This window comes from Pseudomonas marginalis (assembly GCF_001645105.1).
GTDB lineage: Bacteria > Pseudomonadota > Gammaproteobacteria > Pseudomonadales > Pseudomonadaceae > Aquipseudomonas > Aquipseudomonas petroselini.
Map to the genome: position 1 here is coordinate 227 of NZ_LKEG01000033.1, position 57,671 is coordinate 57,897.

Sequence of the window (57,671 nt, forward strand, 5' to 3'; positions counted from 1 at the left end):
CGTTGGTTGCTACAACGGTGTGTCTTTATCTATGGCTATCGCCGGCGAGCCGGCTCAGTTTCCTGCTTGAATCCCTTCGTTAAAAAACTTTTGAAAAAGTCTTACTGACTTCCTGCGCGTCGCACGTCTTGCTAGGTGAGAAGCATTCGCATAAACAAAAACGCTTAGCGCAGGGAACAATCGAAATGTCAGCACTTAACAAGGGGCGTATCACCGGTAGCCGGTTAGCCCTTTCCATTCACTTGGGCCTGTTCGCCGCAGCGGCGCCGGTGTATGCCGCGCAGCCTCAATCGGGCGCTACCCAACCTGCTGTGTTGACGTTCGATATTCCCGTGCAATCTCTCGGCAGTGCCGTGCTGGCCTTTGCCGACCAGGCTGGCTTGCAGGTGTTGTTTGACAGCCAGCGCCTGCAAGGTTTGAGCAGTACGGCGATCAAGGGCAGTTTCAGCGTGCAGGAAGGCCTGGGCCGTTTGCTCGGTGCCGCGCCGGTGGAGTATCGCTTTACCGGCGAGCGCCAGGTCACGCTCAACCGCGTCAGTGACGATCACGACGGCGCCATGACCGTGGGCACTACCACCATTACCGGTAACACCAATGGCCAGGCCGGCGATTGGGTGTACCAGACCCCAAAGTCCGTGGCAGTCATCAGCCGTGACATGATCGACAAGCGCCCACCCCGTCACGCGGCCGACATGCTGGAGGAAACTGCGGGGGTCTACACCGCCGTTGACCAACGCGACCCTGGTCTTTCCGTGAACATTCGCGGCGTTCAGGACTATGGCCGTGTGAACATGAACATCGACGGCATGCGCCAGAACTTCAACGTCAATGGGCACCAGCAGCGCAATGGCACCATGCTGATTGACCCGGAGTTCATTTCCAGCATCGAGATCGACAAGGGCAGCCAGTCGGGGCAGGGTGGGGCGGCCGTACTCGGCGGGATCGCCTCGTTCAAGACCCTGGAGGCCAGCGAGTTCCTCAAGGACGGTAAAGAGATCGGCGGACGTTTTCGCGCGGGCAGCGGTATCGGTGAGCTGGGCAACGGTACCTACTTCAATGGCAGTGGCGTGTTTGCCTTTGGTGATGAGCGCGGCGATGTGCTGCTCGGCTACAGCGAGCGCCATTTCGGCAACTACCGGGCCGGCACCCACAATGACCAGAACCTGGGCACCAATCTGCGGGCCAGGAAGTATGCCCCGGTCGCCTTCGACGACTGGTTGAACAGCGAAGTCGGTGATACCGGCAGCGTGACCCGGTCGCAGATCGTCAAGTTCGGCCTGAACCTGCCCAACGATCAGCGCGTGCAATTGAGCTACCTGGAAAGCGATACCGACAGCAATGATGCCTGGGGCTACATCAGTGATGATCTTCAGAGCAGCTATTACGTACGCACCGGCAAGAACAACCTCAACGCGAAAAACGCGGCGCTGGACTACAGCTACAGCCCGGATAACGCGCTGATCGATTTCAAGGCCAAGCTCTATTACGTCACCACCCAACTGGATCGCTCCAACGCCGGCAACCTTGCGTCCCTGAGTTCCGGCAACTATACGCCGGCATACACCGACCATTTCCAGACCGATACCTGGGGCCTGCAGGGCGAAAACACGGCGCGCTTCGACCTCGGCCGCGTGGGGCATCTGAGCTGGAACTATGGCCTGGAGATGTATCAGGACACCTTCAAGCCCAGTACCAACAAGATCGAGTCCACCAACACGATCAACTCCGGATCACTGCCCTACACCCCCAGTGCCGACCCGGAAGGCAAGCGCACCATCGCCAGTGTGTTCAACAACCTGCAATACGAATATGACGACTGGCTGACCGTGGATGCCGGGCTGCGTTACGACCGTTATCGGCTGGAGGGTGTCACCGGGATGACGCTGTGGAAGCGCGACCGGTTTTACACCAGTACGACGGGCGCGAAGCGTGTCGAGGACATTTTTGATATCGACCGTGAAGACGGACGGTTTTCGCCGACCTTCGGTATCGGCATCAAGCCTGGGGTCGACTGGCTGCAACTGTATACCCGCTGGGGCAAGGGCTGGCGCCCGCCGGCTGTCACGGAAACCTTTATGAGCGGCCGCCCCCACGGTGGGGGTTCGAATGAACGGGTATTCCCCAATCCTTACCTGAAGCCAGAGGAGTCTCGCGATTGGGAAGTGGGGATGAACGTGTTCAAGGAGTCGCTCTTTTTCAATGACGACCGACTGGGCATCAAGGTGGCGTACTTCGACACCAAGATTAAGAATTTCACCTTCCTCAATACCAGTGTGAGTTTGCCGGAGACGTCCGTTGGGGGGTTCAACGGGATCATGGCGTATACCAACAACCTCAATGACACGCGGTTCAGGGGCCTCGAGTACCAACTCAACTACGACATGGGGCGTGCGTATACCAACCTCAGTTACACGCACATGATCGGCAGCAACGAGTTCTGTTCGAAGAATTACTACCTGGGCGGGGCCAAGAAGGCCGGTCCCAGCACCACCGTTATCGAACGGTTTACCCGGCCTAACGGCACCATCGGTTTCCGCCCTGTGACCCGCTACGAATTGTTGGATGACGAGGCCGCCAATGCCAAGGAAAGCTGCGGCAAGATCATGGGCAACGCCACCTACACCCCCGCTGATCGCGCGTCGTTGACGTTGGGCGCGCGCTTTTTGGACAAGCGCCTGGATACCGGTGTGCGTGTTCGCTACAGCTCGGGTAACGGGGAAAACCTGGACAACCAGGGCTACAACCTGATCGACCAGGCCATGTGGCCCAAATACACCGTGTATGACGTCTACGCCAGTTACTGGATGACCGATCAATTGAACATCGCGTTGGCGTTGGAAAACGCCACGGACGAAGCGTATTTCGTCGCCATGGGCGATGCCAACAACCTCAGCCTGGCTCGCGGCCGGACCTTGAGCGGAATGCTCGAATACAAATTCTGATACCGGTGCCACGGCACCGTATCAACCACGGTTTTGCCCAGGGTTGGGTAAAAAGTGCGCAGCTGCGCATTGATCAATAGCGCTGTAATTATGAGGTTTAGTGATGACTATTTCTGTTAGCTACGAGTCGTACCTGGGCACTACTTCGCTGTCTGACTACCTGTCGGACTGGGCTCTTGGTTTTGCCACGGCAGGTCATGGCACTGGCGGCAACAACGGTGGTTTCAGCAACGGGACCTTCGCCGGTGACCAATACGCGTCCCATGGCGCCAACAACTCCGACTACGCGTTCATCGCCGACAGCGACACCAGCAACGGCCTGCACTACGTGTTCAATCCAACACTGCCGGCCAGCAGCAACTTGAACCACTACCTGTGGGGCGAACTGGATAACGTCGAGCTGGGCACCGGCCTGACCGGCGGCAGTGGCAGCGACTTCGACCTGAGTGCCTACAAAGTCGCCTTCAATGGCCTCGACCTGTCCGCCGCCGAAGGTGCAGGCCGCGTCGGCAACGATGTGCAGAGCGTGATCTACGGCCTGATCCAGGGCAACACCAGTGCACTGGAATCGGCACTCAACGAGCTGCTGGGCGCTATCGACCCGAGCCTGTCGACGGCCAACACCTTCGACGAGATCTCCGCCGGCCTCGCGGCCCACGCGGCGTCCTCGACCACCACCGACGTTGCACTGGTGGGCGTGCAGGACGTGGCCCAGGACTGGGCACTCGCGGCCTAAATCCGCTGCATGAAAAAAGCGAATGGAAGATCGCTCTCCCATTCGCCGCATGACACACCGCCGTTGCCCAAGCCTTCTAACTCTTCAGGCGACGGCGGTGCCGAATTCTGCGCAGCGTCGCATGGCCTGTCAACGCGACGACGCTGCCCGCTCAACCCTTTGAGAATCCCCAGATGCGCCACGCCGGCAACGAAACCCTGGCCGCCCTCAAGGCCTATAAAAGTGGCTTCTTCAACATCGGCCTGTTCTCGGCGGTGATCAACCTGCTGATGCTCGCCCCGGCGCTGTACATGCTGCAGGTGTACGACCGGGTGCTGGCCTCGGGCAATCAGATGACCCTGTTGATGCTGACGCTGATGATCCTCGGCCTGTTCGTCCTGATGGGCGCGTTGGAGTGGGTGCGCAGCCAGGTGGTGATTCGCCTCGGCACGCAGATGGACATGCGTTTGAACCAGCGGGTGTACGACGCGGCGTTCGAAGCGCAACTCAAGGGCGGCACCCAGGCGGCCGGCCAGGCGCTGCATGACCTGACCACGCTGCGCCAGTTCGCCACCGGCCAGGCGTTGTTCGCGTTTTTCGATGCGCCGTGGTTTCCGGTGTACCTGTTGGTGATTTTCCTGTTTCACCCCTGGCTCGGCCTGCTGGCACTGGTCGGCGCGCTGCTGTTGATGACGCTGGCGTGGGTCAACCACCACGTCAGTCAGGCGCCGATGGCCCTGGCCAGCCAACTGTCCATCAGCGCCAGCCAGCAGGCCACGGCCAACCTGCGTAATGCCGACACCATCGAAGCCATGGGCATGCTCGGCACGTTGCGCGCACGCTGGTTCGGCCAGCATCAAGCGTTTTTGGCCCAGCAAAACCTGGCCAGTGAAAAGACCGCGGCCGTCAGCGCCTGGTCCAAGGGCGTGCGCCTCGCGTTGCAATCCCTGGTGCTGGGCGTGGGCGCGTTGCTGGCGGTGCAGGGCGATATTACGCCGGGGATGATGATTGCCGGCTCGATCCTGATGGGCCGGGTGTTGACCCCCATCGACCAACTGATCGGCGTGTGGAAGCAATGGGGCTCGGCGCGGCTGGCGTACGAACGCTTGTCGCAGATGCTGGAGGCCAACCCGGCGCGACCAGTCCCTATGAGCCTGCCGGTGCCTAAAGGCCAACTGAGCGTCGAGCACATCAGCGCTTGTGCCCCCGGCAGCCGTCGGCCGGCGCTGGCCAACCTCGGTTTTAACCTGGCGGCAGGCGACGTGCTGGGCGTGATCGGGCCGTCGGGCTGCGGCAAATCCACCCTGGCGCGAATACTGGTGGGCGCCTGGGCGCCCCTGGCCGGCAAGGTGCGGCTGGACGGTGCCGACCTGGCCCTGTGGGACAAGCAGCAGTTAGGTCCGCACATCGGTTACCTGCCGCAAGACATTCAATTGTTCGCCGGCAGCATTGCGGAAAACATCGCACGCTTTGCCGAGGTCGACGCGGATAAAGTCCTCGCTGCTGCGCAAATGGCTGGCGTGCATGAATTGATCCTGCAACTGCCCCAAGGCTACGACACGCAATTGGGGGAGGGCGGCGCCGGCTTGTCCGGCGGCCAGAAGCAACGCGTTGCGCTGGCCCGTGCGCTGTACGGCCTGCCTGCTTTGATCGTGCTGGATGAACCCAACGCCAACCTCGACGAGGTGGGCGAGCACGCCCTGCTCCAAGCCATCGGCCAGCTCAAGCAACAGCGCCGTACCGTGATCCTGATCACCCACAAACCCAACTTGCTGAGCCTGACTGACCAGTTGCTGATCCTCAAGGACGGTCAATTACAGGCGTTCGGCCCTACGGCGCGTGTGTTGGACGCACGGCAGAAGCCCGCTGCGAGCAAGCCGGTGTCGACCCTGAGCATGAGTTACCGCCTCGGTGAAGGAAAACAGGCATGAGCCAGAGCAAACCTGTGTTGGTCAGCGAGGCGCCGAACAACGTGCTGGCGCTGGATGACAAAAAATATTCGCGCATTGGCTGGCTGTTGGTGCTCGGTGGCTTTGCCGGTTTCCTCGGTTGGGCGGCGTTGGCGCCGTTGGACAAGGGCGTGGCGGTGTCGGGCAAGGTCATGGTCTCGGGCCATCGCAAAACCGTGCAACACCCGGCTGGAGGTATCGTCGAGCGTATCGACGTGCGCGACGGTGAGGTGGTCAGCGCCGGCCAGGTGCTGCTGCGCTTGAAGGAAACCCCATTGCGCGGGCAGATGCAGTCCCTGCGCAGCCAGTACGTGGCGTCCCTGGCCAGCGAAGCGCGCTTGAGTGCCGAAAGTGAAGGGTTGTCGGCAATCACTTTTGCTCCCGAACTGCTCGACGATCCTGAAGCAGCGGCCACCCTGAACCTGCAACGGCAGCTGTTCAATAGCCGTGCCCAGGCCCTGGCTACCGAGCAACAAGGCCTGCGCGAAACCATCGCCGGCGCCGAGGCGCAGTTGCGCGGTACGCGGGATTCGCAAGCCAGCAAAGTCCAGCAACGTGCGGCGTTGAGTGAGCAACTGCAAGGCCTGCGCGCGTTGGCGCGTGACGGTTACATCCCACGCAACCGCCTGCTCGACAGCGAGCGCCTGTACTCGCAGGTCGATGGCGCCATCGCCGAGGACTATGGCCGTATCGGTCAGTTGCAGCGCCAGGTGCTCGAACTGCGGCTACGCATCCGTCAGCTCGGCGAAGACTTCCAGAAAGACCTGCGCGGCCAGTTGGCCGAGACCCGTACCCGCAGCGACGACCTGCGCAATCGACTGGCCTCGGCCGAGTTCGAATTGGCCAACAGCCTGGTGCGCGCCCCGGCGTCCGGTGTGGTGGTGGGGCTGGATGTGTACACCGAAGGCGGCGTAATCAAGCCCGGCCAGGCGTTGATGGACATCGTGCCCCAGGGCGAGCCCTTGCTGGTGGAGGCGCGCGTGCCGGTGCAGATGGTCGACAAGGTGCATCCGGGCTTGCCGGTGGAGTTGCTGTTCTCGGCCTTCAACCAGGCCACCACGCCACGGGTGGCCGGCGAGGTCACACTGGTCTCGGCCGATCGCCAGGTCGATGAACGCACCGACGAGCCTTACTACACGCTGCGCGCCCAGGTCAGCGCGGCCGGTATGCAACAACTGGATGGCGTGCAGATACGTCCCGGCATGCCGGTGGAAATCTTCATCAAGACCGGTGAGCGCTCGATGCTCAACTACCTGTTCAAACCCCTGCTGGATCGCACCCATATGGCCCTGGTGGAAGAATGAAGGCGCTGTTGTTTACCCTGTTTTTAGGTTGTACCTCGGCGGCGCACGCCTTGGGGTTGCTGGATGCCTACGACTTGGCCCTGCGCAATGATCCGACTTTTCAGGCCGCTATCCAGGAGCGTGAAGCCGGTGAAGAACATCGCGTGATCGGGCGTGCGGCGTTGTTGCCGAACCTGTCATGGAGCTATAACAACTCGCGCAACGCGTCTGAAGTGACGGCGGGTGAGGTCACCAGCGACCGTGACTACCGCAGCTATGCTTCGACCCTGACCTTGCAGCAACCGTTGTTGGATTACGAAGCCTATGCGCGGTTTCGCCAGGGCACCGCCCAGGCGTTGATGGCCGACGAGCGCTTTCGCGGCAAGAGCCAGGAACTGGCGGTGCGGGTGCTCAATGCCTACAGCCAGGCCTTGCTGGCGCAAGAACGTATCGAGCTGAGCCGTGCGCAGAAACGCGCGTATGCCGAGCGCCTGCAACTCAATGATCGCCTGCTCAAGGGCGGTGAGGGGACGCGTACCGATGTGCTGGAAACCCAGGCGCGCCTGAGCTTGGCCCAGGCAGAAGAAATCGAATCCCTGGATGCCCAGGACAGTGCCCTGCGCGAGTTGGAAGCCATCGTCGGCCAGCCGCTGCAGATCGAAGAATTGGCACCATTGACGCGCCAATTCGACATCCCGCCCCTGCAGCCCAACCGTTTCGAGACCTGGCGCGACATGGCCATGGCCAATAACCCGGAGCTTAAATCCCAGCACCACGCCCTGGACGTAGCGTCCTATGAAGTGGAGCGCAAACGTGCAGGCCACCTGCCCAAGGTCAGCCTGTACGCCACCAGTCGCCAGACCCGTTCTGACTCGGAAAGCAGCTACAACCAACAGTACGACACCAACAGTGTCGGCATTCAGGTCAGCCTGCCACTGTTTGCCGGCGGCGGGGTGTCGGCCTCCACCCGCCAGGCGGCGAACCAGCTGTCCCAGGCCCAGTACGAGTTGGACGCGCAAACCTCGGCCACGCTGGTGGAGTTGCGCAAGCAGTTCAACCTCAATACCAGCGGCGCCGCCAAAGTGCGCGCCTATGAAATGGCCGTCAGCTCGGCCACTGCCTTGGTGGCCGCGACCCAGAAAAGCGTCACCGGCGGTGAGCGCGTCAACCTCGACGTGCTCGACGCCGAACAACAACTCTTCACCGCCCGCCGCGACCTGGCGAATGCGCGGCATGCGTATCTGCTGGCGAGGATTCAACTGAAGTATTACGCGGGGTTGCTGAGCGAGCAGGACTTGCGGGCCTTGGCGGGGTATTTCCAGCCCTCGGCATGAGTGGTTACAACCCGGCATTCGCCGGGTTTTTTGTGCTTACTAGTCTGTGAAACAGCTTCGGGAAAAGGGAGCCGGTTGTCGGGTGACAGGGGAAAATTGTTACTTGGCGGAAAATAACCTAACGGATGGGTTACGATGAGAGTAGGCGCTTACAAGGGATATGTGATTTCGGTGTTTATCAGGGATGAGCATTGCCCGCCCCATGTGCATGTCAGGGGGAAGGAATGGGATGCGCGTTTTCGTTTCAGTTTTCTGGATGGAGACGTGGAATTGTGGGACGTAGAGCCAGAGCGGCGGCAGCCACCCATGGCGGTTTTGAAAGAAATACGCGGGGCGATCATGCAGCGGCATTACCTGGCGCGGGCACGCAGGATCTGGTGGGAATACCTGCAAACGGTCTGCCTGGAGAATCATTCTTGGGATTGGGAGGCCGGTGAATTGGTGCCAGGGTTAGTTATTCGACATGGAGTCCATGTCATCGCAAGCGCCCGGCACGATGTCGTTGCGCAACGGACAATTCTGAATCTGGTAAGAGCACCAGACTGTGTGGGGATTGATTTATGAAAATCGTAAAAGCCAAGGTTGTACCCTACAAACCGCTCACTGAGGCCGACGTCGAAAAGGCGATAGCCCGAGGGCGCAAGACACGGCACCTTTATGCCCGGGCCAGCTCTGTGCGTTATGAAGACAACTGCATTTCCATCGGTTTCAGCGACGGCAGTCGCGTTGTACTGCCGGTGGCTGGCCTGCCCGAGTTCGCGGGGTTTTCCTTGGAGGACTTTGAGCAACTGGAAGTCGGCTTTGGCGGCAAGGCGCTGTGCTGTGAGGCCCGGGACTTGGATGTTTCGGTCACGGGCCTGATCGCCACCAGCAAACCGCTCATGGACCTAGCCACCAGTTTGGTTGCGTCGCGCAACGGTCGCAAAAGCAGCGCCGCCAAATCCGCCGCCGCCCGAGCCAATGGCAAGAAGGGCGGGCGGCCACGCAAGAAGGAACCTGAGGACGTTGAACTACCGCCGAGTCAGTAACACCCCGGATTCCATATGGTGCGTCCACGGGAACTGGTCAAACATTGCGCACTTCGTAATCCGGTGCGTGTCATGCAATTGCGCGATGTTCGCCGCCAACGTCTCCGGGTTGCAGGAGATGTACAGGATGTTGTCGAAGCGCCGGGTCAGTTCGCAGGTGTCCGGGTCCATGCCGGCGCGCGGCGGGTCGACGAACACGCTGCCGAACTCATAGCGCTTCAAGTCGATACCGTGCAGGCGGCGGAACGGGCGCACTTCATTCAGCGCTTCGGTGAGTTCTTCGGCGGAGAGGCGCACCAGGGTGACGTTACCCACCGCGTTTTCATCGAGGTTGCTCAAGGCCGCATTCACCGAGGTCTTGCTGATCTCGGTCGCCAGCACCTTGCGTACACGTGTTGCCAGGGGCAGGGTGAAGTTGCCGTTGCCGCAATACAGCTCGAGCAAATCGTCCGGGCGATCGCCCAGGGCGTCATAGGCCCAGTTGAGCATCTTCTGGTTCACCGTGCCGTTGGGCTGGGTGAAGGCGCCTTCGGGTTGGCGATAGCTGAACGTGCGGCCACCGACCTCGAGTTTTTCCACCACATAGTCGTGGCCGATTACATCGCGCTTGCCCTTGGAGCGACCGATGATGCTGACGTTCAAGTCGGTGGCGAGCTTATTCGCGGCGGTGTGCCAATGTTCGTCCAGTGGGCGGTGATAGCACAGGGTGATCATCGCATCGCCGGCCAGGGTGGTCAGGAACTCCACCTGGAACAGCTTGTGGCTCAGGGCGGCGCTGGCTTGCCAGGCGGCCTTGAGCTGCGGCATCAATTGGTTGATGCGTTGGCTGGCGATGGGGAACTCTTCGATCAGGATCGGCGTGCGCTTGTCGTCCTGGGAAAACATCGCGTAGTGGCGCTCACCGCCTTCGCGCCACAGGCGGAACTCGGCGCGCAGGCGGAAGTTCTGCAGCGGCGAGTCGAAGACCTGTGGCTCTGGCGCGTCAAACGGTGCCAGCAGGTCACGCAAGCGCGTGACCTTGTCTTGCAGTTGAGCGGTGTAGCGTGCGGCGTCAAAAGTCATGCGTTGAACCAGCCCAGCTTGATTACAAACAGAATCGACAGAATCACCAATGCCGGGTTCAGCTCACGGTAGCGGCCCGAAAGCAGCTTGATGGCGGTCCAGGCGATGAAACCGAAGGCGATGCCGTTGGCGATGGAGTAAGTGAAAGGCATCGCCAGGGCGGTCACCACCACCGGCGCTGCAACCGTGATGTCGTCCCAGTCGATCTCGGCCAGGCCCTGGGTCATCAACACAGCCACGAACAGCAGTGCCGGCGCGGTGGCGTAGGCCGGCACGCTGGCGGCCAGTGGCGAGAAGAACAACGCCAGCAGGAACAGGATCGCGACCACGATGGCGGTCAGGCCGGTACGGCCACCGGCGCTCACGCCCGCAGCGGACTCGATGTAGCTGGTGGTGGTCGAAGTGCCCAGCAGGGAGCCCGCCATGGCGGCGGTACTGTCGGCGATCAGCGCACGGCCCATTTTCGGCATGTGACCGTCCTTGCCCATCAGGCCGGCGCGCTTGGCCACGCCTATCAAGGTGCCGGAGTTATCGAACAGGTCCACGAACAGGAAGGCGAAGATCACGCTGACCAGGCCGATATCCAGGGCGCCCTTGATATCCAGCTGCAGGAAGGTCGGGGCCAGGGACGGTGGTGCCGAGGTGATACCGATGAACGGGGTGAAGCCCAATACGATCGAGGCGATGGTCACCGCCAGGATGCCGATCAGCACCGCGCCGCGTACGGCCAAGGCTTCCAGCGCGACGATCAGCACGAAACCCAGGGTGGCCAGGATGGGCGCCGGTTGTTTCAGGTCGCCCAGGCCCACCATGGTGGCAGGGTTGCTCACCACGATCCCGGCGTTATGCAGGGCGATCAGCGCCAGGAACAGGCCGATACCGGCGGCAATCGCCGAGCGCAGGGGCAGGGGGATGGCGTTGATGATCCACTCACGAATGCGAAAGATCGACAGCAGGAAGAACAGCACCGCCGAGATAAACACCGCCCCCAGCGCAACCTGCCAGGTGTGGCCCATGTGCAGGACCACGGTGTAGGTAAAAAAGGCGTTGAGGCCCATGCCCGGCGCAAGGGCGATCGGGTAGTTGGCGATCAGGCCCATCACGGTCGAACCGATGGCGGCGGCCAGGCAGGTGGCGACGAAGACCGCGCCTTTGTCCATGCCGGTCTCGCCGAGGATGCTCGGGTTCACGAACAGGATGTAGGCCATGGCCAGGAATGTCGTGATGCCCGCGAGGATCTCGGTGCGCACGTTGGTGTTGTGTGCCTTGAGTTGAAACAGCTTTTCCAGCATGCCTGCTCCCAGTGACGCTCTGTGGCGTCGTGATTTGTTGACCTCTAAGTCAAAGCACAAACTGCGCCAAGCGCCTGTGGTTTCAGAGAGGATCGGAAAAAGCGGCGCATCATACCAGCAGCCGAGGCCTTGAGGCATACTGCGCCGACGTTTAAACGAAGGTCATCCGCCGCATGAAAAACGCCAGCCCGTGGAGTCTAGCCCTGATCCCCTGTATCAGCCTGTTGCTCGGCGCAGCACCGGCGTGGGGCGCGACTGCACCGCCGTTGAGCGAAGTGCGTGTGTTCAAGGTCGAGTCGGCGAAGTGCAGCGAGACCATTCCGGAACGTGTAAGCACTACCCAAATGTGTGAACACCGCGGGCCCACCAGGGTTTCTGTGATGGAAGTCGGCCTGGGCAATAACCCGGTTGGCCTCTTTAATGGCGCGGTGTTGAACGGCCAGCGCACGCCGGTATGCCAGGTCGGCAACATCAGCGAGGCCTGCAGCGGGGCCGGCACGTTGATGGGCTACATCTATGTGTTTGACCTGAATGTCCAAGCCCAGGGCTGGTTCGAATACAGCAACGCCTCGATCAACCCCCCGCGAAACACCCTGAAAACCCTGCTCAATATCCGCTGATCAATCTTCTTGAACGCTCAAAACCATGGGAAGTCGTACCCCTGAGACGGCGACTTTTCTAACGCCGCGGATGTACACCAACCCGTGAGGTGTTTATGAGCGCGACCCCCAATGGCGCGGCGGCCCAGCCGTTCGTCAGCCACCCGATACGCCTGCGCCTCAACGGCCAGGACCGCCAGTTGGACGTGTTGCCCTGGACCACGCTGTTGGACCTGCTGCGCGAGCAACTGGACCTGGTCGGCAGCAAAAAAGGCTGCGACCACGGCCAATGCGGCGCCTGCACCGTCTTGCGCGACGGAAAACGCGTCAACGCCTGCCTGACCCTCGCCGTCATGTGCGACGGCGCCGAATTGACCACCATCGAAGGCCTGGCCGAGGGCGACGTGCTCCACCCGATGCAGCAAGCCTTTATCAAGCACGACGCCTTCCAGTGCGGTTACTGCACCCCCGGCCAGATCTGTTCCGCCGTCGGCCTGGTCAATGAAGGCCGTGCCCACGATACCGCGCAGATCCAAGAGCTGATGAGCGGCAACCTGTGCCGCTGTGGTGCCTACAGCAATATCCGCGATGCCATCGTGGACGTCGTGGGAGGTGAGCAATGAACCCCTTCCATTACAGCAAACCGGCGGATGTACAGGAGGCGGTCCACCTCAGCAGCGCGGCATCGCGCTTTATTGCCGGTGGCACCAACCTGCTGGACTTGATGAAGGAAAACATCAGCCGCCCCGAGCACCTCATCGACATCACCGGCCTGCCGTTGCATGACATTCAGCAAACGGCCGAAGGCGGACTGCTGATCGGCGCCCTGGTGAGCAACGCCGACCTGGCCTGGCACCCGCTGATCGAACAGCGTTATCCATTGCTGTCGCAAGCCATCCTCGCGGGCGCCTCGCCGCAACTGCGCAACATGGCCAGTACCGGCGGCAACCTGTTGCAGCGCACCCGTTGCTACTACTTCTATGACGCCACCGTGCCCTGCAACAAACGTGAACCCGGCAGCGGTTGCCCGGCGCGAACCGGCTTGAATCGCATCCATGCGATCCTCGGCGCCAGTGAAGAGTGTGTCGCGACCCATCCGTCCGACATGTGCGTCGCGCTGGCTGCGCTGGAAGCGCGGGTGCATGTGGAAGGGCGTGGTGGTGCGCGGATCATCGAGTTTGCCGATTTCCATCGCCTGCCCGGTGACGCGCCGCAACGGGACAACCAATTGGCTGACGATGAGCTGATCACCGCGATCGAGCTGCCTGCCGATAACCTGGCGAGCCACAGTCACTACCTGAAAATCCGCGACCGCGCGTCTTATGCCTTCGCCCTGGTGTCCGTTGCCGCAGCGCTTGAACTGGACGGCGACCTCATCGTTGATGCACGCCTGGCCCTCGGCGGCGTGGCCCACAAACCCTGGCGTGACCGCGCGGTGGAAGCCGGGCTGATCGGCCAGGTCGTCAGCCGCGAAACCTTTAGCCACGCCGCCGATGCCCTGCTGCAAGACGCCGAGCCGCTGGCGCACAACGGCTTCAAGATCAAGCTGGCGCGCCGGGCGATCATTCGCGCCCTGAGCGACGCTGCTGTCGCAGGAGAACAGCCATGACCGCTATCGGCAAACCCTTGGACCGGGTGGACGGTCTGCTCAAAGTCACCGGCCAGGCACGTTACGCCGGGGAGTTTCCCGAGCGTGGCCTGCTGCACGGCAGCGTGGTGTCCAGCACCGTCGCCAAGGGCCGTGTGCTGCGCATCGATGCTTCCAGGGCGCTGGCCCTGCCGGGCGTGGTGGAGGTTATCCATCACCTCAACCGGCCGAGAATCGCCAGCTACGACGACGCTTTCCAGGACGACGACGCCGCCGATGGCTCGCCGTTCCGCCCGCTGTACAACGACCGCGTGCTGTACAGCGGCCAGCCCCTGGCCTTGGTGATCGCCGATAACCTGGAGCTGGCGCGGCATGCCGGTTCCCTGGTGGACATCGAGTACGAAACCGAAGCCTTCGAAACCGACCTGCTCGCCTTGCAGGAACAGGCCCATGCTTCGCCGCAAACCCCGCCCGCGCCGCGTGGCAACTTCCAGGCCGAGTGGACCGGCGCCGCCGTCAGCCTGGATCTGCACTACAGCACGCCCATCGAACACCACAACCCGATGGAACCCCACGCCAGCACCGTGCTGTATCAACCCGATGGCACCTTGCATATCCATGACAAGACCCAGGGCCCACAGAATTGCCAGGCCTATGTGCAAAAAGTCTTTGGCCTGGATAAAAGCCAGGTGCGCATCTTCGCCGCATTCGTCGGCGGCGCTTTTGGCTCCGGCTTGCGCCCGCAGTACCAGTTGCCGTTGGCCGTGATGGCCTCGCTGGCGCTCAAGCGCTCGGTGCGCGTCACCCTGACCCGCCAACAGATGTTCACTTTCGGCTACCGCCCGCGCACCTTGCAGCGCTTGCAAATGGGCGCCGCCGCCAACGGACGCCTGTTGGCACTGGGACACACCGCTATCGGCCAGACCTCGCGCTTCGAGGATTTCAGCGAACATGTGGTGGAGTGGAGCGGCATGCTCTACCACTGCGATAACGTGCAACTGACCTACAAACTGGTGCCTCTGGATGTGTTCACGCCCTTGGACATGCGCGCTCCCGGTGCCGCCCTTGGCGTGATCGGCCTGGAGTGCGCCATGGACGAAGTGGCCTGCGCGCTGGGGATCGACCCGGTGCAACTGCGGCTGATCAACTACGCCGAGCGCAACCAGAACGAAGACAAACCCTGGTCGAGCAAGGCCCTGCGCGAATGCTACAGCGAAGGTGCCGAGCGTTTCGGCTGGAGCCAGCGCAACCCGGAACCGCGCAGTATGCGCGACGGGCGCCAGCTGATCGGCTGGGGCATGGCCGGCGGGGTATGGGAGGCCATGCAGATGAAAGCCAGCGCCAAGGCGCGTATCGACGCGCAGGGCAAGCTGACGGTCAGCAGCGCCACCACCGATATCGGCACCGGCACTTACACGGTGATGACCCAGATCGCGGCCCAGGCCAGTGGTGTGGCGGTCGAGGACGTAGTGTTTATGCTGGGCGATTCGTCATTGCCCACCGCGCCGCTGCAGGGCGGATCGTTTACCGTGTCCTCTGTGGGGACCGCCGTACAGCAAGCCTGCGAGGCGCTGAATGCCAAGTTGCTGGACATTGCCCGCCAGACTTACCCGGTCTTCAAGGACGCCGAATCCGTACGCTTCGAAGACGGCCAGTTGCATACGGGCGACGTGAGCGTGTCGCTGGCGCAGTTGGTCAAGGACAGTGGCGAAGACGCGCTGGACGTTCAGGTCGACAGCGAGCCCGACAAAAAACGCGAAGGCTACAGCACCGCCACCCATTCGGCGGTATTTGTCGAGGTGCAGGTGGATGAAGACCTGGGCACCATCAAGGTCCGTCGGGTGGTCAGCGCGATTGCCGCCGGGCGTGTGGTCAACCCGAAGATGGCGCGCAGCCAGATCCTTGGCGGTGTGGTGTGGGGTATCGGCATGGCCCTGCACGAAGAAACCCAGATCGACCATCAACTGGGGCGCTACATGAACCACAGCCTGGCTGAGTACCACCTCCCGGTAAACGCGGATATTGGCGAGATCGACGTGGTGTTTGTCGAGGAGCATGACGAGATCGTCAACGCCCTGGGGTCCAAGGGGGTTGGTGAAATCGGTATTGTCGGCGTGGCAGCGGCGGTGGCGAATGCGATTTATCACGCCACCGGCAAACGGGTTCGGGAGTTTCCCATCACCCTGGATAAGGTGCTCTGACATGCTCTGGCAAGCACTGATTATCTAAAGGTGGGAGGTGGCTTGCCCCCGATGGGGGGTGTCAGTCAACGATGCTGTGACTGACATGGCGCTATCGGGGGCAAGCCCCCTCCCACATGGGTTATACGCTGGTTTTTTGAATTGGCTCTTCCACCGGCACATGCATGCGATCCCGATTCGCCAGGGTCGGGAACAGCTTGATCCACACCCCAGTCACCACCAGCGTACCGATCCCGCCCATGACCACGGCGGGCACGGTGCCGAACCAGTGGGCGGTAATCCCGGATTCGAACTCGCCCAATTGGTTGGACGCGCCGATGAACAGGCCGTTGACGGCACTGACTCGCCCGCGCATTTCATCCGGTGTCTCCAACTGCACAAACGATGCGCGGATCACCATGCTGATCATGTCCGCCGCCCCGAGCACCACCAGCACCGCCAGGGAAAACCAGAACGACGTGGAGAGGCCGAAGGCGATGGTCGCCACGCCGAACACGCCAACGGCAGTGAACATCACACGGCCTACATGGCGGTCCACCGAGAACCGCGCCAACCACAGCGACATCAACAACGCTCCCACGGCCGGCGCCGACCGCAGCAGGCCCAGGCCCCAGGCACCCGTCAGCAGGATGTCCTTGGCGAACACCGGCAGCAACGCGGTGGCGCCGCCCAGCAGCACGGCAAACAGGTCGAGGGAAATAGCGCCGAGGATGTCCGGGCGACTGCGGATAAAACGGATGCCGGCCAACAGCGAATCCAGCGTGGCCTTGCCTTTGTTGAGCGGCGTCTGGCGTGCGGGCAGGTTGAGGGTCAGCACGCAGGCAATGAGATACAGCACCACCGTGGGGCCATACACCCACACGCTGCCAAACGCGTAGAGCAAACCGCCGAGCGCCGGCGCGACGATGGTTGCCAACTGCTGTGCCGACTGCGATGACGCCACGGCCCGTGGGAACAACGCGCTGGGCACGATGCTTGGCAACATGGCCTGGGTGGTGGGCATTTCAAACGAGCGCGCGGCGCCGAGCAGGAAGGCGAGGATAAAGATCATCTCGCGGGTCACGTTGCCGGTCAGGCCGCCAATCGCCAGGCTCAGGGCTATCAGCGCCTGCACGGTCTGGCAGATGGCCGCGACCTTGCGCCGCTCATAGCGATCGGCCACGTGCCCGGTGTGCAACATGAACAGCACGCGCGGCACGAACTCCACCAGGCCAACCAACCCCAGGTCCAGCACATTGCCGGTCAGTTGGTAGAGGTTCCAGCCGATGGCCACGGTGAGCATCTGGAAACCGCTGGCGGTAAAGATGCGCGCCAGCCAGAACGCTATGAAAGGGCGGTGATGACGCAACAGCAACGCGGGTTCACTAGGCATCGGGGCTTCAGGTCAGGGCTGGAGGAGGGCCGAGATTATCATTAAGTTGTAACAGATAGTTGCAACAACTGAGCTGAGGCAGTCTGTCACGCGGCAAAAGACCACACAGTTCATTCCTGAAAATGGGACTACTCTTTTAGCAATGCTTGATCCAGATCAATGCCCGCACGGGCATCGACCTGGCGGCCTCAGGGCCAGATTCCCTACGCGATGGTTAAAAAAAGAAACGAATTGAAATTCGCCAGACTCCATATCCGTGGGGGCAGTGGGTGCAGGCTTCCGCCAGCAGCCGGTATTACCTGACAGAGGAAGACTTATGTTCGGTTTGGAGGCGCTAGATCTCGCCCGAATTCAATTTGCGTTCACCATCTCTTTCCACATCCTGTTCCCGGCGATCACCATCGGCCTGGCCAGTTACCTCGCGGTGCTGGAAGGCTTGTGGCTCAAGACCCGTAACGACACCTACCGTGACCTCTACCATTTCTGGTCGAAGATCTTCGCCGTCAACTTCGGCATGGGTGTGGTCTCCGGCCTGGTCATGGCTTACCAGTTCGGCACCAACTGGAGCCGCTTCTCGGACTTCGCCGGCGCCGTCACCGGGCCGCTGCTGACGTATGAAGTGCTCACGGCCTTCTTCCTTGAGGCCGGTTTCCTTGGCGTAATGCTGTTCGGCTGGAATAAGGTCGGGCGCAACCTGCACTTCTTCTCCACCGTGATGGTGGCCGTCGGGACGCTGATTTCCACGTTCTGGATCCTCTCGTCCAACAGCTGGATGCAGACGCCCCAGGGCTTCGAAATCATTGATGGCCGGGTGATTCCGACCGATTGGTTTGCCGTCGTCTTCAACCCGTCGTTCCCCTATCGCCTGGCGCACATGGCCACCGCAGCCTTTGTGGCCACCGCGTTCTTCGTCGGCTCCTCGGCGGCCTGGCACTTGTTGCGCGGCAAGGACAACCCGGCGATCCGTAAAATGCTCTCGATGGCGATGTGGATGGCCTTGATCGTCGCGCCTATCCAGGCGGTGATCGGCGACTTCCATGGTCTTAACACCTTGAAGCATCAGCCGGCGAAGATCGCGGCGATTGAAGGTCACTGGGAAAACATCGGCAACGAACCCACGCCGCTGATCCTGTTTGGCTGGCCCGACATGAAGGCCGAAAAAACCAAGTACGCGGTGGAAATCCCCTATCTGGGCAGCCTGATCCTGACCCACTCCCTGGACAAACAGGTGCCGGCGCTCAAGGAGTTCCCGCCTGAGGACCGCCCAAATTCGACCATCGTGTTCTGGTCGTTCCGGGTCATGGTCGGCCTGGGCTTCCTGATGATCTTCACCGGCCTGTTCAGCCTCTGGCTGCGCCGGGGCGACAAAATGTACACGTCCAAACCGTTCCTGTACCTGGCGTTGTGGATGGGCCCGTCCGGCCTGATCGCGATTCTCGCCGGCTGGTTCACCACCGAGATCGGCCGCCAGCCGTGGGTGGTCTACGGGCTGATGCGCACGGCGGACGCTTCTTCCGGGCATAGCCTGGCGCAGATGACGATCACCCTGGTGTTGTTCGTGGTGGTGTACTTCGCACTGTTCGGTGCGGGGCTGGGCTACATGATGCGCCTGGTGCGCAAAGGGCCCCAGACCCACGAAGGCAGCGAACCTACCCACGGTGGCCCTGGCCAGAAACGCACGCCGGCTCGTCCGTTGTCTGCAGCCGATGACGGTGCCGACGACGATCACGCGCACATCCAGCACAAGGGGAATTGAGATGGGTATTGATCTTCCGCTGATCTGGGCCGTGATCATCATCTTCGGCATCATGATGTACGTGGTCATGGACGGCTTCGACCTGGGTATCGGCATCCTCTTCCCGTTTATCCCGGGCAAGACCGACCGTGACGTGATGATGAACACCGTGGCGCCGGTCTGGGACGGTAACGAAACCTGGCTGGTACTCGGCGGCGCGGCGTTGTTCGGCGCGTTCCCGCTGGCCTATTCGGTGGTGTTGTCGGCGCTGTACCTGCCGTTGATCCTGATGCTGATCGGCTTGATCTTCCGTGGCGTAGCGTTCGAGTTCCGCTTCAAGGCCAAGGACCATAAACGTCACCTGTGGGACAAGGCGTTCATCGGCGGCTCGCTGGCCGCGACGTTCTTCCAGGGCGTGGCGTTGGGGGCGTTTATCGACGGCATCCCGGTGGTCAACCGTCAGTTCGCCGGCGGTTCGCTGGACTGGGCCACGCCGTTCACGATGTTCTGCGGCGTGGCGCTGATCGTTGCCTATGCGTTGCTCGGCTGCACCTGGCTGATCATGAAGACCGAAGGCCCGCTTCAGGAAAAGATGCACAACCTCGCGCGGCCGTTGGCCTTCGTGGTGCTGGCGGTCATAGGCATCGTGAGTATCTGGACGCCACTGACGCACCCGGAAATCGCCTCGCGCTGGTTTACGCTGCCGAACCTGTTCTGGTTCCTGCCGGTGCCGATCCTGGTGCTGGTGACCATGTACGGGCTGATCCGCGCCGTGGCGCGTAATGCGCACTACACACCGTTCCTGCTGACGCTGGTGCTGATTTTCCTGGGCTATAGCGGTTTGGGCATCAGCCTGTGGCCGAACATCATTCCGCCCTCAGTGTCGATCTGGGACGCTGCCGCGCCGCCGCAAAGCCAGGGCTTCATGCTGGTGGGCACGTTATTCATCATTCCGTTCATCCTGGGCTACACCTTCTGGAGCTACTACGTGTTCCGCGGCAAGGTCACCCACGAAGACGGTTATCACTAGGAGGGTCGTTCCATGTCCGGCAAACCTTCGTTGCACGAGATTGAACAGGCCGAGAAACAGCCGTTGTGGCGGCGCCTGGGGTGGCTGGCGATGATCTGGACCGGCAGCGTGCTGGCCCTGTTCGTCGTGGCCAGCCTGATGCGCATGTTCATGAATGCGGCCGGCCTGACGACCCACTGACATCCCGATCCGGGCCTTGCGGCCCGGCTTTTCAACCCTGCTTTTCGCAAGAGAAGCAGGGTTTTTTTATTTGCGCGCTTTGAGGATCACGAATTTTGGCGTGGTGGCGACTTGCTCGACACCCCGGAACAAGCGCGCGAGCTTGGTGTGGTAACCCAGATGACGGTTGCCGACTATATAGAGGGCGCCGCCTACCACCAGGGCGTCCCGTGCCTGTTGGAACATGCGCCAGGCAAGGAAGTCACCGACCACTTGTTGCTGATGGAAGGGCGGGTTGCACAGCACCACGTCCAGCGAGTCGGGCGCCTGCCCTGCCAGGCCATCGCCGGCGCGTATGACCGCCTCGCGCTGGCCGAGGGCGGCGTGCCAGTTTTCCTGCGCCGATTGCACGGCCATGTAGGATTCGTCCACCAAGGTGTAGTGCGCCTCGGGGTTCTGCAGCGCGCTGGCGATCGCCAGTATGCCGTTGCCGCAGCCCAGGTCTGCCACGCGGGCACTGCCCAGGTTCTTCGGCAGGTGTGGCAGGAACGCGCGGGTGCCGATGTCCAGGCTTTCGCGACAGAACACATTGGCGTGGTTCAGCAATTCAATGGCCGGTGCGTCCACGGTGTAGCGGGTGGGGTAGGGCGAGACGGCAACGGGGCGGTCTTCAACGGAGGCGATCAGCAAACGCGCCTTTTTTACCGCAAGCGACGCTTGCATCGGCCCGATGTAACGCTCCAGCAATTCGCCCGCCGCCCGTGGCAAGTGCTTGATCATCGCCCCGGCGATGACTTCGGCACCCGGTGCCAGTTGGCCTTGCAAGCGAATCAGTTGTTCTTCCAACAAGGCCAGGGTTTTCGGAACGCGGATCAGCACGCGATCGAAAGGCCCGGCCAGGGTCTGATTGGCGGGAATGAACGGCACGGCGTTAAACGTCTTGCCATTGCGCACCAGGTTTTTCTCCAGACCCTGGGCCGCGAGGAACGAGTCGCCGCTGGAGGTGACCTGCACCTTGCCTTCGAGACTGGCGGCCAGGGCGCCAAAGCTGTCATTGAGGACCAACACGCGGGTGCTGGCGTTCGGCGTTTGATCGGCCAAATGGCTCAGCAGGTATTCGTCGGCGGCGTCGAAGGCTTGCAGCGGATCGTTATGTTGCTCTGGCTGGCGGATCAGATCGAGCTGGGCGAAAGGGCTTTCGAGCAGGGGCATGGCGGGACAGGCTCTGGGTAAACGATGGGTGTTCGGCAGTCATGGGCCGAACCGTCTGAGCGAACGTCGAGCGGCACCTGGGGGGCTGCTCATCACTCAGAACCGGGCGTAAATGTTACGTTTTTTTCAGAGCGATTACATGCGGTGTTTCTGCACGGTTAGAACAGCCCCGCTTTGGAGGCACAGAGCACGGCGGCAATCTTGTTATTGACCCCCAGTTTCTTGAACGTACTGCTGATGTGAAACCCCACCGTACGCTCCGACAGGCAAAGGATGGTAGCGATATCCGACGCTGTCTTGCCCATGGCGGACCACTTGAGAATTTCAGTTTCCCGTGGCGTCAGCTTACTCGGTGGCAGGGCACTGGGTTTACCGGCGTATTTTTGCGCCACGACGGCATGCATGGCATGGCACAGCCACAAGACGTGGCCCGCCTTTTCATACAACTCTACCGGGCTTACATCGTCGGTGCCACGGCTCAGGGTCAGCATGCTGAACACACCCTGGAAATCATGCACAGCCTGGGTCCATGCCACGTTCACATTTAAGGTTTGGGCCAAGGACCATAGGCTGGGTGCATCTTTAAATAGGGTTCCCTCCCAGACGACGGGTAATACACATCGCTTGCAGTGTTTAACAACGGGATCTACATCGAAGTAGCGCGCTTGGTTATACACGGTCGTCCATTCTTTCGGATAGTTGGTGAATTCAATCGGATTGGTTTGGTTTTCGGACACCTGCGAGCTCATTTTGAAGGAACAATATTGGAAGCCGAGTTCATACGTTTGGTTGATAACCATCTCAAATACACTGGTGATCTCGTTCTCGCCTTCCAGTTTGGGGAGTCTAGTGTTTCGCCAGTTAAGCATCGGTAACTCTCCATGGGTTTCTCTGACTTGGGGTACGTCCTGGACCCCCAACGCTGTACGCAAGTGAGTGTAGGACAGGGCCTACATTGCGAAAGGAAATTTTTGTTCTTACGCGGCAGGGTTTAAGGTTTTTTCACTGGATGTTTAGTAAGCCTCAAAAAGGCGTCATTTAGTTTCTTACGGTTTTTTAGTGGGTTGGGCACGCTGTAACGCTCAACTAACAGTATGTTTGTGACGTTGTGATACACGCTAATAGCGAAATGTTTTGGGGTTGGTATTAAATTGCCACTGTTCTGTGGGTTTACGATGCCACTACCAACCATAGGTGTTTCCACAGGCGACTTTGAGGGACACTAGGGCACCTGTAGAACGGAGCCCCCCATGACGGCCAGTGCTGAGAAATTTACCCGCCAGACCTTGCTCGATGTGCAATCGCTGACCCCCAGCCTGTTTACGCTGCGCACCACCCGCGACCCAGGCTTTCGTTTTACCGCCGGCCAGTTCGTGCGCCTGGGGGTGACCAAGGCGGATGGCAGCACCGTATGGCGCGCCTATTCCTTGGTGTCTTCGCCGTTTGATGAGCACCTGGATTTCTTCTCGATCGTCGTCCCGGAGGGTGAGTTCACCAGTGAGCTGAGCCGCCTGAGAGTGGGCGATACCTTGATGGTGGAGCGCCAGGCCACGGGGTTCCTGACCTTGAATCGCTTCGTCGATGGTCGCGACTTATGGCTGTTGGGCACCGGTACTGGCGTGGCGCCGTTCCTGTCGATCCTGCAGGACTTCGAAGTCTGGGAGAAATTCGAGCGCATCATCCTCGTCTACAGCGCGCGGGAAGCCAGGGAGTTGGCTTATCAGTTGCTGATCAAGGCACTGGGCGAGCGCGAGTACCTGGCTGAGCATGCGCATAAGCTCACCTACATCCCTATCGTCACCCGTGAGCAACATCCGGGCGCGCTGAATGGGCGCATTACCACGTTGATCGAAAATGGCGAGCTTGAACGCGCGGCCGGTGTCGAACTGACCCCGGAACATTCCCGCGTGTTGATTTGCGGTAACCCGCAGATGGTCGATGACACGCGCCAGTTGCTCAAACAGCGCGACATGAATCTGAGCTTGAGCCGCCGCCCTGGCCAGGTGGCCGTGGAAAACTACTGGTAATAAAAAAGGCGCCTCAAGCAGGCTAATACCAGTCAGTTAAGGGTGAGCACCGTACCTGTGGCGAGGGAGCTTGCTCCCGCTGGGTCGCAAGCGGCCCCAGCTCTTTGTTTCAAAAGACTGGGACTGCTGCGCAGTCCAGCGGGAGCAAGCTCCCTCGCCACAGGTTACTGTTCGCTCTTGCTGCTTCTTAACTGACTGGCATTAGCCTCAGGCAGGCGCCTTTTTTCCAAGCCTGTACTTACGGAAGCGGCTTGTCATTCTGCGCCTTGAGCAGATCGCGGATCTCACCCAGCAATACTTCTTCCTTGGTCGGCGTTGGTGGCAAGCTAGGCGCTACCGCCTCTTCACGCTTCAGACGGTTGATCGCCTTGACCCCCATGAAGATCGCAAACGCGACGATCACAAAGTCGATCACGCTCTGGATGAACTTGCCGTATGCCAGCACCACCGCAGGCACATCGCCCTGCGCCGCCTTGAGCGTGACCGCCAGGTCGCCGAAGTCCACACCACCGATCAACAGACCTATGGGCGGCATCACCACGTCGCCTACAAACGAAGAAACAATTTTGCCGAAGGCTGCGCCGATGATGATACCGACGGCCATGTCGACCACATTACCTTTGACCGCGAAGGCCTTGAACTCACTGATCACGCCCATAGGTTATTCCTTGTTACAGATGAGAAGGGTGGCACTTAGTGTAAGTCAGTCGTAGCGGGCTTGCCTGACACAACCGCTAACACTGTTAGCTTTAATCGACACATTAAATCGCAAATAGTTTGCAAAGTGCCACCAATCGCGCGCGAAATACGCGTGGCATCAGTGGGTTACCAGATTATTTTATTAATCGGGTTGGTATGGCTTTTCTATTTATCTTCTGGCGCTCGGGTCACTAGCCTCTGGCAAGCACAACTGAATGTGCACTAAAAAAACCAGAGGAAACCTTGATGAAAACCCCAATGACCCGCGGGCCTGTTGCAGCGCGAACCGCGCTGGTACTGGTGACCGCCAGCCTGCTTTCCCTCTCAGTGCAAGCCGCTAACCTGACCCGCGATAATGGTGCCGCTGTCGGCGACAACCAGAACTCGCAGACCGCCGGCGCGAATGGCCCGGTGCTGCTGCAAGACGTGCAGCTTATTCAAAAGCTGCAACGCTTTGACCGCGAGCGCATCCCCGAGCGCGTGGTACACGCCCGTGGCACCGGCGCCCACGGCACCTTCACCGTCACTGACAGCCTCAGCGACCTGACCAAGGCCAAGGTATTCGCAGCCGGCGAAGCCACCCCGGTGTTTGTGCGTTTCTCCGCCGTGGTCCACGGCAACCACTCCCCGGAAACCCTGCGTGACCCACGCGGTTTCGCCACCAAGTTCTACACCGCCGACGGCAACTGGGACCTGGTCGGCAACAACTTCCCGACGTTCTTTATCCGTGATGCCATCAAGTTCCCGGACATGGTCCACGCCTTCAAGCCGGACCCGCGCACCAACCTGGATGACGATTCCCGTCGCTTCGATTTCTTCTCCCACGTACCCGAGTCCACCCGTACGCTCACCGAGCTGTACTCCGACTCCGGCACCCCGGCCAGCTACCGGGAGATGGACGGCAACGGCGTGCACGCCTACAAGCTGATCAACGCCAAGGGCGAGGTGCACTACGTCAAGTTCCACTGGAAGAGCCTGCAAGGCATCAAGAATCTTGATCCCAAGCAAGTCACCGAAGTGCAGGGGCGTGACTACAGCCACATGACCAACGACCTGGTCACCCATATCAACAAGGGCGACTTCCCCAAGTGGGACCTGTACGTGCAGGTGCTCAAGCCTGAAGACCTGGCCAAGTTCGACTTCGACCCGCTGGACGCCACCAAGATCTGGCCGAATGTGCCCGAGCGCAAAGTTGGACAGATGGTGTTGAACCGTAACCCGGCCAACGTCTTCCAGGAAACCGAGCAGGTGGCCATGGCCCCGGCCAACCTGGTGCCGGGCATCGAGCCGTCGGAAGACCGCCTGCTGCAAGGCCGCGTGTTCTCCTACGCCGACACCCAGATGTACCGCCTGGGCGCCAACGCCCTGCAACTGCCGATCAACGCGCCACGGGTGACCGTCAACAACGGTAACCAGGACGGTGCACTCAATACTGGCAAGACCACCAGCGGCGTGAACTACCAGCCAAGCCGTCTGGAACCTCGCGAAGAGCCACAGACCGCGCGTTACAGCCAGTCGGCGCTGTCGGGCAGCACCCAGCAAGCGAAGATCCAGCGCGAGCAGAACTTCAAGCAGGCCGGTGACCTGTATCGCTCTTACAGCCCCAAAGAGCGTCAGGACCTGATCGATAACTTCGGCGGCTCCCTGGCCACCACGGATGACGAAAGCAAGCACATCATCCTGTCGTTCCTCTATAAGGCCGACCCGGAATACGGCACTGGCGTGGCCAAGGTCGCCAAAGGTGACCTGTCGCGCGTGAAAGCGCTGGCTGAAAAACTGACTGACTGATCCGTTGGTTGCGGTCGACGCCCATGCCTGGGCGTCGACCCTTGCAGGAGAACCCCTCATGCGTATCTCTATCGGTTTGCTGATGGCCATGCTGGCTTTTGTCGCCCAGGCCGAGTCCCCTGACCCGGCGGCGCTCAAGGCCCAGCTGCAGGACTACTATTTCGACGCTGCCCGGCGGGGCGATATCGACATGCTCAATACCTTTATCGACTCCGGCTACAGCCTCAACACTCAGGACGATAAGGGCTACACCGCGCTGATCCTCGCCGCCTACCACGGGCAGGGCCCGTTCGTGGAACGCCTGCTCAGCGCCGGCGCCGACGCCTGCGTGCAGGATAAACGTGGTAACACCGCACTGATGGGGGCGATTTTCAAAGGCGAACTGAAGATTGCCCAGCGCCTGCTCGCCACCGACTGCAACCCCGACCAGCGCAACGGCGCCGGGCAGACCGCGGCCATGTACGCCGGGCTGTTCAAGCGTGTCGAGTTGCTGGACGAACTCAAAGCCAAGGGCGCGGACCTCAATGCTGAAGACCCGATCGGCAACAGTGCTTCACGATTGGCCAGCGGTGAAATCCGGACCCCGGCGCCGCGCTGAGCTATCATCGCGGTTTTTCAGTTGGAGGTTCTCAAATGGCAAAGGCCAAGCGCATGTACGGCTGCACGGAGTGCGGCGCGACCTTTCCCAAGTGGGCCGGCCAGTGCACCGAATGCGGCGCGTGGAACACCCTGACTGAAACCATGATCGAAAGCGGCGGCGCGGCGGCTCCCACCGGCCGTGCCGGCTGGACCGGCCAGCAGGCGCAGATCAAGACCCTGGCCGAAGTCAGCGTGGAAGAAATCCCGCGCTTCTCCACAGCCTCCGGTGAGCTCGACCGCGTGTTGGGCGGCGGCCTGGTGGACGGCTCGGTGGTGCTGATCGGCGGCGACCCTGGTATCGGCAAGTCGACCATCCTGTTGCAGACGCTGTGCAGCATCGCCAGCCGCATGCCGGCGCTGTATGTCACGGGCGAAGAATCCCAGCAACAAGTCGCTATGCGCGCCCGCCGCCTGGGCTTGCCCCAGGACCAACTGCGGGTGATGACCGAAACCTGCATCGAAAGCATCATCGCCACGGCCCGGATCGAAAAACCCAAGGTCATGGTGATCGACTCGATCCAGACGATTTTCACCGAGCAACTGCAATCGGCGCCGGGCGGTGTATCCCAGGTGCGTGAGAGCGCCGCGCTGTTGGTGCGGTATGCCAAGCAGAGCGGCACGGCGATCTTCCTGGTCGGCCATGTGACCAAAGAGGGCGCATTGGCCGGGCCACGGGTGCTGGAGCATATGGTCGACACCGTGCTGTATTTCGAAGGTGAATCCGATGGCCGCCTGCGTTTGCTGCGAGCGGTAAAGAACCGGTTCGGCGCGGTGAATGAGTTGGGCGTGTTCGCCATGACTGACCGCGGATTGAAAGAAGTCTCCAACCCGTCGGCGATTTTTCTGACCCGCGCCCAGGAAGAAGTCCCAGGCAGCGTGGTGATGGCGACGTGGGAAGGCACTCGCCCGATGCTGGTGGAAGTGCAGGCGTTGGTGGATGACAGCCATCTGGCCAACCCGCGCCGCGTGACGCTGGGCCTGGATCAGAACCGGTTGGCGATGCTGCTGGCGGTGCTGCACCGTCACGGTGGTATTCCGACCCACGACCAGGACGTGTTCCTTAACGTAGTGGGCGGGGTCAAGGTATTGGAAACCGCCTCCGACCTTGCGTTGATGGCGGCTGTGATGTCGAGCTTGCGCAATCGGCCGTTGCCTCATGACCTGCTGGTGTTTGGCGAAGTCGGGCTGTCGGGCGAAGTTCGCCCGGTGCCCAGCGGCCAGGAGCGCCTCAAGGAAGCAGCCAAGCACGGCTTCAAGCGCGCCATCGTGCCCAAGGGTAATGCGCCGAAGGAGTCGCCGCCGGGTATACAGATTATTGGGGTGACGCGCTTGGAGCAGGCGTTGGATGCACTTTTCGAGTAGATCAAGGATGGATGCAATGCAACGATCAAGTAGGTGGGGCGTAATCGCCTTGTTTATCGCCTTGGCCGGGTTGCCTGCGATGGCGTGGGCCGACACGGCCAAGCTGCCGGCCGGTTACCGCCTGGCCCAAAAACTAGTGACGCAAGACGGCAGCGTCTTGCAGGTACTCGAAGATCAACGCATCAGCGCACAGATGCACAAGGACAGTTGGGGCAGTGGCCTGGATGAGGATTCGTTCGACGAACCCGGTGACCTGGTAGAAAACCCGCTGCTCGGAGCCCAGGTGCGATTGCTGTCGGCGTCGGGGGATTTAGTCGCGCACGACGACCTCGGTTATCCTTTGGCCGAGGTCAAGAAAGCCCCGCTCAAAGGCCTACCGGACGCGGTGTATTTTCTGATCATTGATCAGACCGCGCCAATGGGGAGTTACAGTGGGCCGGCGACTCAACTGCTGCTGCCGGCCAAGCAAAAACTTGAGCCTATGAGTTACAAGGACGCTGACGGCAAGGTCAAAACGCTGACCTTGGCCCAGACCGGCAAGGCCGCGTGGCGGGTTGCATCGCCGGTCAAAGGTGGCGCGGATGAGCTGCTGCAAGTTTCTTCATTTATGGACGGTGATGGCGAGGATGATTTTGCCACCCGCTACCAAACTTATCGTTTTGTGGATGGGCAGTGGCAGGTCGCGGTGAGCCAGAAAGCGGGTTACTGGGACACGGAAAGCGACTTCCCCACGCGTACGGCATTTCCCTGAACTGTCGTTTTTCCCGTGAGAGAACCGTTACCAGAAGAGCATTTTCAACGCCAAGGCGACGACGACGACATTGAAAGCGCTCTCCATCCACTTATCGCCTTTCTGTAGAGCAAACTTGGCGCCCGCATTGGCGCCCACCAGCGTGCCTATGATCAGGCAACATCCGTACTGCCAATTAATGATGCCGCTGATACCGAATATTATTAACGAGCCAACGGAGAGGATGAGACCTCCGACTTTCCGAGTACCAATTGACTCACTGATCGTTTTTTTAAAAAAAATAATATACAAATAAGTTGATAACTTGGCTTGGCCGCCAAATAAACCGCCAATCATGCCCACGGGAACAAACAGTACATAGCCGCAAAAGCGCCTGAGCGATGAGGGTGTAGCCTTCGGCGAATGAGGCTTCCTGATGAGTGAAAGTGCCACCAAGAGTAGCGTCAGGCCGCCAATGATTTTATGCAGCAGCGCGGGGTCTATTTGCACGAGCAGACTTGCACCGATCAAGGCGCCCGCCAACCCAAGTGCCGCCGCGGGGGCCGCTAGCCTGTAATCCACTTTTCCACTGTTATGAAAGTGCCTCAAGCCGGCGAACATAGTGCCTACCGAAGCCAGGCGAGCGGTCGCTATCGAAGACTGAGGGGGTATCCCAAGCCAGATCATCACTGGAACGGTTAGAAATACACTGCCTCCCGTATTGGTTCCGATAAAACCCGTTATAACACCCAGCAGCACCAATCCAGCGCCTGTCAGCCATTCATGCTCAACCATAATGGGGGTTCATACCTCCAGCAAAGCACCCAGCTCTCGCTCCAACTCTTCCTGGTCGCCCAGATTCAACTCGATCAGCCGCCGCAAGTGGCTGATCGACTCCAGATCGATGTCTTTGCACACAAAACCCAGTTGCCCATGATCCTCATGAGTGAGCTTCACTTGCATCTTTATATGCGCCTTGGGGTCCAGGCGTATGTCGACATCGAACGGCAGCGCCTTATTGCCCTTCCAGTCTTCGGGCCGTTGCACCAACAGGCCCCTCAGCGACAAATCTACTAATTGCACTGGCCATTCGCGCCCGTTTTGCCGAAGTTCGGTCTTGGCATCAAAGGCGATCCGGCGAAAACGACGGCGGTCAGACGGCTGCTCGGTCATGGTGAAACCCTCTGTGGTTAAAAGGATTGTAGCCCTGCGCCATCATCGGGCCGTTATTTCTGCTTTTTTTGCCCCTAGAAGGCTCTAGACCAACGTAGGGGGGTGGCCTTTAAGGCCAGTAGCGCTAAACTCCGGATGGCTGTCCTTTCTGTCCACCCTGGCTGGAATATAAAAATGAAAAATAATAATAGCCTGCTACGCCACCTACCCTGGCTGGTGCTGGCAATTGTAGGAGCGTGCGCCCTAGGCGTAGTGGCCTTGCGCCGCGGCGAGGCGATCAACGCCTTGTGGATTGTGGTCGCGGCTGTGGCCATCTACTTGGTTGCGTACCGTTACTACAGTCTGTTCATCGCTAACAATGTGATGCAACTCGACCCACGGCGGGCCACCCCCGCAGTGCTCAACAACGACGGTCTGGACTATGTGCCGACCAACAAACACATCCTATTCGGTCACCACTTTGCCGCGATTGCCGGTGCAGGCCCGCTGGTCGGCCCGGTGCTGGCGGCGCAAATGGGCTATTTGCCCGGCACGCTCTGGCTGATTGCCGGCGTGGTCCTGGCCGGTGCGGTGCAGGACTTCATGATCCTGTTCTTGTCCACGCGTCGTAACGGCCGTTCCCTGGGGGATATGGTTCGCGAAGAGATGGGTCGCATCCCCGGCACCATCGCGCTGTTTGGCTGCTTCCTGATCATGATCATCATCCTCGCGGTGCTGGCGCTGATCGTGGTCAAGGCCCTGGCCGAGAGCCCGTGGGGCATCTTCACCGTGATGGCGACCATCCCGATCGCGATGTTCATGGGCATCTACATGCGCTACATCCGCCCGGGCCGCATCGGTGAAATCTCGATCATTGGCGTGCTGTTGCTGCTGGGTTCGATCTGGCTGGGTGGGCAGATTGCTGCTGATCCGGTGTGGGCCAAGGCCTTCACCTTCACCGGGATCCAGATCACCTGGATGCTGATCGGCTACGGTTTCGTTGCAGCGGTACTGCCGGTGTGGCTGATCCTTGCGCCGCGTGACTACCTCTCCACCTTCCTGAAAATCGGCACCATCATCGCGCTTGCCATCGGCATCCTGGTGACCATGCCCGACCTGAAAATGCCGGCACTGACCCAGTTCATCGACGGCACCGGCCCGGTGTGGAAGGGCGGCTTGTTCCCGTTCCTGTTCATCACCATCGCCTGCGGCGCGGTCTCGGGTTTCCACGCGCTGATTTCTTCGGGCACTACGCCCAAGTTGTTGGCCAGCGAAAGCCATGCCCGCTACATCGGTTATGGCGGCATGTTGATGGAGTCGTTCGTGGCCATCATGGCGATGGTTGCCGCTTCGGTGATCGAGCCCGGCGTTTACTTCGCCATGAACAGCCCGGCCGCTATTGTCGGTACCGACGTGGTGACCGTGGCGCAAACCGTCAGCAGCTGGGGTTTTGCAATTACCCCTGAAGCCCTGTCGGCCGTGGCCCATGACATCGGTGAAACCACCATCCTGGCGCGTGCCGGCGGTGCACCGACCCTGGCGGTGGGTATCGCGCAGATCCTGCACAGCGTACTGCCGGGTGAAAACACCATGGCGTTCTGGTACCACTTTGCGATCCTGTTCGAAGCGCTGTTCATCCTGACCGCCGTCGACGCCGGTACCCGTGCCGGTCGCTTCATGCTGCAGGACTTGCTGGGCTCCTTCGTGCCCGCGCTGAAACGCACCGAGTCATGGACCGCCAACCTGATCGCGACCGCCGGTTGCGTGGCCATGTGGGGTTACCTGCTGTACCAAGGCGTGATCGACCCACTGGGCGGCATCAACACCTTGTGGCCGCTGTTCGGTATCTCCAACCAGATGCTGGCGGGTATCGCGCTGATGCTGGCGACCGTTGTGCTGATCAAAATGAAACGCCAACGCTACATCTGGGTGACCATGCTGCCGGCCGTCTGGCTGCTGATCTGCACCACCACCGCGGGCTTCATCAAGCTGTTCGACGCCAACCCGGCGATCGGCTTCCTGTCGCTGGCCAAGAAGTACAGCGATGCGTTGGCCAATGGTCAGATCCTGGCCCCGGCCAAGAACATCGACCAGATGCAGCACGTGATCTGGAACGCCTACACCAACGCAACGCTGACGGCGCTGTTCCTGTTCGTGGTATTCAGCATCCTGTTCTATGCGCTCAAGGTCGGCGTCGCCGCCTGGGGCAACAAAGAACGTACGGATAAAGAAGCCCCGTTCCAGGCTGTTCCGGACGCGTGATTGAGGATTGCAACCATGTTCAATGACATCAGTCGCCTCGGTAAATACCTCGGTCAGGCCGCGCGCCTGATGGTCGGCATGCCCGACTACGACACCTACGTCGAGCATATGCAAACCAAGCACCCGGACAAACCGATGATGGACTACAAGGCGTTCTTCCGGGAACGCCAAGAGGCCCGTTACGGCGGCAAGGGTGGGCCCAAGTGCTGCTGACTCGGTAACCCGGGCTAGCAGTGGTTTATTGTGGGAGGGGGCTTGCCCCCGATAGCGATGTGTCAGTGACATACCCGTGCCTGACACACTGCTATCGGGGGCAAGCCCCCTCCCACATTTGTTTTTGTATTCCTCCAAGGAGAATATTTTGTCCTCTCCCATTCCAGTAACCATCCTCAGCGGCTTCCTCGGGGCCGGCAAGACCACCTTGCTGCGCCACCTGCTCAAGGCCGAGCATGGCCTTAAAATCGCGGTGATCGAAAACGAATTCAGTGACGCCGGTATCGACACCCAGCTCTTGGGCGCCGAACCGGTGCAAGTCATGACCCTGTCCAACGGCTGCGTGTGCTGCACCATCCACACCGACCTGACCAAAGCCCTGTACCTGCTGCTCGAGCGCCTGGACAGCGGCGAGATCGCCTTCGACCGCCTGGTGATCGAGTGCACCGGCCTCGCCGACCCCGCCCCCGTGGCCCAGACCTTTTTCATCGACGAGGAACTGCGCGAGCGCTACATCCTCGATGGCATCATCACTTTGGTGGACGCAGCCCACGCTGAACATCACCTGACCCAGACCATTGCCCAGGCCCAGATCGGTTTTGCCGACCGCCTGCTGGTGAGCAAACGCGACCTGGTGGATGACGCCACCTTCGATGCGCTCAGCGAACGCCTCACGCGCATCAACCGCCGTGCGCCGATACGCGTGGTGGACCATGGCATCATTGACCTGGCTGAACTGCTCGATGTGCGCGGTTTCAACCTCAACGCCGGCATGAGCCTGCGCCCGGTGAGCGCCGCGCCGTCCGTCGACCGTATTTCCAGCCTGGTGCTGCGTACCGAGGAACCGCTGGATATCGACCGGCTCAGTGAGTTCATGAACGAACTGCTGGAAGACCATGGCAAGCAATTGCTGCGTTACAAGGGCGTGTTGAACATCGCCGGGGAAGACCGGCGCATGGTGTTCCAGGGTGTGCTTAAGCTCTACGGTTTCGATTGGGATACCGAGTGGGCCGAAGGCGAGGCACGGGAGAGTGTGATTGTGTTTATTGCCGACGAATTGCCGGAAGACAAGATTCGCGAAGGGTTTGCAAAGGTCTATCAACCCTGATTTGACCTGAAACACAGTCAAAAATGGGGGAGGGGGGCTTGCACAGGTTGAGAATTCAGTGTTTTCAAGCATAAAAAAGCCCGGCTCAAGCGCCGGGCTTTTTAGTCAAGCAACTGCAATCAAGCGCCGTACACCGGCAGCTTCTTGCAGATGGCCTTGACCTTCTCACGCACCGCGTCGATCACGGCTTCGTTGTTCAGGTCAGCCAGGATGTCGCAGATCCAGCCAGCCAGTTCCTTGCACTCTGCTTCCTTGAAGCCGCGAGTGGTCACCGCCGGGGTGCCGAAGCGCAGGCCCGAAGTCACGAACGGCGAACGTGGGTCGTTCGGCACGGAGTTCTTGTTCACGGTGATGAAGGCTTTGCCCAGGGCAGCGTCAGCATCTTTACCGGAAATGTCCTGCTTGATCAGCGACAGCAGGAACAGGTGGTTCTCAGTACCGCCGGACACCACGTCAAAGCCGCGCTCGATAAACACGCTGGCCATGGTCTGGGCGTTTTTCACCACTTGTTGCTGGTAAGTCTTGAACTCAGGCTGCAGCGCTTCCTTGAAGCAGATCGCTTTGGCGGCGATGACGTGCTCCAGCGGGCCACCTTGGGCGCCAGGGAATACGGCGGAGTTCAGCTTCTTCTCGATCTCGGCGTTGGCGCGTGCCAGGATCAGGCCGCCACGTGGACCGCGCAGGGTCTTGTGGGTAGTCGTGGTCACTACGTCAGCGTAAGGCACCGGGTTCGGGTAGACGCCAGCGGCGACCAGACCGGCTACGTGAGCCATGTCAACGAACAGGTATGCGCCCACCTTGTCGGCGATGGCGCGGAAGCGTGGGAAATCCAGGATCTGCGAGTAGGCAGAGAAACCGGCCACGATCATTTTTGGCTTGTGCTCGACCGCCAGGCGCTCGACTTCGTCGTAGTCGATCAGGCCGTTGGCATCGATACCGTATTGAACGGCGTTGTACAGCTTGCCGGAGGACGAAACGCTGGCGCCGTGGGTCAGGTGACCGCCGTGGGCCAGGCTCATGCCCAGGATGGTGTCGCCGCCTTGCAGCAGGGCCAGGTACACGGCGCTGTTGGCTTGGGAACCGGCGTGCGGCTGGACGTTGGCGTAATCGGCGCCGAACAGTTCTTTTGCACGGTCGATGGCCAACTGCTCAACCACGTCGACGTACTCGCAACCACCGTAGTAGCGCTTGCCTGGGTAGCCTTCGGCGTACTTGTTGGTCAGAACCGAACCTTGAGCCTCCATCACCGCAGGGCTGGTGTAGTTTTCCGAAGCGATCAGCTCAATGTGCTCTTCCTGGCGCACGGCTTCTTGCTCCATGGCGGCGAAGAGATCGGCGTCGTACTTGGCAATAGTCAAATCACGGCTGAACATGGCGGTCCTCAAGGATCGGGGGCAGAAAAGGAGGGCATTCTAACCCAATGGGTTTTAGATGGCATATGAAAGGACATCATGTCGCGGACAAGCGGGGCTCATCTGGGATAGGCGGTGGCTGTGAGTGCCTAATCGGGGGCAGGCTCCCTCCCACAGTTGAATGTGTTCACAGATCAGAATGTGGGAGGGGGCTTGCCCCCGATTAGGCCAGTGGCCTCACCGCAGAATTTCAGTCGAACATGAACAGCGCATCATTGCTGAACTGCGCCTCGAACCGATTCGCCGGCATCGGCCGCCCGAACAAGTAGCCCTGCACCTCGTCACACCCATGCTCACGCAGGAAGTCCAGCTGCTCATGGGTTTCCACGCCCTCGGCGATCACGGCCAGGTTCAGGCTGTGGGCCATGGCGATAATCGCGCGGGCGATCTGCGCGTCCTGTTCGCCGGACGGTAGGCCATCGACGAAGGTGCGGTCGATCTTCAACACATCGATGGGGAATTGCTTGAGGTAGTTGAGCGACGAATAACCCGTGCCGAAGTCGTCGACCGCAATGCTCAGGCCCAGGTTTTTCAGGCTGTCGAGGATATGCAGGGCTTCGTTGACTTCGCGCATCAGGATACTTTCGGTCAGCTCCAGCTCCAGGCATGCCGGCGGCAGGCCGGTGTCCTTGAGAATGGTGGCGATGCGCGTGCCCAACTGCCCGTCGGAGAACTGCCGCGCCGAGATGTTCACCGAGACTTTCGGCACGCGCACCTTGTTCTGGTGCCAGGTCTTGAGCTGGCGACAGGCTTCGCTGATCACCCAGTCGCCCACGTCCACCACCAGGCCCAATTCTTCCAGCACCGGGATGAAATCCCCCGGCGGCACCAGGCCACGTCGTGGATGACGCCAGCGCAGCAAGGCTTCGGCGCCGGTCAGGCGTTTACCGTCGCCGCTGAACTGCGGTTGGTAATAGAGCACGAATTCGTTCTGGTCCAGGGCGTGGCGCAGGTCGCTTTCCAGCTCCAGGCGCTCCAGGGCGCTGGCGTTCATGTCCGCCTGGTAGAACTGGAAATTGTTCTTGCCGCGTTCCTTGGCGTGATACATCGCGGTGTCGGCGTTTTTCATCAGCTGACTCAGCTCGTTGCCGTCCTGCGGGCTGAGGGCGATGCCGATACTGGCCGTCACAAAGAACTCGCGGCCTTCCAGTACGAACGGTTTCACCAGGCTGGCGAGGATCTGCTCGGCCACATGGATCGCACGGTTCAGCGCCATTTCGCGGCTGATCCGCGGTTGCAGGAGCAAGGTGAACTCGTCGCCACCCATGCGCGCCACGGTATCGTCTTCGGCCACGCAGCCCAGCAGGCGCGTGGCCATTTCCTTGAGCATGCGGTCGCCGGCGGCGTGGCCCAGGGAGTCGTTGATCGGCTTGAAGCGGTCGAGGTCGAGGAACATCAGCACCACCCACGACTTCTGCCGTTCGGCCGACTGCAACGCAGTGTGCAGGCGGTCCTGGAACAGCGTGCGGTTAGGCAGGTGGGTCAGGGCGTCGTAGTAGGCCAGGCGGTGGATGCGTTGCTCGCTGGCCTTGCGCTCGCTGATATCACTGAAGAAGCACACATAGCTGGCCAGGTCGCCTTCGTCGTCGAACACGGCGGTGATGCCGACCCAGGCGGGGTAATGCTCGCCGTTGCGGCGCTTGAGCCACACTTCGCCTTCCCAGGTGCTGTGCTGGTGCAACTGTTTGAGCACGTAGCGCAGGTGGGCTTCCTGCTGTTCGTCGACGGTAAGCATGTTCGGCAACTGGTCGAGTACATCGCTGACCTCATAGCCGCTGACCCGGCTGAACGCCTCGTTGGCTTGCACGATGTAACCGGCGGGGTCGGTGATCAGGATCGCCGACGTGGAGTGTTCGAAAACCGTGGCCGCCATGCGCAGGTCTTTCTCGGCACGGCGTTGCTGGCTGATATCGCGGCCCACGCCAAGGATGCCTTCGAATGCGCCGTGTTCGTCCCACACCAGCACCAGGCGTAACTCGATCGGCACTTTGCGACCGTCAGCGCGCAGGCAGTCGAACAGGAACAGTTGGGTTTGAATCTCATCGCGCAGCTTATTCAGTGCTTCGATATCGCCCAAGGCGCGGCTGACCTGTTCCACCAGGCTATAAATGCCGGTCAGTTGCTGCGGGTTGGCGATGATCGACTGCCAGCCGTTCTTGAACACCCAATCCACGTCATAGCCCAGCACGGCGTTGACCGAAGGGCTGATGTAATTGAGGGCCAACTGGCTGTCGGTGGAGCAGATCACGTCGCTGATGCTTTCGGCGAGCATGCGGTAACGCTGTTCGCTGTCGCGCAGGGATTCGCTGGCTTCGATCTGATCGGTGATGTCCTTGGCCACGCCGATGATGCGGGTGATCTGCGCAGACTTGTCGCGGGCCAGGGCCTGTTCGCGGATGTCAAAACGCCGCCATTGGTTGTTGCGATGGCGAAAGCGCAGCTGGCATTGCAATTGGGTGGTGTAGCCGACCTGGCGTTGTTGCTGGCGCAAGTCGTGGTAGTGCTCGGCGTCCTCGGGGTGCAGCAGGATTTCCCAGAAGTATTCGCCCATTTGCTGCAGTTCGGCTTTGTTATAGCCGAGGGTGTGGCCCAAATGGTGGTTGCTGAAAATCATGCGCTGGCTGATCACGTCCTGCACGTACAGGTGATCGGGGACGGTGCGCACCACGTCCGACCAGAAGCTCTCGCGCTCCACCAACGACAACTCGATCAGTTTGCGGCTGGTGATATCACTGATGCTGAGGATCACGGCCTTGGAGTCGTCCTGCTGCTCCGGCAGGCGCATCACCAGCCACAGGTACTGCTCGTTACCGGCCACGTCCTTGAGCTGGATTTCCAGCTCCAACTGGTGCTGTTGGGTCAGTACGGCTTCGAGGATCTGGTAGCCGATGGAGGTGGCGTTGCGCGGGCAGTCATCGATCAGGCGCTCCCAGGCCTCCTCGCAAGAGCCCACGTTGAGCAGGCGCACCGCCACTTGGTTGACCTCGGTGATGCGCAGTTCCTTTAGCAGTTGCTGACGCTCATCGGGGTTGTCCTGCAGCCAGGCGTGCAGTTGCTCGCGAGTCTCCAGTGGGGTCCTTTGGAAGAAGGTATTCAGGCCTGACAGGTCAAGCACGCACAGGGCCACGCCGGTGCCTTCGAAAATATCCTGGTAGCGTCGCCGCCCTTCATGCACCTGGCGCTGGCGACGGCGCATGTTCAGCAGCACGATTACCGGGATCAGCGAGAAGGCCAGGCCCAGCAGGCATTTGCCGATGAACGCCGGCAGCAGTTGTTCCAGCACGGCGGTGCGGTCGAACAACCCGCGCAACTGCCAGTCGCTTTTGCTCAGGGGCGTGACCAGTACGCTTTTATTCAATTCGTCCGGGGTGAGGGCGGACGTCCACTGCGCCGGCATACCACTGTCGCGGCTGATGACGCGGTGGTTGAGGCGATTCTCGATGGCCCACATGGGGCGCAGGCCCTGACCGTCCTGGCGTGTGAGGTTTGCCAGGTAATTGGGCGACAGGCGCAGCGCCCAGTAAACCCTCGAGCCACCGCTGGGCTGGTGCAGCAATAGATAGATGAGGGTGCCGTCGTTGCTGTTGCTCAGGTAGTAGGACTGGCCGTGGCTGCGCTGCACCAACTCCTCGAGCAAGGCGCTGTCCTGGCTGTCACTGGCGCTGTCACTGATCACCGCGCCGCTGGGGGCGAGCAGGGCGAGGCTGCGCAGCTCCGGCAGCGAGCGCTGCAGGGTGCGCATCAACGCTTGTTGCTGTTCGCTGTCGCGCGGTGGTTCGATCATCGGCAGCAGGTTCAGGGCGATTTTTGCGCTCAGGGCCATGTTCAGGCTGATCTGTTCAGCCAGGTCGGCGCTGTAGTCGATGGTGTATTGCTGCTGGTTCTTCTGGTTTTGCTGCAGCTGGTCCAGCAGTTGCCAGAACAATAAGGCGAGCAGCATGAGGACGAGCGTCGCCAATGCGCCTTTGAGGGTGCCGTGCAGGGGCGCTCCCGGCGCAATATGAGCGGCGCGCAGGGGAGTTGGCGGCGTGACTTTGGACAAGCTGTGATCCTGCGGTTTGGCTGGACTGGCGCGCGACGTGCACTATAAGCCGGACGCCCGGAGGGCGGCTAGCATGCCTTGACTTGTGGCAAAGTGCCAGCCCCGCTTGGCGGGGACTAAAGCGCGCTGCCGGTATGGATCAGGCTGTCTGCCAGCCGGGTCAGGATCGCCAGCGTGAAGAGGCTGATCACCACAGAGGCCGCGCGGTTGATGGTGTGGGGCGTCAACCAGGCGTATCCGCCTTGTTTGATGCGGGCTCCGAACAGTACCCAGGTGCACCCCACCGGTATCACCACCAGCGTGAATTGTGCGACGAACTGCACATACAGGTTCACGTCGGCAAACGTCTGCATCGGGACGATGAACGAGACGATCAGCAATCCCTTGGGGTTGATCAGCGTCAGCAAAAAGAAATGCAGTTTGGATACGCGTGCTGCAGGCGCGGAGTTGAGTGTTTCGTCGGGATTGCACCACAGCAGGTAGGAAGTCCTGATCAAATAACAGACCGAAGCGAACTGCACGAGCTTGAGCCCCCATGGCGCGCTGTCGCCCAGATGGCTGAGCAGGTAGCCCCAAAAGGATATTTGCACCAGGTACGCCAGGCATTCCAGCAGGCTCAGTGGCCAGGCGCGCCTGAACCCGGTGAGTAATCCCGAGCGCAATAGCAATGTGTTGGTGGGCCCCGGCATTAACAGCAGCAACGCGAGTGCAGACATGACGCTGAGCATGAAGGTTGTTTCCTGAAACCGCTGAGGGGGGGATGGCCGGCTAATCTAACAGATAGATTTCGATACGCTCGGTCACTTAGGTTAACCTTGAGGATTCGCAATGCTATGTACCGCGCCATGACGCTACGTAGGCCTGTTCTCACTTTTTCATGAGGTCCACATTTTGGCTCAATACGTCTTCACCATGCATCGGCTGGGTAAAGTTGTCCCTCCGAAGCGGGAAATCCTGAAAAATATTTCGCTGTCCTTTTTCCCTGGCGCCAAGATCGGCGTGCTCGGCCTCAACGGTTCGGGTAAGTCCACGCTGCTGAAAATCATGGCCGGCGTCGACACTGAGTTCGAAGGCGAAGCCCGCCCGATGCCCGACCTGAACATCGGCTACCTGCCACAGGAACCCATCCTGGATCCGACCAAGACCGTACGTGAAGTGGTCGAAGAGGCCGTCAGCGTCATCAAGGACGCCCAGGCGCGCCTGGATGAAGTCTATGCCGCCTACGCCGAACCGGATGCCGACTTCGACAAACTGGCAGCGGAACAGGCCAAGCTTGAAGCCATCCTGCAGGCCGGCGACGGTCACAACCTGGAGCGCCAGCTGGAAGTCGCCGCCGACGCGCTGCGCCTGCCCGCCTGGGACGCCAAGGTCGAATTCCTGTCGGGGGGTGAAAAACGTCGTGTGGCCCTGTGCCGCCTGCTGCTGTCGGCCCCCGACATGCTGCTGCTCGATGAGCCTACCAACCACTTGGACGCCGATTCCGTCGCCTGGCTGGAACATTTCCTTCACGACTTCCCGGGCACCGTGGTTGCGATCACGCACGACCGGTACTTCCTGGACAACGTTGCCGGTTGGATCCTCGAGCTCGACCGCGGCGCCGGTATCCCTTACGAGGGCAACTACTCCGGTTGGCTGGAAGCCAAGTCCGACCGTCTGGCTGCCGAATCCAAGCAACAATCGGCGCATGAAAAAGCCATGAAGGAAGAACTGGAGTGGGTGCGCAAAGGCGCCAAGGCCCGCCAGTCCAAATCCAAGGCACGTCTGCAACGCTTCGAAGAAATGCAATCGCAGGAATTCCAAAAGCGCAGCGAGACCAACGAGATCTACATCCCGGCCGGCCCGCGCCTGGGTGACAAGGTCATCGAATTCAAGAACGTTTCCAAAGGCTATGGCGACCGCGTGTTGATCGACAACCTGTCGTTCTCCATGCCAAAAGGCGCGATCGTCGGCGTTATTGGTGGTAACGGTGCGGGTAAATCCACCCTGTTCCGCATGCTGATGGGTAAGGAAACGCCGGATTCAGGCACTATCGAAGTCGGCGAAACCGTGCAGCTCGCCTGTGTGGACCAGAGCCGTGAAGACCTGGACGGCAGCAAGACAGTGTTCCAGCAGATTTCCGAAGGTTCCGACCAGATCCGTATCGGCAACTATGAAATCCCGTCGCGTACCTATGTCGGCCGTTTCAACTTCAAGGGCGGCGACCAGCAGAAGTTCGTCAAGGACCTGTCCGGTGGTGAGCGCGGTCGCTTGCACCTGGCCCTGACCCTGAAAGAGGGCGGCAACGTGCTCCTGCTCGACGAACCGTCCAACGACCTCGACGTTGAAACCCTGCGTTCCCTGGAAGAAGCCCTGCTGGACTTCCCTGGCGCCGCCATTGTGATCTCTCACGATCGGTGGTTCCTTGACCGCGTCGCGACCCACATCCTAGCGTACGAAGACGACTCCCAAGCGGTGTTCTTCGAAGGTAACTACACCGAGTACGAAGCGGACCGTAAAAAGCGTTTGGGCGAAGCCGCTGCCCAGCCGCACCGTGTACGCCACAAAAAACTCGCCTGATCTGGGTGGGTGGTGTGAAAGAGCGGAGCCTTCGGGGCTCCGCTTTTTTTTTGCGTCTTTTCTGGAAGATCAAGGCAGTTTAACTATTGGTGCGTGCCCTGAGTTGAAATCCCTTTTTTGGTGCGAGCAAGCGCGTTTATTTATATCAAACGCACCATTTAAATTCACAATGGCGACATTTTGCGCTTTTCAGGTGCGATTCGAGTTGCTAAGGTCCGGCTCAATCTCATTTAAAAACAATCAATCTGCCGAGACTTTTCATGATCGAATCCGTGGAATCTTTCCTTGCCCGCCTCAAAAAACGCGACCCTGACCAGCCAGAATTCCACCAGGCCGTAGAAGAAGTCCTACGTAGTCTGTGGCCTTTTCTTGAAGCCAACCCCCACTACCTGACCTCGGGCATCCTGGAGCGCCTCTGCGAGCCGGAACGCGCGATCACCTTTCGGGTGTCTTGGGTGGATGATCACGGCAAGGTCCAGGTCAATCGCGGTTTCCGTATCCAGATGAACAGCGCCATTGGCCCGTACAAAGGCGGCCTGCGCTTCCACCCATCGGTGAACCTGGGCGTGTTGAAGTTCCTCGCCTTCGAGCAAACCTTCAAGAATTCCCTGACCTCACTGCCGATGGGCGGCGGCAAAGGCGGCTCCGACTTCGACCCCAAGGGCAAGAGCGACGCCGAAGTCATGCGCTTTTGCCAGGCGTTCATGAGCGAGCTGTACCGGCATATCGGCGCAGATGTGGACGTACCGGCCGGCGATATCGGCGTGGGCGCGCGCGAGATCGGCTTTTTGTTCGGCCAGTACAAACGCTTGAGCAACCAGTTCACCTCCGTGCTGACCGGCAAGGGCATGACCTACGGCGGCAGCCTGATTCGGCCCGAAGCCACGGGTTTCGGCTGCGTGTACTTCGCCGAAGAAATGCTCAAGCGCAATGGTCAGCGGGTGGAAGGCAAGCGCGTGGCGGTATCCGGCTCCGGCAACGTCGCGCAGTACGCCGCGCGCAAGGTCATGGACCTGGGTGGCAAAGTGATTTCCCTCTCCGACTCCGAAGGCACCCTGTACGCCGAAAGCGGTTTGACCGAGGAGCAATGGTCAGCCCTGCTGGCGTTGAAAAACGTCCAGCGTGGTCGCATCAGCGAATTGGCCGCGCGTTTCGGCCTGGAATTCCGCGCCGGTAAAACCCCGTGGGAATTGGCCTGTGATATCGCGCTGCCTTGCGCCACCCAGAACGAACTCGACGCCGAAGCCGCCCGCACCCTGCTGCGCAACGGTTGCCTCTGCGTGGCCGAAGGCGCCAACATGCCGACTACGTTGGAGGCTGTGGATATCTTTATCGACGCGGGCATTCTGTTCGCGCCCGGCAAAGCATCCAACGCCGGCGGCGTGGCCGTGAGTGGCCTGGAAATGTCGCAGAACGCCATGCGCCTGCTATGGACCGCGGGTGAAGTGGACAGCAAGCTGCACAACATCATGCAGTCGATCCACCATGCCTGCGTGCACTACGGTGAGGAAAACGGCCGGGTCAACTACGTCAAAGGCGCGAACATCGCGGGCTTTGTGAAAGTCGCCGACGCGATGTTGGCCCAAGGCATCGTCTAAACCTCGGGCTCGATGCGCAGCACTTCGATCAACTGATCGCCGACGGGGCGCTGCCACAGCACTTCGTCGCCCACCTGAGCGCCCAGCAATGCGCGGCCCAGGGGCGAGCCCCAGTTGATCAAGCCGGCGTTGGCATCGGCCTGGTCTTCGCCAACCAACTGGATACGCTGCTGCTCGTCCTGTTCGTTGACGAAGGTCACCCAACTGCCGATCTGCACCTTGTCGGTGGAGGTGGCCGGTGCCACGACCTGGGCGCTTTGCAGCCGCTGGTTGAAGTAACGCAAATCCCGTTCAAGGTCAGCCTGGCGCTGTTTATCGCCCTTGGCGGATTCGATGCTGTATGCGTGCTGCAACTGCGCAACCTTGGCCTGCAACTGCGCCAGCCCTTGCGCGGTGAGGCGGTTGGGCTGCTCACTGACCTGGCGCTCCACCGGCTGGTCGGCCTGGGCGGCGGCGTTGTCTTCGTTTACAAAAGCTCGGCTCATGACGTTCTCCCTCTATGGAGCTTGGGCCATGGTCGCCGCGCTTTAGTTTCGATGGATGTCTGAAAACGACCTATTGCGAGCGATAGGCCCGGGCTGCGTCGCGGTCTTTCTCGTGCTGCCAGGCGCGGTCGCGGTCGTCCCAGTGATTGTCTTTGTAGTCACGCAGCTCTTCATTCTCACGCATGGCTTTGCACTGGCGAAAACCATCTTCCCAGCCTTCGGCGTATTCGCGGTTTTTGAGATAACGCGGCACGTTCTTGCGAAACTCCCCGCTTATGACGCCAGCCGCCTGGCGACCACTGCTGCAGCCATCGTCAAAACCATCAGCAAAGGCCGGTGGGTAACCTTTGGCCAGTAAATCCTGATGGGTCGATTGGCAACCCGACAGCCCCACCCACACACACAGCAATACCGCAGACCGCCACATGGCGTACTCCCTGGCCGTTTCACGGCTGATAGGGAGAGTCTAGAAGGGGATTTGTCGAGGAGGTGTGAAAGGCGCGTGAGAAAGGTGTTGGGCTAAAGGGCTATCAACGACGATTCCCTTAACGTCGTCCCCGACCCACCCCTGTCCTCAATCACCACCCTCGGCGTCGTCACATTTGGCGACTACGGCGAAAACGAGAAACCTCTGTTCCGCGTCAATTCCGGCATGCCGATTGATCAAGCACTGGAGCATGCCTCCACCCTGCTTTTTTACTCCAAGAAACTCGCCATGGAAGCCGCCATGGATGTGCGTGGTGAGCAATACGCCTGGGCCGCTCACTATCTGTGCGAGATGGGCAAGGCAGTCGTGGATGACCTGACCCAAGCGATGACGCCAGCAGCCTAATAGGTCGGCACTGCCTTTGTGGTGAGCAGGCTTGCCCTGCGCAGGGCAGGCCTGTTCACCACGAGGTTTATCGATGACTCCGGCCATCCAGGCGCGACTGTCAGTCGTAATAGCCCACAGTTTTTTTCAGTTAATCCGCATACTCGTAAATTTCATCGATAGATGAAATAGCGTGTCGGGTCTCATTTTTTTCCTCATCGAATATCCCGATGTACTTCTGGCTTCGATTGAAGTGAAGTCGGCAGATGGGCTTGCGGTTATTGTCGTCTAGCAGTATCCCAAAATAGCTCTGGGTATCTCGTTGAACGATGCGTTTTGCATCGACTACGGATCGGACGAGGGCGCGAACGATGTGGTAACCCTCCAGTTCTTCAAGCGTAGTTAGAATCTTATCTTCGGACTCGTCCCTGTCCTGCGCATCTGCATTCGCGCTGTTCGCGATGGGGATTGATGCCATTGTCGGTTGGATCGCGCCACTCATCGCCGACTTCAGCCGATCGTTGATCTGGTCGTTCAGAAATTGCGCTAACGCTTTTCGGGTCAGTTCAAAAAATTGCTCACGCACTTTTTGCGTGATGACACCCTCGTAAACACGGGATGCGAAGAACTTCACGAAGTCGTCTTCTGGTTTGCTTACCTGACTGCCAATGAGCTTTTTAAGCTGGCTGACGTACTTCAGCTCTCCGGCTGCATTGATGATGGAGTCAACATCGAAAGCCGACTTGGTGAGTTTGACCAACTCCGGTACCGCGTACTCGTCAATATCCAGCAGGTCCAGCTCTAGAAATGGCTTCTCGTCCATTTTGTTGGGGGCGTCCAAGTCGGTAAAAAACCTGTAGACCTGGCCGTTGGTGAGAATTGAGATCCTTGCGCTCGTAACATGAAAATACCGAAAAAGCTGTGAGGCATGGTTGATGCTCAATGACTCACCAATTTTTTTGCATTCGATGAGTATTTGGACTTCACCCTATTTCATGATCGCGTAATCTATTTTTTCACCTTTCTTCGTCCCTACATCACAGACAAATTCTGGCGTTACTTCCTGTGGATCAAATACGTCGTAGCCCAACACGGTGTTGATGAAAGGCATTACGAAAGCATTTTTTGTCGCTTCTTCTGTTTGAATGGCAGGGCCTTGTAGCCGAACTTTTGCTGCCAAACTGGTTAGCTTTTCGAAGAAATCCATAGTGAGCCTCTTACCTATTCAGATCCGTGTATAGATGGGATGGCAATTTGATTGCCGCCCGATACTAGTCCAAAACACCCTTAAAAAGGATGAGGTCGGAGGCAGTTTGGCTTGACTGAAAAAAGCTAAAAAAATGTCCGAAATTTCCCGCCTATTTTTCAATAGGTTAGAAGCAAGCTAAGAATTTGTATGTGTAAGTGCTGGTTCTCTTTGGGCTGTTGGAGCGGCGTGCTCAGCCAACTCCAACTGAATAAACGCCGCAATCATCGCTCGATATACCTGTTCAGTGACCTCGGGATTGGCACCCACGGTCTCCGATATACCCCGCACCTTGGCTATCACCTGTTCAACCCGTTGCGGTGCCTTGACGCCATCCGCGTCTTTTTTGAAGCGCGCGGCCTGGCATACGTAGCGGCCGCGTTCGGCCAGCAGGGTGACGATCTGTTGGTCAAGGTGATCGATGTTTGCGCGGATTTCTTCGAGGTTGGTGCAGATAACGGCCATGTTGATGGAACTCCTGATTGGGCGGGCAACGCCATGCGTCTGAATATAAGCGAGACAAATGTGGGAGGGGGCTTGCTCCCGATAGCGGTATGTCAGTCACTGGATACTTAACTGGCACACCGCCATCGGGAGCAAGCCCCCTCCCACATTGGATCTTCGCCGGGTCTTACCGATCAGTAGTGATACCACTTCACTTCAAGCATCACTTCATTCACCGGCGTTGATAAATGGCTGTACTCGCGCTGTGCACTCAGGCGCAGGCCCAGGTTGCGGGACAACTCCCACTGCTGGTTCAGGCTGATGCTGCGCCTTACTTCGCCGTTGGTGAAGAAGTCCCCTTTGGCTTCCAGGCTCAGGTTGCCCAGCGGATTCTTCCACAGCACGCCGGTGTTGAACCCGGCCGCCGGGGAGATGGCTTCGTTGAAGTCGTTGTTGTGTTCCACGCGTACGGTGCCAAGGGCGAAGCCGAGCATGTCGTCGCGCAGTTGCCAGGTGCTGCCGGCTCCGCCGTTGACGTGGGCGACCAGGGTTTCGTCGTCGTGCTTGCCCGGTACTCGCTCCAGGCCGCCGGTGACTTGCCATGACCATGGCTGCAACAGGGCGTTGCGCGGGGTCAGGGAGCGGATGGTGGCCAGGTCCAGTTGCTGCAGTTGCCAGTGGTTGCCTTCGTACTGGCGCAGTTTCATTTGCAGGATTTCGATCTGCGCGCCCAGCGGGAAGCCTTCGGCGTTGTCGTTGAGGTCGTGGTAGGCCATGCGCAGGCCGTATTCGCCAAAGGCTTTGTCGCCACGGGTGCCGATGCCGGCTTGCCAGGTGCGCGACTCGTGACCGTTTTCCGGCAGGCCTGGGGGCGTGATCTTCAGGTCAGGCGCGGGGTTCTGGTTGATGGCGCGCAGCAGTTCGAAGCTGCGTTGGGAGCGTTCGGCGTCGCGTTCCAAGCCATTCGCGCGGTAGCGGCCGAGGCGGTAGGCGGCGTCGATGATCAGGGCCTGGCGTTCGCGGGGCAGCGCTTTGAAAGCCGGCTCCTGCAGTTGCTTCTGGTCGTCGCTGACCTTCAATACCCATTGTTGCTCGTCGCTGTCCAACGGCTTGGCGCGTTCCAGCAACTCGCGTTCACGGGAGGGGCGATAGTCGATTTTCTCGACCAGGCCGGCGTCCTTCACGGCTTTTACCGTGTCGGTGGGGATGGCGGTCAGCGGGAATTGTTCGGTCAGGCGCAGGCCGGGGCGGGCCACTTGCAGCAGTTCCAGCAGGCGATAGGAGCAATTTTCGTCGAAGAAGAAGTAGTCGAACTGGATCTGCTTGAGTTCCCACACGTGTTCGACCATACGCTCGGTCTCGACCTGGGTGAGGTTGAGGCGGTATTCCCACAGGTCGCGATTTTCGAGGCTGCGGTATTCCGACAACTTCTCCTGATAAGGCACCAGCGCGAACAGGCCGGGATAACCGCCCATCAGGCCTTTCCAAGCGTAGAGGATGCTGTTGTCGGAGCCTTCGATGTAGGCGCCGAAGTTGATCGCGTAGCTGAGCAAGGCGGTGTTGTTGCTTTGCACGTCGGCCTGGTCGATGCGCAGCAGGGTGTGACCGAACATCGACGACGGGCTGTTGAGGTAGGCCGCCGGGAAGATCATCACCGCGCTGTGGGGCGCAACGTCCTTGAACCACTGTTTGAATTCTTTGCAGTCGACAGCGGGCAGGTCGGCCAGGTGCAACTGGTCCTTGAGCCAGCGGGTGCGCGCGGGGTAAACGCATTGGGCGTGTTTTTCACCCAGGCTGGCCGGGGCGTAGAGGGCATCGACCGTGGCCTTGAGTTCGGCGTCCGGGTGGTGGGCGCCGTCAGCGGCGAGGAAAAACTTTTTTTCGCTGACATAGCTGCGCCAGCCACTGATTTTTCCGGCTTCGTAGTGGCCCAAAGACAACCAGAAAGGGTCGTTGGCCAGTTGCTGCAAACGTTGATCATCGAGGTGCGGGGCCGCATGCAGCGGGGCGCAGGCGAAGAGAGCCAGGCAAGCGAGGCGTTTGAGCATGGGGGCTACTTAAGTCGGAATAAAAAAAAGACCCAAGGGGGACAGGTCGAAAAAATAAAACCCGCGCCTCGAAAGACGCGGGCGGATCGAGCTTAAGCCTGGGTAGCGTATTTCGCCAGACGGGCATCGCTTTTCAGTACAGCAATGGTGTTGTTGTGCACGTCGTCAGCGGTCACGTCAGCCTTGCTGAAGATCTGCTGGAAGTGCTCGTGGGTCACGGCAGCAAAGTGCTCGCGATCTTCAGGCGCAACGCCCAGTACCACAGCGTAGGTGGTCAGCGCTTCGCCGTTACCCTTGGCCATGTCTTCGGACAGCTCGTTCATCATGCCATTCATGGCAATCCACGATTTGCCGCCGTAAGTCAGGGCGCTGTTGGTGCTGCAACCGTTGGTGCCCGAGGTCATGCCGAAGGTGGCGTTACCCGAAGTACCGTTGGTGGTGGAAGCCAGGAAGTGAGCTGGAGTACCGCGCTGGCCTTCGAACAACATGTTGCCCCAACCGCAGTTCGGGCCACCTGGTGCTTCTGCCATTGCATTGAGGGAGACGACGGTGAAGAGAGTACCGAGAAGGATCCGTTTCATAGCTTTGTTCTCTATTGTGTGCAAACCAATGGACAAGGGTTCAGGCACTTCATAGCGCCCTAGGGATCGGTTATTAGTCCAACCCGCGCAGTTTGGAGTTTAGGCACGTTCCAAGGGTTCCGTGTGTTTTTATAAAACAATTCGCGATGTCGCGTTTTTTTTGCAGGACGCATCCCGCGTCTATGGCTTTCCCTCAAGCGCGCCTTGCCAGAGCGCGTAAGCGGGAGCCAGAATGCCGTCATCTGCCCCGCCTGATGTAAGGAAGCCCGATGCCTGATCCTGTTGCTGCCAGCTTGCGTCTAGCGCCCGAAGCGCTGACTCGCCCTTTCTCCGCTGAACAGTTCAGCTTCTCGACCACCAATGATTTGGAGCCCTTTCGCGGTGTGCTTGGCCAGGAACGTGCGGTTGAAGCCTTGCAGTTCGGTGTGGCCATGCCACGCCCTGGTTACAACGTGTTTGTCATGGGCGAGCCGGGTACCGGCCGCTTTTCGTTCGTCAAACGCTACCTGAAGGCCGAAGGCAAGCGCCTGCAGACCCCGGCGGACTGGGTCTATGTGAACAATTTCGATGAACCTCGCGAACCGCGTGCCCTGGAATTACCGGGCGGCGGCGCAGCGGCGTTCATCAGCGATATCAACGGCCTGGTCGACAACCTGGTGGCCACTTTCCCGGCGGTCTTCGAGCACCCGACGTATCAACAGCGCAAAAGCGCCATCGACCGTGCGTTCAACCAGCGCTACGACAAGGCACTGGACGTGATCGAACGCCTGGCCCTGGAAAAGGACGTGGCGCTGTACCGTGACAGCACCAACATCGCGTTCACGCCGATGCTCGACGGCAAGGCGCTGGACGAGGCCGAGTTCTCGCAGTTGCCGGAAGCCGACCGTGAGCGTTTCCACACGGATATTTCCGAGCTGGAAGAGCGCCTCAACGAAGAACTGGCCAGCCTGCCGCAGTGGAAGCGTGAGTCCAACAACCAACTGCGCCAGTTCAACGAAGAAACCATCACCCTGGCCCTGCAGCCCTTGCTCGCACCGCTGTCGGAAAAGTATGCGGAAAATGCGGCTGTCTGCGGTTACCTGCAAGCCATGCAGGTGTACCTGCTCAAGACCGTGGTCGAGCAATTGGTCGACGACGCCAAAACCGACGCGCAGGCGCGCAAGCTGCTTGAAGAACAGTACTGCCCGAGCCTGGTGGTCGGCCATCCGGTCAACGGTGGCGCACCGGTGGTGTTTGAACCGCACCCGACCTACGACAACCTGTTCGGCCGTATCGAATACAGCACCGACCAAGGTGCGCTCTACACCACTTATCGTCAGTTGCGCCCAGGTGCGCTGCACCGTGCCAACGGCGGTTTCCTGATTCTTGAAGCCGAAAAAATGCTCAGTGAGCCGTTTGTCTGGGACGCCCTCAAGCGCTCCCTGCAGTCGCGCAAGCTGAAGATGGAATCGCCATTGGGCGAGCTGGGCCGCCTGGCCACCGTGACCCTCAACCCGCAGATGATCCCGTTGCAGGTCAAGGTCATCATCATTGGCTCCCGCCAGCTGTACTACGCGTTGCAGGACGCCGACCCGGACTTCCAGGAGATGTTCCGGGTGCTGGTGGACTTCGACGAAGACATCCCGATGGTCGACGAAAGCCTGGAGCAGTTCGCCCAGTTGCTCAAAACCCGCACCTCGGAAGAAGGCATGGCGCCGCTGACCTCGGATGCGGTGGCACGGCTGGCCACTTACAGCGCACGCTTGGCGGAACACCAGGGGCGCTTGTCGGCGCGCATTGGTGACTTGTTCCAGCTGGTCAGCGAGGCGGATTTCATTCGCCACCTGGCGGGTGACGAGATGACCGACGCCGGCCATATCGAGCGTGCACTCAAGGCCAAGGCCACGCGCACTGGGCGAGTCTCGGCGCGGATTCTCGACGACATGCTCGCCGGGGTCATCCTGATCGACACCGCCGGTGCGGCGGTGGGCAAGTGCAACGGGCTGACGGTGCTGGAAGTCGGTGACTCGGCCTTTGGCGTGCCGGCGCGGATTTCCGCCACGGTGTACCCGGGCGGCAGCGGTATTGTCGACATCGAGCGTGAGGTCAACCTCGGCCAGCCGATTCACTCCAAGGGCGTGATGATCCTCACCGGTTACCTGGGCAGCCGTTATGCGCAGGAATTCCCGCTGGCGATCTCCGCGAGCATTGCGCTGGAGCAGTCCTACGGCTACGTGGACGGCGACAGTGCGTCTCTGGGCGAGGCGTGCACCTTGATTTCGGCCTTGTCGAAAACCCCGCTCAAGCAGTGCTTTGCCATCACCGGTTCCATCAATCAGTTTGGTGAAGTGCAGGCGGTGGGCGGGGTCAACGAGAAGATCGAAGGCTTCTTCCGCCTGTGTGAAGCGCGCGGTTTGACCGGGGAGCAGGGGGCGATCATTCCCCAGGCCAACGTCGCCACGCTGATGCTCGATGAAAAGGTGCTGCAGGCCGTGCGTGCCGGGCAGTTCCATATCTATGCGGTGCGCCAGGCGGATGAGGCATTGAGCCTGCTGGTGGGCGAGGATGCCGGTGAGCCGGATGCAGAAGGTCAGTTCCCGGAAGGCACGGTCAATGCGCGCGTGGTAGAGCGTCTGCGGGCAATTGCCGAGATGATCAGCGAAGAGGACCTGAAGGAGGCCGAGAAGGAGCTGGTCCAGCAGGCGCTGGCGGAAGCCAAGCCCACTTGATGGTGTCGTGACTGGTGGGCTGTTGTGGTGAGCACGCTTGTTGTGGTGAGCGGGCTTGCCCCGCGCTGGGCTGCGTAGCAGCCCCAAAACCAAACAATTCAATCTCACTGGCACACCGCACCGGTCCCACTGGGGCCGCTTCGCAGCCCAGCGCGGGGCAAGCCCGCTCACCACATGACGGGCTAAACCGTCACAAATTTGGCGAGACTTTAGCGCCGACGCCCGTTGGTCTCTACAACCTTGGTTTGTCGTGGTTTTCTTCTATTCTGAGCTCAAGGGATATCCACAGGAGTCGCTGGATAGAAACAGCCTCGCCCCAGGCGCAGGTTGAACACCGATCTACCGAGGGCCGCCGCCATGTCGCGCAACCTCTGCCTCACCCGCCAGTGCTTTGGCCTGGTCACCCGTATTGAATGTTCCATTCGCCCTCTTGCGGGGGATAACGGGATGTGGACCTTGTTGTTTGCCGCCGGAATGACCGGTGAACAGCCGTCCACCATCAAGTCCCAAGGCCCGTTTCCAGGGCCTTTCGTGGCGGAAAATATTCTCGAATCCATCGTGGACAGCCTGACCCTGCACGGCTATGAGCTGGCGGGCGACCCGCAGATCTGGTGCCTGCACATGCAGGCCCATCTGCGCCAGCTCAACGGTGGGCATGACCAACTGGCCCTGTAGGCGCCGGTCACTTGCTCTCGGGCTTGTCCAGTTTGACTTCGAAGCCGTATTGCACGGTACTCAGGTCGGTGCGCTGGTAACTTTCCAGGGTCGTCGGCTGGCCGTAGAAGTAATGCACGTCAAACATCGCCGTACCGTACTCCTCGGCGCGGTGGCTCACACCCAGGATTTCCTTGAGGTAGTTGCCGCTGGCGTCCTTGGCGTAGAAGCGCCAGCTGTCGGCGGGGAATTCCTTTTGGTCGACGACCAGCGCGTTGTCCTTGAGCGACAGTCCTTTAGGCAGCTTGGCCACGTCTATCTCGGCTTTCTCGATGGTCGCCAGGAACAGCGGAATCGAGCCCACCACATACGCCGGATTTTCTGGAAACAGGTTGAGATCGTAGGTGAGGGTGCCGCGCGCCGGGTTCAGTTCGAAGGCCTCGGTCGGTAATTCGATCGGCTCGCCGCGTTCGCCTTTTTCGTCGGCGGTGAAGAAGGTCACCGGTGACTCGCTGCTGTTGCGCTCGCTGCCCACCAGGTCGTCATTGAAGGTGAAAGGGTGGTCAAACACGATGTGCGCCGCGCTGGCGTCTTCGACCGACTGGCTGATGGTGACGCTGTTTTTCAACTGTTCTTCGGTCATGCTCGCGTCTTTGAGCCAACTGGCGGCGCCGTCGTCATACACGGTGACCGGCATCGGCAAGGCCTGTACGGTTTGTTGCAGGCTGTTCTTGTCGAAACGCAGCACCGGCAGGTCGAGGTCCTTGCGGGTGCGGGTAGCGGTGGAGAAATCCAGTACGTTGACCTGCAGGTTGTCGATCACGCCATTGAAATACACCTTGGCGTAATGGCTGCTCTGCTTGTGTTCGAAGGCTTTTTGTTCATCGGTAAGCTGTTTTTCGAATGCCTCCGACCAGGCCTTCTGCTTTTGCATCTCGGCCAGTTGTTTCTCGTAGAACGCCACCTGCGCGCTGCTCTCATTGATCGAGCCCGAGCGCGTTAGGAATTGCCCGGTGCTGTCCCGTGCCTGTACCAGCAGCGGGTTGGGCGATTCATCGCCGACTTCCGGCGCCAACGCTTGGCTGTTGGTCAGCTCGATCTCGGCGTAGTTTTTCTCCAGGAGCAGCAGCTTGAGGGTGATATTGCCTTCGGTACGCGTGTGGCCCACGTCCTTTTTCGACAGGTCAAACGTCAACACCTTGCCCGGCGCGATCACTTCGACCGTGCCCTTTAGGTTGATGGGTTGGGGCTGGCTCTTGTTTTCCGTCTCGATGCCGTCGATGAACGGGTAGGTCACCGTCAGGTCATCCGGGTTGGTCAAGTTGGAGCTGCTGGGGCTCAGTTGGATGCCGGGATCGGTTTCCGACCATTCCGGCTGGAAGGGGATGACCTTTTTGTTGCTCAAGGTGACCGACTGCCATTCCAGGCCATGGGGGAAGGGGAACTGGTCAGACGTATTGAACGTGAACGGGAAGACCGGTTGCAAGTCCGTCAAATAGTCGGAATGGGAGGTCTTGCGCAGTACGAACAGGCCATTGATGTAGGTGTCCACCAGCGCCTGGGGCGTGGGGTAGTGCTTGAGCAGCGCCAAGCTGTCTTCGCCGTATTCGGCTTCGATGGGCTTGGTGGCGAGCTTGGCCTGAGCCCGTTCCAGTAACAGCAACGAACCGCCCAGATCGGCGATGGCGTCGCGCAGCTTGGTGTCCTGGATGCTGTCGAGGGACTGTTCGAACTTGGCGGTTTTCTCTTCGAGGGTCGCCTGCTTCTGCTCGTCGCTGGGGGAGCAGCCGCCGGCCAGCAGCAATGCCGCGCACAGGCCGATACTGGCCAAAGGGGATCGCACATCCATCATCTGAGTTTTTCCTGTCCGACGTCATCGAGCCGATTTATTGGGCTCGACACTAGCAGAAAAATTCCCTTACAGATGCCGCCCACGTCAGTTTTCTGGTGGTGACAGGTGTCTTGTGGCGGCTGGTATACTCGCCGCCATTTCTAGCCAAGCTGTGTGAGATCCAATGGAACGCTTTATCGAAAATGCTATGTACGCCTCGCGCTGGCTACTGGCGCCGATCTATTTCGGCTTGTCCCTGGGGTTGTTGGCGCTGGCGCTGAAATTCTTCCAGGAAGTGATTCACCTGCTGCCGAGCGTGTTCTCGATGGCCGAGTCCGAGTTGATCCTGGTGCTGCTGTCGTTGATCGACATGGCCCTGGTCGGTGGCTTGCTGGTCATGGTGATGATCTCCGGCTACGAGAACTTCGTCTCGCAGCTGGATATCGATGACAACAAAGAGAAACTCAACTGGCTGGGCACCATGGACTCTTCGTCGCTGAAGATGAAAGTGGCGGCGTCCATCGTGGCGATTTCGTCCATCCACTTGCTGCGCATCTTCATGGACGCCAAGAACGTCGATCCGCAGCACTTGATGTGGTACGTGATCATTCACATGACCTTCGTGGTCTCGGCGTTTGCCATGGGTTACCTGGACAAAGTCACCAAGCACTGATGCCCTGCGCTGGCCTTACTCCTCCACGAAGTAGTAAGGCTGGCGATTGATCGACATCTGCTTGATCACCTTGACCGGGGTGGTCAGGTCATCGGTATGGTCCAGCAATGCAACGTTGCCGGGCTTGGCACTGAGGTAGTTGTGCAACTGCGCCTCGGTTTGCAGGATCGGCAAATAGGCCTGCAGGTAAAACACGCTGGCCCCGGCGATGCGCTCGTTAGGCCGGAACAACACCACCTCCCTGCCTTCGTCTTTCAATGCCTGCACCTGGCTGATCACCGGTATAAACGAGTGGTGCGCGTCGGCTTTGGGCGCGAACCAGAAGGCCGCAATCAGGTAGCAACCGACGGCCAGGGTGAACACGCCGCCCACCAGGGTTCTGTGATGTGTGTGCAGTGCGGGTTTGTGAGTTTTCAGCCAGTCCAGCAGCACCCGTGCGTATTCCGCAGCCAGTACGGCGGCGGCCGGAGTGAGTGCCATCAGGTACACGGTGCGTTTGCTCGATGCCAGGGTCAGCAGGGTGAACTGCGCCACCAGCCAGACACTGAAGAACAGGTGGTAGCGGTTGCGCATCAGGCTTTTACGGAAATGCCACAGGCCCAGGTAGACCAGGATGTTCCAGGGCAGGAACGCTTCGGGCAACTTGGCGATGTAGTAGTAGAACGGCTCGTAGTGTCCGGCCTCGACAAACGAGCCGCTGAACCGGCCGACGCTGTTGGTCAACACCACTTCGGCCACGGCCTGCAGCCCGCCGCGTTGGAACAGGAAACCCAACCAAATCACCAGCGGCACCAACGCCAATAAGGTAAACAGCGCAGGCTTGAGCCAATCGCCAATGCGCAGGCGCTTGTCCATCAGGCTGGTGATGGCCAGGTACACAAAAATCACAATGCCCGGCATCGCCAGGCCCAGCACGCCTTTGCTGAGCGTGGCGATCACCATCCCTGCAGTAAACAGTGCCCATGCGCCCGCGCTGGAGCCTTCACGATCGGGCCGCACGGCCTGGTAGAACGCCAGCAACGCGGTGGTCACGCCGAGGGTAAGCAGCGAGTCTTCACCCACGCCGCGCACATTGCCCCAGTAGCTGGCCATGGTCGCCAGGATCAAGGCCGCACTGAACGCCAGCGTCTGCGGTCGCCCGAACCTGCGCAGCATGCCATACAGCAGCATCACGCTGAACAACCCGGCAAACGCCGAAGCCAGGCGCACGGCCCAGGTGGTGCCGCCGAACAGGCGAATCGCCCCGGCATCGATCCACAGGCTCAGGGGCGGTTTTTCCAGGAAGGGCTCACGAAATAGCTGGGGCACCACCCAGTTATTGTCCAGGTGCATGGCCATGGCGATGCCGGCCACGCGGGCTTCGGTGGAGCCTTGCAATTCATGGTTACCGAGGGCGAAGAAAAACAACAGACCAGCCAGCAGGAGCAGGAGGGGAGCGGTACGCGTCATAGGGTGTGGCTACCGAAGCAGGGGGGCGCTCGGGGGAGCGGCCCGCAATCAGTGAGTATAGGGAGGCGATTCTTAATATTTGATGAACAAAAAACAGATTGAAGGCGCTGGGCCAGGGGGATCACCCCCTGGCTTCGCTGGAGGCGCTAAGAGGCTTTGACTTTAAAGCGGCTCAGCCCTTGCTGCATGGCGTTGGCCCGTTCCGACAGGTTCCGCGCGGCCACTGCGCATTGCTGGGAGTTGGTCTGATTTTGCTGAGTGACTTCATCAATTTGCTCCAGCCCGATACTGGCCTGTTGCAAGCCGGAGGCCTGTTCACTGGAGGCTTGGTAGATCAATGAGACCAGACTGGAAACCGTGCTGGTGCCGGTCACGATGTTTCTCAATGAATCGGCCGTGCGCCCGGCGATAACCATGCCACGCTGCGTTTTGGTCGAAGAGTCCGCAATCAGCGCCGCTGTTTGCTGGGCTGCTTCGGCGCTACGGGCGGCGAGGCTCCTGACCTCATCGGCAACCACTGCAAAACCTCGGCCCAACTCCCCGGCGCGTGCAGCCTCGATTGCAGCGTTCAAGGCCAGCAGGTTGGTTTGGGCGGCGATGTTGTCGATGGTGGTGATGATGGCGGTAATGTCTTTACCCGAGTTGTCGATCTCCGCCATGGCGGCTATCAATTCACTCATCAGCTTGTCACTTTCACCTGCGTCGGCTCGCGAGGCTTGGGATTGCTCGTCGGCTTTTTTGGCGTTGGCAGCGTTGTCGGTGGTTTGCGCCGCCATTTGGGTCATGACAGCGCTGATTTCGGTGATGGACGATGCCGAGTTGGATGCGCCGTCGGACAACGACTGGCTCAATTCGGTGACCTGTGCGGAGCTGCCGGTGATCTGCGTTGCACTGGCCTGCACTTGGGAAATCAACGCGTTCAAGTTGCCGACCATTTTTTCCAGCGATTTGCCCAACGTGTCGTTGGGGGAGGATAGGCGTACCTCCAGGTCCAGGTCTCCCTCGGAAATGCGCTCGGCTACACGGACCTGGCGCTGCAGGCTTTCCGACATGTCGTTCAAGGCGAAGGACAATTGGCCGACTTCATCTTCGGATTTTTGCACCAGGCGATGAGAGAAATCGCCCAGGCTGATGTTGGCGGCCAAGGCGGCGGCTTCACGTATCGGGCCGACGATTTTTGCGGTGGCAAACCAAAGAGCAAGCAATGCCGCTACCGAGATGAGTACGCCGACCGAAACCTGCCATACGCTGCTCTTGAAGCCGCGAGATTGCAATTCCTTCTCCAGGGCAAGGGCCTGGCTCATGACCACGGCTTTGGGCAAGTGGATCAGTATGGCCCAGGGTTTGTCGGTGCGGCCCAAGGGGATGGGCATCTGCACCTCGATTTCCTGGGACTCTTGATTGAGTCGGCTATCGCCCTGGCCTTTCTGCACATTGGCCAGCACCTTATCCCAGGTGTTGGGTAGCAACCCCTTCAGTGGCTGGCCGATCAGTTCCGGCCGTTTACTGTCGGCCACCACCAGCCCTTGATGGCTCACAATCGACACGGAGCCTTTACCGCCGTACAGGTCGGCAGACATTTGCTCGCTGAGCTTCTGGATAAACGAAATGTCGAAGTCAGCGCCGACGACGCCGTAGAAAGTGCCATTGGC

General features: G+C 60.1%; 47 protein-coding genes and 2 pseudogenes (1 of these 49 cut by a window edge). 28 read left to right on the forward strand and 21 right to left on the reverse strand.

Annotated features, from left to right (window positions below):
• Window positions 1-185: 185 nt before the first annotated feature.
• The 7 genes from AO064_RS08850 (at window position 186) to AO064_RS08880 (ending at window position 9,251) form a co-directional block, all read left to right on the forward strand.
• The gene (locus tag AO064_RS08850; protein ID WP_064053072.1) at window positions 186-2,942 is read left to right on the forward strand and encodes a TonB-dependent receptor; all 2,757 of its coding nucleotides are present in this window, start codon (window positions 186-188) and stop codon (window positions 2,940-2,942) included.
• A gap of 103 nt (window positions 2,943-3,045) precedes the next feature.
• Window positions 3,046-3,678: a heme acquisition protein HasA gene (locus AO064_RS08855; RefSeq protein ID WP_015886008.1), complete on the forward strand. Its 633-nt coding sequence runs from the start codon at window positions 3,046-3,048 to the stop codon at window positions 3,676-3,678.
• Window positions 3,679-3,851: 173 nt separating this feature from the next.
• The gene (locus tag AO064_RS08860; protein ID WP_064053073.1) at window positions 3,852-5,588 is read left to right on the forward strand and encodes a type I secretion system permease/ATPase; all 1,737 of its coding nucleotides are present in this window, start codon (window positions 3,852-3,854) and stop codon (window positions 5,586-5,588) included.
• Window positions 5,585-6,910 (forward strand): HlyD family type I secretion periplasmic adaptor subunit, encoded by a 1,326-nt coding sequence (locus AO064_RS08865; protein ID WP_064053074.1) that lies wholly within the window; start codon window positions 5,585-5,587, stop codon window positions 6,908-6,910. Before AO064_RS08860 ends, AO064_RS08865 begins: the two co-directional genes overlap by 4 nt.
• Window positions 6,907-8,223 (forward strand): TolC family outer membrane protein, encoded by a 1,317-nt coding sequence (locus AO064_RS08870; protein ID WP_064053075.1) that lies wholly within the window; start codon window positions 6,907-6,909, stop codon window positions 8,221-8,223. Before AO064_RS08865 ends, AO064_RS08870 begins: the two co-directional genes overlap by 4 nt.
• Window positions 8,224-8,358: 135 nt before the next feature.
• Window positions 8,359-8,787 (forward strand): DUF4160 domain-containing protein, encoded by a 429-nt coding sequence (locus AO064_RS08875; protein ID WP_015886004.1) that lies wholly within the window; start codon window positions 8,359-8,361, stop codon window positions 8,785-8,787.
• The gene (locus tag AO064_RS08880) at window positions 8,784-9,251 is read left to right on the forward strand and encodes a DUF2442 domain-containing protein (RefSeq protein ID WP_064053076.1); all 468 of its coding nucleotides are present in this window, start codon (window positions 8,784-8,786) and stop codon (window positions 9,249-9,251) included. Before AO064_RS08875 ends, AO064_RS08880 begins: the two co-directional genes overlap by 4 nt.
• Here AO064_RS08880 and trmA read toward each other — a convergent pair.
• A complete protein-coding gene (gene trmA, locus AO064_RS08885; protein ID WP_064053077.1) occupies window positions 9,234-10,313 on the reverse strand; it encodes a tRNA (uridine(54)-C5)-methyltransferase TrmA in 1,080 nt (359 codons plus the stop codon). The genes AO064_RS08880 and trmA overlap by 18 nt on opposite strands.
• Window positions 10,310-11,605: an NCS2 family permease gene (locus tag AO064_RS08890; RefSeq protein ID WP_015886001.1), complete on the reverse strand. Its 1,296-nt coding sequence runs from the start codon at window positions 11,603-11,605 to the stop codon at window positions 10,310-10,312. The genes trmA and AO064_RS08890 overlap by 4 nt, the downstream gene beginning before the upstream one ends.
• A 173-nt stretch (window positions 11,606-11,778) precedes the next feature.
• On the opposite strand from AO064_RS08890, the gene AO064_RS08895 reads away from it, so the two are divergent.
• The 4 genes from AO064_RS08895 to AO064_RS08910 all read left to right on the forward strand — a co-directional run bounded on the left by AO064_RS08895 (window position 11,779) and on the right by AO064_RS08910 (window position 15,993).
• Window positions 11,779-12,225 carry a DUF4879 domain-containing protein gene (locus AO064_RS08895; protein ID WP_064053078.1) on the forward strand — a complete coding sequence of 149 codons (447 nt, stop codon included), beginning with the start codon at window positions 11,779-11,781 and terminating at the stop codon, window positions 12,223-12,225.
• Between the two features lie 95 nt (window positions 12,226-12,320).
• On the forward strand, window positions 12,321-12,827 hold the full coding sequence (locus tag AO064_RS08900) for a (2Fe-2S)-binding protein (RefSeq protein WP_064053079.1): 507 nt from the start codon (window positions 12,321-12,323) through the stop codon (window positions 12,825-12,827).
• Complete coding sequence (locus AO064_RS08905) at window positions 12,824-13,813, forward strand: FAD binding domain-containing protein (RefSeq protein WP_015885998.1); 990 nt, start codon at window positions 12,824-12,826, stop codon at window positions 13,811-13,813. The genes AO064_RS08900 and AO064_RS08905 overlap by 4 nt, the downstream gene beginning before the upstream one ends.
• The gene (locus AO064_RS08910; protein WP_064053080.1) at window positions 13,810-15,993 is read left to right on the forward strand and encodes a xanthine dehydrogenase family protein molybdopterin-binding subunit; all 2,184 of its coding nucleotides are present in this window, start codon (window positions 13,810-13,812) and stop codon (window positions 15,991-15,993) included. Before AO064_RS08905 ends, AO064_RS08910 begins: the two co-directional genes overlap by 4 nt.
• Before the next feature lie 121 nt (window positions 15,994-16,114).
• Here AO064_RS08910 and AO064_RS08915 read toward each other — a convergent pair whose 3' ends face one another.
• Window positions 16,115-17,365, reverse strand: coding sequence for an MFS transporter (locus tag AO064_RS08915; RefSeq protein ID WP_015885996.1), 1,251 nt, complete (start codon window positions 17,363-17,365; stop codon window positions 16,115-16,117).
• A 316-nt stretch (window positions 17,366-17,681) separates the two neighbouring features.
• On the opposite strand from AO064_RS08915, the gene AO064_RS08920 reads away from it, so the two are divergent.
• Genes AO064_RS08920 through AO064_RS29880 form a run of 3 tightly spaced genes read left to right on the forward strand, consistent with a single transcriptional unit; the run spans window position 17,682 to window position 20,310 of the window.
• On the forward strand, window positions 17,682-19,121 hold the full coding sequence (locus tag AO064_RS08920) for a cytochrome ubiquinol oxidase subunit I (RefSeq protein ID WP_015885995.1): 1,440 nt from the start codon (window positions 17,682-17,684) through the stop codon (window positions 19,119-19,121).
• A gap of 1 nt (window position 19,122) precedes the next feature.
• Complete coding sequence (cydB, locus tag AO064_RS08925) at window positions 19,123-20,130, forward strand: cytochrome d ubiquinol oxidase subunit II (protein WP_015885994.1); 1,008 nt, start codon at window positions 19,123-19,125, stop codon at window positions 20,128-20,130.
• A 12-nt stretch (window positions 20,131-20,142) separates the two neighbouring features.
• Window positions 20,143-20,310: a DUF2474 domain-containing protein gene (locus AO064_RS29880; RefSeq protein WP_010206690.1), complete on the forward strand. Its 168-nt coding sequence runs from the start codon at window positions 20,143-20,145 to the stop codon at window positions 20,308-20,310.
• Window positions 20,311-20,376: 66 nt separating this feature from the next.
• Here the strand turns inward: AO064_RS29880 and AO064_RS08930 are convergent, their stop codons facing one another.
• Both AO064_RS08930 and AO064_RS08935 read right to left on the reverse strand, forming a co-directional pair.
• Window positions 20,377-21,501 carry a methyltransferase gene (locus AO064_RS08930; protein WP_015885993.1) on the reverse strand — a complete coding sequence of 375 codons (1,125 nt, stop codon included), beginning with the start codon at window positions 21,499-21,501 and terminating at the stop codon, window positions 20,377-20,379.
• Between the two features lie 158 nt (window positions 21,502-21,659).
• On the reverse strand, window positions 21,660-22,370 hold the full coding sequence (locus tag AO064_RS08935) for a helix-turn-helix transcriptional regulator (RefSeq protein ID WP_015885992.1): 711 nt from the start codon (window positions 22,368-22,370) through the stop codon (window positions 21,660-21,662).
• 381 nt (window positions 22,371-22,751) lie between these two features.
• Between AO064_RS08935 and AO064_RS08940 the strand changes: the two genes are divergently transcribed.
• Entirely contained in the window at window positions 22,752-23,528 is a 777-nt protein-coding gene (locus tag AO064_RS08940) for a ferredoxin--NADP reductase (RefSeq protein WP_064053081.1), read from the forward strand.
• 238 nt (window positions 23,529-23,766) lie between these two features.
• On the opposite strand, the gene mscL is transcribed toward AO064_RS08940, so the two are convergent.
• Window positions 23,767-24,186: a large-conductance mechanosensitive channel protein MscL gene (gene mscL / locus AO064_RS08945; RefSeq protein ID WP_064053082.1), complete on the reverse strand. Its 420-nt coding sequence runs from the start codon at window positions 24,184-24,186 to the stop codon at window positions 23,767-23,769.
• A gap of 287 nt (window positions 24,187-24,473) precedes the next feature.
• Between mscL and katB the strand changes: the two genes are divergently transcribed.
• The 4 genes from katB to AO064_RS08965 are packed head-to-tail and all read left to right on the forward strand — an operon-like array spanning window position 24,474 to window position 28,767.
• Window positions 24,474-26,015: a catalase KatB gene (gene katB, locus AO064_RS08950; protein WP_064053083.1), complete on the forward strand. Its 1,542-nt coding sequence runs from the start codon at window positions 24,474-24,476 to the stop codon at window positions 26,013-26,015.
• Window positions 26,016-26,073: 58 nt separating this feature from the next.
• Window positions 26,074-26,613, forward strand: coding sequence for an ankyrin repeat domain-containing protein (locus AO064_RS08955; RefSeq protein ID WP_064053084.1), 540 nt, complete (start codon window positions 26,074-26,076; stop codon window positions 26,611-26,613).
• A 35-nt stretch (window positions 26,614-26,648) separates the two neighbouring features.
• Window positions 26,649-28,016: a DNA repair protein RadA gene (gene radA, locus AO064_RS08960; RefSeq protein WP_003235145.1), complete on the forward strand. Its 1,368-nt coding sequence runs from the start codon at window positions 26,649-26,651 to the stop codon at window positions 28,014-28,016.
• A gap of 16 nt (window positions 28,017-28,032) precedes the next feature.
• Window positions 28,033-28,767, forward strand: coding sequence for a hypothetical protein (locus AO064_RS08965; protein ID WP_064053085.1), 735 nt, complete (start codon window positions 28,033-28,035; stop codon window positions 28,765-28,767).
• A gap of 27 nt (window positions 28,768-28,794) precedes the next feature.
• On the opposite strand, the gene AO064_RS08970 is transcribed toward AO064_RS08965, so the two are convergent.
• Together AO064_RS08970 and AO064_RS08975 are read right to left on the reverse strand one after the other, a co-directional pair.
• Window positions 28,795-29,541, reverse strand: coding sequence for a sulfite exporter TauE/SafE family protein (locus tag AO064_RS08970; protein WP_064053086.1), 747 nt, complete (start codon window positions 29,539-29,541; stop codon window positions 28,795-28,797).
• A 9-nt stretch (window positions 29,542-29,550) separates the two neighbouring features.
• Entirely contained in the window at window positions 29,551-29,919 is a 369-nt protein-coding gene (locus tag AO064_RS08975; protein WP_064053087.1) for a PilZ domain-containing protein, read from the reverse strand.
• 174 nt (window positions 29,920-30,093) lie between these two features.
• Between AO064_RS08975 and AO064_RS08980 the strand changes: the two genes are divergently transcribed.
• From AO064_RS08980 to yjiA, 3 genes are all read left to right on the forward strand, one after another.
• Window positions 30,094-32,160, forward strand: coding sequence for a carbon starvation CstA family protein (locus tag AO064_RS08980; protein WP_015885984.1), 2,067 nt, complete (start codon window positions 30,094-30,096; stop codon window positions 32,158-32,160).
• A gap of 15 nt (window positions 32,161-32,175) precedes the next feature.
• A complete protein-coding gene (locus AO064_RS08985) occupies window positions 32,176-32,373 on the forward strand; it encodes a YbdD/YjiX family protein (RefSeq protein ID WP_003176208.1) in 198 nt (65 codons plus the stop codon).
• A 148-nt stretch (window positions 32,374-32,521) separates the two neighbouring features.
• Window positions 32,522-33,481, forward strand: a complete 960-nt coding sequence (gene yjiA / locus AO064_RS08990) for a GTPase (RefSeq protein WP_015885983.1) — start codon at window positions 32,522-32,524, stop codon at window positions 33,479-33,481.
• A 119-nt stretch (window positions 33,482-33,600) separates the two neighbouring features.
• On the opposite strand, the gene glyA is transcribed toward yjiA, so the two are convergent.
• The 3 genes from glyA to AO064_RS09005 form a co-directional block, all read right to left on the reverse strand.
• Window positions 33,601-34,854, reverse strand: a complete 1,254-nt coding sequence (gene glyA / locus AO064_RS08995) for a serine hydroxymethyltransferase (RefSeq protein WP_015885982.1) — start codon at window positions 34,852-34,854, stop codon at window positions 33,601-33,603.
• Window positions 34,855-35,083: 229 nt separating this feature from the next.
• A complete protein-coding gene (locus AO064_RS09000; protein ID WP_064053088.1) occupies window positions 35,084-38,935 on the reverse strand; it encodes a bifunctional diguanylate cyclase/phosphodiesterase in 3,852 nt (1,283 codons plus the stop codon).
• A 116-nt stretch (window positions 38,936-39,051) separates the two neighbouring features.
• Window positions 39,052-39,663: a LysE family translocator gene (locus tag AO064_RS09005; RefSeq protein ID WP_064053089.1), complete on the reverse strand. Its 612-nt coding sequence runs from the start codon at window positions 39,661-39,663 to the stop codon at window positions 39,052-39,054.
• A gap of 163 nt (window positions 39,664-39,826) precedes the next feature.
• Here AO064_RS09005 and ettA point away from each other — a divergent pair, with 163 nt between their 5' ends.
• A complete protein-coding gene (gene ettA, locus AO064_RS09010; RefSeq protein ID WP_015885979.1) occupies window positions 39,827-41,491 on the forward strand; it encodes an energy-dependent translational throttle protein EttA in 1,665 nt (554 codons plus the stop codon).
• Between the two features lie 260 nt (window positions 41,492-41,751).
• Complete coding sequence (gdhA, locus tag AO064_RS09015; RefSeq protein ID WP_064053090.1) at window positions 41,752-43,089, forward strand: NADP-specific glutamate dehydrogenase; 1,338 nt, start codon at window positions 41,752-41,754, stop codon at window positions 43,087-43,089.
• Here the strand turns inward: gdhA and AO064_RS09020 are convergent.
• Window positions 43,086-43,574 carry a GreA/GreB family elongation factor gene (locus tag AO064_RS09020; RefSeq protein WP_064053091.1) on the reverse strand — a complete coding sequence of 163 codons (489 nt, stop codon included), beginning with the start codon at window positions 43,572-43,574 and terminating at the stop codon, window positions 43,086-43,088. The two genes, gdhA and AO064_RS09020, sit on opposite strands and share 4 nt — an antisense overlap.
• Window positions 43,575-43,644: 70 nt before the next feature.
• Window positions 43,645-44,001: a hypothetical protein gene (locus AO064_RS09025; RefSeq protein ID WP_015885976.1), complete on the reverse strand. Its 357-nt coding sequence runs from the start codon at window positions 43,999-44,001 to the stop codon at window positions 43,645-43,647.
• Window positions 44,002-44,103: 102 nt separating this feature from the next.
• Between AO064_RS09025 and AO064_RS09030 the strand changes: the two genes are divergently transcribed.
• On the forward strand, window positions 44,104-44,406 hold the full coding sequence (locus tag AO064_RS09030; RefSeq protein ID WP_082893910.1) for a DUF3077 domain-containing protein: 303 nt from the start codon (window positions 44,104-44,106) through the stop codon (window positions 44,404-44,406).
• A 130-nt stretch (window positions 44,407-44,536) separates the two neighbouring features.
• Here AO064_RS09030 and AO064_RS09035 read toward each other — a convergent pair.
• From AO064_RS09035 to AO064_RS09050, 4 genes and pseudogenes are all read right to left on the reverse strand, one after another.
• Window positions 44,537-45,592 (reverse strand): annotated as a pseudogene (locus AO064_RS09035) (type I restriction endonuclease).
• Between the two features lie 177 nt (window positions 45,593-45,769).
• Window positions 45,770-46,096 carry a chorismate mutase gene (locus AO064_RS09040; RefSeq protein WP_064053093.1) on the reverse strand — a complete coding sequence of 109 codons (327 nt, stop codon included), beginning with the start codon at window positions 46,094-46,096 and terminating at the stop codon, window positions 45,770-45,772.
• Between the two features lie 173 nt (window positions 46,097-46,269).
• Entirely contained in the window at window positions 46,270-48,123 is a 1,854-nt protein-coding gene (locus tag AO064_RS09045) for an Lnb N-terminal periplasmic domain-containing protein (protein WP_064053094.1), read from the reverse strand.
• A 92-nt stretch (window positions 48,124-48,215) separates the two neighbouring features.
• Window positions 48,216-48,704, reverse strand: coding sequence for a DUF3015 domain-containing protein (locus AO064_RS09050; RefSeq protein ID WP_015885974.1), 489 nt, complete (start codon window positions 48,702-48,704; stop codon window positions 48,216-48,218).
• A gap of 269 nt (window positions 48,705-48,973) precedes the next feature.
• On the opposite strand from AO064_RS09050, the gene AO064_RS09055 reads away from it, so the two are divergent.
• Complete coding sequence (locus AO064_RS09055; RefSeq protein ID WP_064053095.1) at window positions 48,974-51,412, forward strand: Lon protease family protein; 2,439 nt, start codon at window positions 48,974-48,976, stop codon at window positions 51,410-51,412.
• Window positions 51,413-51,769: 357 nt separating this feature from the next.
• Window positions 51,770-52,087, forward strand: a complete 318-nt coding sequence (locus AO064_RS09060) for a PA4575 family protein (RefSeq protein ID WP_015885972.1) — start codon at window positions 51,770-51,772, stop codon at window positions 52,085-52,087.
• Window positions 52,088-52,094: 7 nt separating this feature from the next.
• On the opposite strand, the gene AO064_RS09065 is transcribed toward AO064_RS09060, so the two are convergent.
• A complete protein-coding gene (locus tag AO064_RS09065) occupies window positions 52,095-53,918 on the reverse strand; it encodes a hypothetical protein (RefSeq protein ID WP_082893911.1) in 1,824 nt (607 codons plus the stop codon).
• A gap of 163 nt (window positions 53,919-54,081) precedes the next feature.
• On the opposite strand from AO064_RS09065, the gene AO064_RS09070 reads away from it, so the two are divergent.
• Window positions 54,082-54,570, forward strand: a complete 489-nt coding sequence (locus AO064_RS09070; RefSeq protein WP_010206662.1) for a TIGR00645 family protein — start codon at window positions 54,082-54,084, stop codon at window positions 54,568-54,570.
• Window positions 54,571-54,585: 15 nt separating this feature from the next.
• Here the strand turns inward: AO064_RS09070 and AO064_RS09075 are convergent, their stop codons facing one another.
• The 3 genes and pseudogenes from AO064_RS09075 to AO064_RS32030 all read right to left on the reverse strand — a co-directional run.
• Entirely contained in the window at window positions 54,586-56,019 is a 1,434-nt protein-coding gene (locus AO064_RS09075) for an ArnT family glycosyltransferase (protein ID WP_015885970.1), read from the reverse strand.
• A gap of 146 nt (window positions 56,020-56,165) precedes the next feature.
• Window positions 56,166-57,071: a methyl-accepting chemotaxis protein gene (locus AO064_RS32025; protein ID WP_442081426.1), complete on the reverse strand. Its 906-nt coding sequence runs from the start codon at window positions 57,069-57,071 to the stop codon at window positions 56,166-56,168.
• Window positions 57,066-57,671 (reverse strand): annotated as a pseudogene (locus AO064_RS32030) (PDC sensor domain-containing protein); its annotated part runs 657 nt beyond the window's last position; the annotation flags it as partial. The pseudogene AO064_RS32030 and the gene AO064_RS32025, both read right to left, overlap by 6 nt.

Bases quoted from the DNA above. Each gene is read 5' to 3' on its own strand.
- AO064_RS08850 (WP_064053072.1), top strand. From the start codon at position 186: ATGTCAGCACTTAACAAGGGGCGTATCACCGGTAGCCGGTTAGCCCTT.
- AO064_RS08855 (WP_015886008.1), top strand. From the start codon at position 3,046: ATGACTATTTCTGTTAGCTACGAGTCGTACCTGGGCACTACTTCGCTG.
- AO064_RS08860 (WP_064053073.1), top strand. From the start codon at position 3,852: ATGCGCCACGCCGGCAACGAAACCCTGGCCGCCCTCAAGGCCTATAAA.
- AO064_RS08865 (WP_064053074.1), top strand. From the start codon at position 5,585: ATGAGCCAGAGCAAACCTGTGTTGGTCAGCGAGGCGCCGAACAACGTG.
- AO064_RS08870 (WP_064053075.1), top strand. From the start codon at position 6,907: ATGAAGGCGCTGTTGTTTACCCTGTTTTTAGGTTGTACCTCGGCGGCG.
- AO064_RS08875 (WP_015886004.1), top strand. From the start codon at position 8,359: ATGAGAGTAGGCGCTTACAAGGGATATGTGATTTCGGTGTTTATCAGG.
- AO064_RS08880 (WP_064053076.1), top strand. From the start codon at position 8,784: ATGAAAATCGTAAAAGCCAAGGTTGTACCCTACAAACCGCTCACTGAG.
- trmA (WP_064053077.1), bottom strand. From the start codon at position 10,313: ATGACTTTTGACGCCGCACGCTACACCGCTCAACTGCAAGACAAGGTC.
- AO064_RS08890 (WP_015886001.1), bottom strand. From the start codon at position 11,605: ATGCTGGAAAAGCTGTTTCAACTCAAGGCACACAACACCAACGTGCGC.
- AO064_RS08895 (WP_064053078.1), top strand. From the start codon at position 11,779: ATGAAAAACGCCAGCCCGTGGAGTCTAGCCCTGATCCCCTGTATCAGC.
- AO064_RS08900 (WP_064053079.1), top strand. From the start codon at position 12,321: ATGAGCGCGACCCCCAATGGCGCGGCGGCCCAGCCGTTCGTCAGCCAC.
- AO064_RS08905 (WP_015885998.1), top strand. From the start codon at position 12,824: ATGAACCCCTTCCATTACAGCAAACCGGCGGATGTACAGGAGGCGGTC.
- AO064_RS08910 (WP_064053080.1), top strand. From the start codon at position 13,810: ATGACCGCTATCGGCAAACCCTTGGACCGGGTGGACGGTCTGCTCAAA.
- AO064_RS08915 (WP_015885996.1), bottom strand. From the start codon at position 17,365: ATGCCTAGTGAACCCGCGTTGCTGTTGCGTCATCACCGCCCTTTCATA.
- AO064_RS08920 (WP_015885995.1), top strand. From the start codon at position 17,682: ATGTTCGGTTTGGAGGCGCTAGATCTCGCCCGAATTCAATTTGCGTTC.
- cydB (WP_015885994.1), top strand. From the start codon at position 19,123: ATGGGTATTGATCTTCCGCTGATCTGGGCCGTGATCATCATCTTCGGC.
- AO064_RS29880 (WP_010206690.1), top strand. From the start codon at position 20,143: ATGTCCGGCAAACCTTCGTTGCACGAGATTGAACAGGCCGAGAAACAG.
- AO064_RS08930 (WP_015885993.1), bottom strand. From the start codon at position 21,501: ATGCCCCTGCTCGAAAGCCCTTTCGCCCAGCTCGATCTGATCCGCCAG.
- AO064_RS08935 (WP_015885992.1), bottom strand. From the start codon at position 22,370: ATGCTTAACTGGCGAAACACTAGACTCCCCAAACTGGAAGGCGAGAAC.
- AO064_RS08940 (WP_064053081.1), top strand. From the start codon at position 22,752: ATGACGGCCAGTGCTGAGAAATTTACCCGCCAGACCTTGCTCGATGTG.
- mscL (WP_064053082.1), bottom strand. From the start codon at position 24,186: ATGGGCGTGATCAGTGAGTTCAAGGCCTTCGCGGTCAAAGGTAATGTG.
- katB (WP_064053083.1), top strand. From the start codon at position 24,474: ATGAAAACCCCAATGACCCGCGGGCCTGTTGCAGCGCGAACCGCGCTG.
- AO064_RS08955 (WP_064053084.1), top strand. From the start codon at position 26,074: ATGCGTATCTCTATCGGTTTGCTGATGGCCATGCTGGCTTTTGTCGCC.
- radA (WP_003235145.1), top strand. From the start codon at position 26,649: ATGGCAAAGGCCAAGCGCATGTACGGCTGCACGGAGTGCGGCGCGACC.
- AO064_RS08965 (WP_064053085.1), top strand. From the start codon at position 28,033: ATGCAACGATCAAGTAGGTGGGGCGTAATCGCCTTGTTTATCGCCTTG.
- AO064_RS08970 (WP_064053086.1), bottom strand. From the start codon at position 29,541: ATGGTTGAGCATGAATGGCTGACAGGCGCTGGATTGGTGCTGCTGGGT.
- AO064_RS08975 (WP_064053087.1), bottom strand. From the start codon at position 29,919: ATGACCGAGCAGCCGTCTGACCGCCGTCGTTTTCGCCGGATCGCCTTT.
- AO064_RS08980 (WP_015885984.1), top strand. From the start codon at position 30,094: ATGAAAAATAATAATAGCCTGCTACGCCACCTACCCTGGCTGGTGCTG.
- AO064_RS08985 (WP_003176208.1), top strand. From the start codon at position 32,176: ATGTTCAATGACATCAGTCGCCTCGGTAAATACCTCGGTCAGGCCGCG.
- glyA (WP_015885982.1), bottom strand. From the start codon at position 34,854: ATGTTCAGCCGTGATTTGACTATTGCCAAGTACGACGCCGATCTCTTC.
- AO064_RS09005 (WP_064053089.1), bottom strand. From the start codon at position 39,663: ATGCTCAGCGTCATGTCTGCACTCGCGTTGCTGCTGTTAATGCCGGGG.
- gdhA (WP_064053090.1), top strand. From the start codon at position 41,752: ATGATCGAATCCGTGGAATCTTTCCTTGCCCGCCTCAAAAAACGCGAC.
- AO064_RS09020 (WP_064053091.1), bottom strand. From the start codon at position 43,574: ATGAGCCGAGCTTTTGTAAACGAAGACAACGCCGCCGCCCAGGCCGAC.
- AO064_RS09025 (WP_015885976.1), bottom strand. From the start codon at position 44,001: ATGTGGCGGTCTGCGGTATTGCTGTGTGTGTGGGTGGGGCTGTCGGGT.
- AO064_RS09040 (WP_064053093.1), bottom strand. From the start codon at position 46,096: ATGGCCGTTATCTGCACCAACCTCGAAGAAATCCGCGCAAACATCGAT.
- AO064_RS09045 (WP_064053094.1), bottom strand. From the start codon at position 48,123: ATGCTCAAACGCCTCGCTTGCCTGGCTCTCTTCGCCTGCGCCCCGCTG.
- AO064_RS09050 (WP_015885974.1), bottom strand. From the start codon at position 48,704: ATGAAACGGATCCTTCTCGGTACTCTCTTCACCGTCGTCTCCCTCAAT.
- AO064_RS09055 (WP_064053095.1), top strand. From the start codon at position 48,974: ATGCCTGATCCTGTTGCTGCCAGCTTGCGTCTAGCGCCCGAAGCGCTG.
- AO064_RS09060 (WP_015885972.1), top strand. From the start codon at position 51,770: ATGTCGCGCAACCTCTGCCTCACCCGCCAGTGCTTTGGCCTGGTCACC.
- AO064_RS09065 (WP_082893911.1), bottom strand. From the start codon at position 53,918: ATGATGGATGTGCGATCCCCTTTGGCCAGTATCGGCCTGTGCGCGGCA.
- AO064_RS09070 (WP_010206662.1), top strand. From the start codon at position 54,082: ATGGAACGCTTTATCGAAAATGCTATGTACGCCTCGCGCTGGCTACTG.
- AO064_RS09075 (WP_015885970.1), bottom strand. From the start codon at position 56,019: ATGACGCGTACCGCTCCCCTCCTGCTCCTGCTGGCTGGTCTGTTGTTT.
- AO064_RS32025 (WP_442081426.1), bottom strand. From the start codon at position 57,071: ATGTCGGAAAGCCTGCAGCGCCAGGTCCGTGTAGCCGAGCGCATTTCC.